Below are 55,254 nucleotides of genomic sequence, written 5' to 3'. Positions count from 1 at the left end.
CCCGACGCCGCTCTGCTCGCCGATCCGCTCGTCTCCCGGCTCGCCCGCGAGGAGCCCGTGACCTGGTGGAACGACGCCGCCTCGGACACCATCCGCGGTCTCGCCGCCTCCGGCGTGGACCCATCCATCGTGGCCGACGCCGCCGCGCGGCTGGAACGGTTCCGGCCGTGGATCGCCGCGACGTTCCCGGACACCGCTGCCGCCAGTGGACTCATCGAGTCGCCCCTGCACGCGGCTCCCGCGTGGCGCGCAGACCAGGCCCCCGCGGTCGGGCGCGTGCTGCTCAAACGGGACGACATCCTCCCCGTGAGCGGCTCCGTCAAGGCCCGCGGCGGGGTGCACGAGGTGCTGCAGTACGCGGAGGCGCTCGCCGTCGGGCACGGGCTGCTGGCCCTGTCGTCCCCCTCCCACTTCACAGCTGCTGGGGAAGACGTGGACTACTCCGTCTTCGCCACCGCGCCCTTCCGGAAGCTCATGGGTGGGCACCGCGTGGTGGTGGGCTCCACCGGCAACCTGGGGATGTCCATCGGGATCATCTCCTCCGCGCTGGGACTGCAGGCCACCGTGCACATGTCCACGCACGCGCAGCAGTGGAAGAAGGACCTCCTGCGCTCCCGGGGCGTGGAGGTGGTGGAGCACGTCACCGACTACACCGAGGCCGTGGCCGCCGGACGCGCCGCCGCGGAGCAGGACGAGACCGTGCACTTCGTGGATGACGAGCACTCCCTGAGCCTCTTCGCGGGGTATGCGGTAGCGGGGGCCCGCGTTGCCTCGCAGCTGCGAGAGCAGGGTGTTGCGGCGGACAGCGAGCACCCGCTGGTGGTGCACCTGCCCTGCGGGATCGGCGGTGCGCCGGGAGGCGTGGCCTACGGGCTCAAACGTGAGTTCGGTGACGTCGTGCACTGCGTGTTCGTGGAGCCCACGCAGGCCCCGTGCATGCTGCTGGGCGTGCGCACCGGCCGGCACGACGGGATATCCGTGGCGGAGCTTGGTCTGAGCACCCGGACCATTGCGGACGGGCTGGCCGTGGGCAGGCCCTCCGGCTTCGTGGGGCGCGCGGTCCAGAGGCTGGTGGACGGCTACGTCACTGCGACCGACGAGCAGATGTCCCTGCAGGTCAGGGCACTGCACAGGGCTGAGGGCATGGTGGTGGAGCCGTCCGCCGCGGCTGCTCTGGAGTCGATCCGGCGGGTCTCGGAGGAGGGCGAGCCCTTCGGTGCCGCACCGGAGAACATCACCCACATGGCGTGGCTGACCGGTGGCGGGATGCTGCCGGAGGAGGTGCGGGCGCGCTACGTGGCGTGACGCGGAGTCGTCGTCCCCGGGTGCGCCAGCCAGAGAAAGCAGCGGTCAGCCGCAGTCAGCCGCGCCCCTCCCGCGCGTAGACCCGCTCAGCCCCGGCCCACCGTGCGGAAGTACCACGCGTAGAACGCGGTCCACCCGGCGGTGAAGATCGCCCAGCGCACCCCTCCCGGGGCGTGGGGACGCAGAGACCGGAGCAGGGCGGAGAGCGCGCCGACCGCCGTCGTGACCACCACGAACCGCGGCGCACGGGCGGGAACCGACCACGCCAGGAACGCGGGCAGCGGGTCCCCGCGCAGCCCGGCCGTCCGCGCGTAGAGCTTGTACGGGGTACCCCGCAGCGGACCCAGGAGCACGGCGGCGAATCCGTGCGAGGCCATCTCCCGCTCCACCCGTTCCACCATCGCGGGAGAGACGGCGGGCAGCCGGGTCAGCAGCCAGGCCGAGCGCCCCGCCGGAACTCGCTCGCCCCAGCGGTGCATGAGCGCCCCGCCCACCACGGCCCCGGCGGTCGCGGAGACGGCGCTCGTCAGCCCTCGCCGGAGGCTGCGGACGGCCAGGGCCGAGAGCCACACGTCCGGCACGACGAAGAACCCGGTGGCCTCCGCGAAACCCCAGAGCCCGGCGACCACGTGGTCCCTGCGACGACCAGACGTCCTGTCCACGGCACTCTCCTCAGCGGTCTTGATTGCTGCCCTGTGGACATCCAACCCCACAGGACCGTCCCCCCTGCCACTGTTGCCTCGTGTCCTCAGGGCGCAAATTCTGTGAAAATGCATGAGGAACCCATGAGACGAGGAGCGACATGTCCCCCACCGGCCCCCTGCGCCGCCCCATTCCCCAGCGCACCGCCGGGTGGGCGACCGCTGCCGCCTCGACCCTGCAGCGCGCCGGCATCCGCCCCAACCACGTGTCCGTGGCGTCGGTGGTCACAGCACTCGTGGGCTGCGGCTTCCTGGTCGTGGCGGGCCACGCGGACGGCGCACTGCGCGCGGTCGCGCTGCTGCTCGCCGCTCTCTGCATCCCGCTGCGGCTGCTGTGCAACATGCTGGACGGGATGCTCGCCGTCGAGGGCGGTCTGCGGACCCGTACCGGGGAGCTGTACAACGAGGTGCCGGACCGTGTCTCGGACCTCGCGCTTCTCGCGGGAGCGGGCTGGGCGGCGTCGTCCGTGACGGGCGGTGTTGCCCTCGGGTGGCTCGCCGGCAGCCTCGCCGTGCTGACCGCCTACGTGCGCACGCTCGGCGTGAGCGTGGGGTGCGCGCAGCAGTTCGGAGGAGTGCTGCCCAAGCAGCGCCGCATGTGGGTGCTCATGGGAGGCATCCTCCTGAGTCTGGTCGAGCCCCTGCTGGGGTGGCAGCCCGGGATCGTCCTGTGGCTCACGCTCCTGGTGGTGGCGCTGGGCAGTGCGCTCACCGTGGCCTCCCGGCTGGGCGCGATCTCCCGCGAGCTGCGGGCCCGGGGCTAGGCCGTGACGACCATCGGCCTGCTCGGCCCGCAGAGCTGGCGCCTGGTGCTCGGACTGCTCGTGGTCCTGGTGCTGGCCACGCTCGCGGCCGAGGTGATGTACCGCCGCACCCGCTCGGACGGGCTGCGGACCACGCTCGTGAACGTGCGGCAGCGGATCGTCGCGTGGTGGCTCATGGTGGGTGTGCTCGTGGGCGCCCTGGCGCTCGGCGAGACCGCGGTGGTGCTGCTGTTCCTGGCGCTCTCGCTGGTGGCCATGCACGAGTTCGCGGACCTGATGCCGCGAGGGGAACGGGACCAGCGGGTCATGGTGTGGATCATGGCCGTGCTCAGCCCCCTGCACTTCTGGTTCCTGTGGCAGCACTGGTACGGGATGTACGCCATCTTCATCCCCGTCTACGTGTTCCTGTTCCTGCCCGTGCTGCTGGCCCTGTCCGGGCGCACGGAGTCCTTCCTCCACAGGGCCGCGCTGAGCCAGTGGGGGCTCATGGTGTGCGTCTACGCGCTGAGCTACCTGCCCGCGGTGCTCCAGCTGCCCGTGGTGTTCCGGGACGGCAAGGCTGCGGCGGACGGCTCCCCGGTGGGATCCGGCGGGCCGGAGGCCGGGGCGCTGCTGCTGTTCCTGGTGGTCGTGGTGCAGGGCTCGGACGTGCTCCAGTACCTCTGGGGCAAGACTGTGGGGCGGCACAGGATCGCACCCACCGTGAGTCCCAACAAGACGTGGGAGGGGTTCGTCGGAGGGATCCTCTCGGCGACGGCGCTCGGTGCCGCCCTGTGGTGGCTCACCCCGTTCACCCCGTGGCAGGCCGCCGTGCTGGCTCTGCTCTCGTGCGTCCTCGGATTCGCGGGCGGCCTGGTGATGAGCAGCCTCAAGCGGGACCGCGGGATCAAGGACTTCGGCACGCTCATCCCCGGTCACGGCGGCATCCTGGACCGCATGGACTCCCTGATCTTCGCCGCCCCGGTGTTCTTCCACCTCACGAGGTTCTTCTTCGCCGGGTGAGGTGGGGCGCGGGCCGGGTCCCGGGCTGCGTCGTCGCGGGGGTCCTGCGTGCGGGGCACGACGACGCCGCTCCGTCCGTCCCTGCCGCGGCCGCACCTTCCGCGCTGCTACCGGCACCGTCCACTCGCGGCCCCCCGGGTACGACGACGGGCCCGCAGGATCTCTCCCGCGGGCCCGTTCGCCGTGGTCGCATGACCGTCATGACGGGACGCCGTCAGACCGTCATGATGTCGAACCGTGGTGCCGTCAGTTCTCGGAGTCCTTCTTCTCGTCGGACTTCTCGGACTTCCCGCCGTGCTCCAGCACCACGTTGTCCTGGTTCTGGCCGGTGGCCACCTGGATCTTGCGCGGCTGGGACTTGGGGGAGACGGGGATGCGCACCGTGAGCACGCCGTTGTCGTAGGCGGCGGTGATGTTCTCGGTGTCGATGCCCTGACCCAGGTTCAGCTGGCGCACGAAGGAGTGGTTGCGGCGTTCCCGCACGATCCACTTGGTGTCCTTCTCTGCGGAGGGCAGGCGGCGCTGAGCGCGGATGGTCAGCAGCTGGCCGTCCACGTCCACGTCCACGCTGGACGGGTCGATGCCCGGAAGGTCAGCCGCGAGGAAGTAGTCGGAACCCTGGCGGTAGAGGTCCATGGGCATCTGCTCCAGCCCGTTGCGGCTGGAGAGGACCTGGTTGGCGAAGTTCTGGACCTCGGAGAACGGATCGAAAGTAGCCATGATGTCTGCTCCTTGCATGCGTGGCGCCACCGTGAGGTGCCCCGCCGTCCTGTTCATCCCCTGGAAGTGGAGCCTTCACGTTTCTTGAGTCCCTGTGACTCAACTACTGAAAAGATAGCACTCACCCCAAGCGAGTGCCAAGACCCTGCGCAGCAAAGTTGAGCGGATTCAGCTCAAGGCGCACAAGTGCCCAGAGAACTCCGCAGGGGGACCCGAAAGGGTGGGGCGGGCGGCGTCGTCGTCCCTAGGATCGGAGGTGCCCACCATTCCGGCACGGACCCAGGAGGCAGCGGTGCCCAAGGCGAAGAAGAACGGCCACGCGATCCAGGACGAGATCCCGTCCACGCTGCGGCGCTCGGACGAGAAGGCGCAGGACACGTTCGCGCAGACCTACGACGCCGCGCAGGACGAGTACGACGACGACGCCCGGGCCGCCCGCACCGCGTGGGCCGCCGTGAAGCACACCCACGAGAAGGTCGGGGACCGCTGGGAGCCCAAGGAGGAGAACGGCCCCTCGGACGCGAGCGCGGAGAAGGGTGGGCTGAACTCCGAGGACACCGCCGGGGGAGTGGATGCGAACGCCACGAAGGAGCACCTCTACGGGATCGCTCAGGAGCTGGACGTCCAGGGGCGCTCGGAGATGAGCAAGGACGAGCTGGTGGCGGCCATCGAGAAGGCGAACGAGAAGAAGACGCGGGACGCGCGGTCCTGAGCCTCGCGCGCTCGGGGGGCGAGCGGCGTCGTCGTCACCGGCGCGGGACCCCGCGAATCTGAGGTGTAGAGATGACGGCCCAGCGGCACAGAATCCGGGTACTTCTACACCTCAGATGTCAGACCGGCCGCACCGGGGGACCGGCCGCGGCGCTAGAGCTGCCGCGCCAGGAACACCGAGGCCGTGGTGGCGTCGTGGAAGGACTCCACCGACTCGTAGCCGCGGTTGCGGAACATCGCGACGCCCTCGGTCATCTCCGGGTTGAGGGAGACCACGGCGGTGGTGGCACCGAAGGAGCGCGCCTTGTTCTCCAGGGCGCGCACCAGGGTGCGGGCGTGGCCCTGCCCGCGGTGCTCGGGGGTGACCCAGATCCGACGCAGCTCCACGCGCTCGTCGTCGATCCTGCGGACGGCCCCGCACGCGATCACGGAGCCGGTGACCAGGTCCGTCATGAGGAAGAAGTCGCCGTGCGGCGGGGTGACGTCCTCGGGGCGGGTGACCTCGGTGAGCTCCGGGTCGAAGCCGCCGTCGATCCTGTTGTCCAGCTCGCTGAAGTAGGAACTCAGGGCCTTGAGCGTGTGCTCACTGGCGGCCTGTCCCTCCACGATGCGAATCGGTGCGGTGGCATTCATCCCACCATGGTGGCACCTTGATGTGCTGTTCACCAGCGGCCCGCTCCTGTAGCTTTCGTTCGTGACCGAGACCCGCAGCCCCCAGAAACCGCGCCTGTCCGTGCTGGTGCCCACTCCGTTGCTGATCACCGAGATCACGGAGCCGGCGGCGTACCGCAACCGCAGCCCGCACGAGTCGGACGTGCACATGCACCCTGGCGGGCAGGGCCTGTGGGTGGCGCGCATGGCCAGCTCGCTCGGGGCGAACGTGTCCGTGAGCGGTCCGTTCGGCGGTGAGCTGGGCGCCCTGATCCGCTCGATGCTGGACGGGCTCGGCATGCAGGTCAACGCGGTGCGCTACGGCTACGGCAACGGCGGGTATGTCTACGACCTGCGCGGCGAGGATCGCGAGACCGTGGCCCACATGCCGCCGCCCGAGCTCTCCCGCCACGAGCTGGACGACCTCTACGGCACGGCGTTCGTGGATGCGCTGGCCTCGGACGTCCTCACCGTCACGGGAGCGGAGCCCGGGGACGTGGTGCCCGCGTCCTTCTTCGGCCGCCTCATCCGGGACACCCGGGATGCCGGAACCACGGTGGTCGCCGACGTCAGCGGTGCCCCGGCGCTCGCGGCCGTGGACGCGAAGGTGGACGTGCTCAAGATCAGCCACGAGGAGGTCCGGGACCTGGACCTGGGCTCGGATGACACCCCGGAGTCGCTGGTCGAGGCGGGCCGGATGCTCTTGGAGCGTGGCGCGGATGCCGTGGTCGTCTCCCGCGCGAAGGACCCTGCCCTGCTCGTGGAGAAGAACCGGGTGCGGGAGGTCTCCGCGCCGTCGATCACCCCACTCGACCACCGCGGCGCCGGGGACTCCATGACCGCGGGGATCTCGGTGGGGCTCGCCCGGGGCCTGGACCTGGTGGACGCCGTCGCGCTCGGGGCCTCCGCCGGGGCACTGAACGTGGCCCGCCGGGGTCTGGGAACGGGCAACCGCACGACCATCGAGAAGTTCGCCCGGCAGATCACCGTGCGCACCGTCTCCTGAGGCGTCGCGCCGGACCTGCCCGCACTGCCCCGTTCCGTCCGGTACCGCGTGCTCCCGTCCGCATCCACCCTGGCCCGCTCGCACGCCGCGTGCCACCATGGTGCCCATGCACATCCTGGTCACCAATGACGACGGCATCTCCTCCGCGGGACTTGCGGTTCTCGCGCAGGCAGCCCTGGACCGCGGGCACAGCGTCACGGTGGCCGCCCCGGCCGAGGAGTACTCGGGTGCCAGCGCCTCGCTGTCCGGCGAGGAGGTCGATGGCCGCATCGCCCTGGTGGAGGCCGCGCCGCCGAACATGCCCGACGGTGTGGAGTGCGTGGGTGTGAAGGCCGCCCCCGCTCTGATTGCCTTCCTGGCCTCCTACGGCGCGTTCGGCAAGCGCCCGGACATGGTGCTCTCCGGGGTGAACCTGGGGGCCAACACGGGCAAGGCCACGTTGCACTCGGGGACGGTGGGTGCGGTGCTGACGGCCGCGTCCCACGGCATCCCCGGGATCGCCGTCTCCATCACCTCGGGCGCCCCGCAGCACTGGGACACGGCCCTGCTGGTCACCCGCTTCGCGCTGGAGCACTGGGAGGACCGGCCTTTCGACGAGTGGATCCTCAACCTCAACGTCCCCGACGTGGCCCCCGGGCGATTGCGCGGTCTCAAGCCCGCCCACCTGGCGAGCTTCGGGGCGGTGCAGGCACAGATCGGCCGCGGGGACGAGAAGCACATCGCGGTCACCTACAGCGCGGAGACCGGCCCGGAGGAGCCAGACAGCGACCACTACCTCCTCACCCACGGCTGGGCCACGGCCACGCTGCTGCGCGCCCCGGTGGACGACCGCTCCCAGGACACCCACGCCGTCCCCCGCGAGGACCTGGGGACCACGGCCCCCACGCCCTTCTGGGACGTTAGCCTTGCGGGTCTCACGGACGACGACGCCGCGGTCCCGGGCACAGGGGACGTCCCTGTGGACGCGGCCACCGTCATGCGCCGCACCTGAGCTCACGCCGCCACGGGAAGATGCACCCGCATGGACCGGGCGGATAGAGCTCGCGCCAGCACAGGTGCCGCCGGGCAGGAGCCCACGGGACGGCGCACCGGCACGAACCATCTTTGGAGGCCTGACCACGGCGCGGACACCTGCGGCGCAACCGCAACCGGGTGACGTCGAGAACGACCCCGCCCCGATCCGCAGGGACTTGATTGCGCTCGCCGCGGGGCTTGTGGTCTTCGCCGGGGCAGCCTGCTTGCGGCACTGTCCGGCACGGCGGGGACACTGATCGCAGCTCGTGCCGTCCAGGCGCTGGGTGCGGCGTTCATCATGCCGTCCACCCTGTCCACGGTGAACGCCCTGTTCCGTGGGACGTCCCGTGGGTTCGTGTCCGCCGGTCCGCCCTGCTGGACCTGGACCTCTTCCAGCTGCGCACGTTCTCGTGGGGCCACCTGGCCGCCGCCATGGCGGTCGGCGCGTTCATCTCCGGTGCCTCCGCCCGTCACCTGGCCGCCCGGTTCGCCGCGCCGGGGACGGTGCTGATCGGGCTCGGTCTCGAGGTGGTTGGCGTGGTGGTGCTGGCCCTGCTCATGGGGCCGAGCACCTCCGCGTGGCTCGTCGCGCTGCCGCTCGTCGGCTACGGCGTGGGCCTCTGCCTGGCCTCCGCGCAGCCGACCGGAACCGTGCTGCGGGACGTGACCGTGGCGTCGTCGGGCCAGGCATCCGCAACGCAGAGCACCGTGCGCCAGATCGGCTCGGCGCTTGGCACCGCCTTCGCGGGCGCGGCGCTGTCCGTGTCGATGGGCCTGACGCTGCCCTCCGCACTGACCGCCACAGGATCCACCCACGCCACCCAGTGGGCCCTCGTGATAGCCACCGGGTTCATCCTGCTGGGCTTCCACGGGGCCCTCCAGGTCCGCAGGGCGGCCCGCCGGGACTCGCCGGAGGCCCCGGCGGCAGGAGATTCTGAGAGCAGATCCTTACTACCCGCACACGGGGTGGCGGGCGGCCGTGGCATGGCTGGCGTACTTCTTTTTCTTCTTGGGGCTTACCGCGTTCATCATTCTCATGGTTCCGGACCACGAGTTCGGGTGGTACTACGTGACCTACACCGCCGCGTTCGCCACGTTCAGCGTGATCATCCAGTTCTTGAGCCGCAGGGCTCGCTCACGAATGCTGGAGAACACGGGGCAGATACCGCCTGCTGAGAAGACCGCGGTCGACGACTCCCGGGGTTAGATTCCCATCCCCCGCACTGCCGGAATCGCATGCCACCGGGAGAGGGGCGCGAGGTCCTCGACGTCCTCCACGCCGTCCAGCGGCTGCCAGCGCAGCTCCTCGATCTCGGCTGCGGGCGTCGGCGTGCCCTCCAGCGGGACGGTGCTGAGGAAGACGTGACTGTGCAGGGCGTGGCCCGGCTCGTTCGCGGCGTCCGTGTGCCACTCGCCCACCGTCATCAGGTCCGCGGGGGACAGGTCGAGCCCCAGCTCTTCGCGCACCTCGCGGACGCCCGCCTCCACGGGTGACTCCCCGGCCTCGGGCTTGCCCCCGGGGAACATGAACATGGACGTCCCGCGCTTGCGCACCGTGAGTACGTGGCCGTCTCGGGCCCGGCGCAGCACCACGCCGGTGACCTTGATGACGGGGCGGGCGTCGTCGTCGGCGGGGGAAGCCGAGGCGGTTGGAACAACCGGAGCAGCCGGGGGACTCGAAGAGGACGCGAGGGCACCCGGGCGAGCATCATGGGAAGCGGACATGCCCGCCAGTCTAAGGAGACGCCGTGACCAACCCCCTCAGCGAACTGCCCGTGCCCTTGCTCCAGGCGCCCATGGCGGGCGGGCCGTCCACCGCGGCGCTCGCGGTCGCCGTGGCCCGGGCCGGCGGGCTGGGGATGCTCGCCGCCGGGTACAAGACCGTGGAGGCCATGGCACAGGAGATCCGGGAGGTCGCCGTGAAGACGGACCGCTTCGGCGTGAACCTCTTCGTCCCTGAGCAGGACCCGTCCGACCCTGGGGAGCTCGAGGCCTACGCCCGCGCACTGGCCCCGGTGGCTGCTGAGCTGGGCGTGGCCGCGCCGCAGCCCGGCGAGTTGTCCGACGACCACTACGCCGCCAAGCTCGACCACCTCGTCACCCACCCCGTACCGCTCGTCTCCTTCACGTTCGGGCTGCCGTCCCCGGACGACGTCGCCCGGTTGCGGTCCGCGGGCACGGTCGTGGTGCTCAACGCGACCGACGAGGCCGAGGTCCGCGCGGCGCTGGTCCTGGACCCGGACGCGATCGTGGTGCAGGGGACCGAGGCCGGGGGCCACCGGGCCACCCACGGCCAGGCGAAAACCCCTCTGGAGATCTCCACCGCGGACCTCGTGAGTGCGGTGCGGGAGACGACGGCGCTGCCGCTGATCGCCGCGGGCGGTGTGGCAGACCGGGAGACCGCGGAGGACCTGATGGAGCGCGGTGCGGACGCCGTGCAGGTGGGCACGCTGTTCCTGACCACCGAGGAGGCGGGCACCAAACCGGCGCACCGCGAGGCACTGCTGAGCGGGAGGTTTGGGGAGACGGTGGTGACCCGGGTGTTCTCCGGGCGGGCGGCTCGGGCGCTGCGCAACGCGTTCACCGACCGGCTGGAGGTCGAGCAGATCAGCGGCTACCCGCAGGTCCACCACATGACGGCCCCGCTGCGGGCGGCCTCCGCGCAGGACCCCGCGGGGTTGAACCTGTGGGCCGGAACGGGCTTCGCGGCGTGCCGGGAGACCACCGCGACGGACGTGGTGGAGCAGTTCAGGGGGTTGTGACCGCCGTTCGGAGGAGGTCATCGCACCCGCGGCCGGCCGCCGGTTGCCGAGCCGAGCACGCACCGAGGAGATCTGCCGCGGTCACTGGGACGCTCTCGGGCACGTGCTCCGGCCGAGCCGCACGGCGTTTCGCGGCACGTGCCAGCTCGGCGATGCTTACCATACGTATGGTAGGTTGCACCGCATGACGACCAAACCCGAGATCCTCGACCGCGCGCTGGACGTGCTGCGCGCGGGGGATGCCCTGACGCTGGACGCCGTGGCGCGCGCCGTCGGCATCACCAAGCCCGGGGTGGTGCACCACTTTCCCACCAAGGACAGGCTCTCCGTGGCCGTGGTGGACCACCTGCTCGACCACTGGGAGACGGAGTTGATGCATCGCGCGGGACCAGACCCGGACGCCGTCACACGCCTGCGCGCCTACGTGGAGTTCGCGCTGCTGAACGAGCTGGACCCGGCGGACCTCGCCGTCCTCGCAGACTCACGGCTGCGTCCCGAGCTTGCCGCCCGGTGGAGCGAGCGCATGAGCGAGTGGTTCGGGGACTCCGACCGCCCGAACATCGTGGCAGCCCGCCTGGTGGCGGACGGTGCGTGGATCGACCGCTGCCTCGGGATGCTGGACCTGGACGAGGACCACCGGCGCGCCGTCGTGGACGTGACCCTGGGCCTGGTAGGGGACGGCCCCACGGCGGAAGGCCTCGGGGCAGAGGGGGCGGACTCGTGAAGAAGTGGCTCTTCCTGGTCCTCGCGATCGGCTGCGAGGTGACCGGCTCGCTGTCCATGAAGGCCGCCGTGGAGTCGCCCGGCTTCTACGCCCTGGCCACGCTCGGCTACGTGGGCGCGTTCGTCTGCCTGTTCGTCTCGCTGCGCAGCGGCATGAGTCTGGGCGTGGGCTACGGCATCTGGGGCGCCGCCGGGGTGGCCGCCACCGCCGTGATGTCCATGCTGATCTTCGGCGAGCCCATCACCCTGCTCATGGGCGTGGGTCTCGTGGCCGTCATGCTGGGCGTGCTGCTCGTGGAGGTCGGCTCACAGCTGGACAGGCGGGGCGGGGCGGACCAGAGCGGGGCGGACGACGGCCGGACGCCCGGGAGCATCTGCTCGACCCCCACCGCAACGGAGGCCACCCGATGACCGCGTTCCCGCTTCTGCTCCTCGCGCTGGCCATCCTCTCGGAGGTCACCGCCACGGTCTGCCTGCGCATGGCGAGCGCGGGCGGTGGGAGGTGGTGGATCGGTGTGGTGGCGGGCTACCTCACCGCCTTCACCCTGCTGGCGGCGGTGCTCGCCCAGGGCATGGCGCTCGGGGTGGCGTACGGCATCTGGGCCGCCGCCGGGGTGGCGCTGACGGCGGTGATCAGCCGTCTCGTCTTCAAGGAACCCCTCACGTGGGTCATGAGCCTGGGGCTGGTGCTGATCGTGGGCGGCGTGCTGCTCATCGAGACGGGCGCGACCCACTGAAGGAGGTGGGCTCGGGCGCTACTGTGGGATCAGTCATCGGCCCGCAACGGTAGCCCGCTCACCCCATGGAGGCACCATGCCCACTCAGAAGATCGTGGCCCCACCGGCCAAAGCCGCCATGTTCCTGGTCCTCACCGTCAACGAGGGCGCGGAGGCCCAGGTGGCGGATGTCCTGACCGGCGTTTCGGACCTCACCAAGGCGGTCTCGTTCCGTGTGCCCACGAGCAACCTGCTGTGCGTGGTGGGCATCGGGCACGACGCCTGGGGTCGGCTCTTCGACGCTCCGCTGCCCAAGGATCTGCACCCGTTCAGGGAGTTCCACGGGGAGGTGCACTCCGCACCGGCCACCCCGGGGGACATCCTCATCCACCTGCGCGCCGGCACACAGGACGTGTGCTTCGAGCTCGCCAAGCAGCTCATGAGCAGGCTGCGCCCGTACACGCGGGTGCAGGACGAGGTCCACGGCTTCAAGTTCTTCGAGGAGCGGGACCTGCTGGGCTTCGTGGACGGCACCGCCAACCCGGAGGACGAGGACGCCCAGTCGGCCGCCGTGGTGGGGGACCAGGACCCCTCCTACCGTGGGGGGAGCTACGTGCTCGTCCAGAAGTACCTGCACCAGATGGACGAGTGGGAGGCCCTGTCCACGGGTGAGCAGGAGCGGGTGATCGGGCGCTCGAAGCTCGAGGACATTGAGATGTCGGACGAGCAGAAGCCGGCGAACTCCCACGTGGCACTGAACGACCTCGACGACGTGGACGGCCACGCCCGCGAGATCATGCGGGACAACATGCCGTTCGGCGAGGTGGGCTCGGCCGAGTTCGGCACCTACTTCATCGGCTACGCCGCGGACCCCGCGGTCACCGAGACCATGCTGGAGAACATGTTCATCGGCAACCCGCCGGGCACGTACGACCGCATCCTCGACTTCTCCACGGCGGTCACGGGCGGCCTGTTCTTCGCCCCGCCCAGGTCCTTCCTGGACGACCCCACCACGGTTCCCGCCCAGGACACATCCTCCGGTGCCGACGCCCCGGACGACGACGCCGTGCCCGCCTCCCCTGCGCCCGCCGCCCCAGCGGACGGCTCACTGGGCATCGGCAGCCTGAAGCGACCCTGACACGAGCCGGACCCACCACACGACAACCTGATCCAAGGAGCTGACGATGAACAACCTGTACCGCGATCTCGCCCCCATATCTTCCGCAGCCTGGTCCGACATGGAAGACGAGGCCCGCAGGACCTTCCGGGCCCGCGTGGCCGCGCGCCGCGTCGTCGACATGCCGGAGCCCGCCGGAGCGGAGTTCTCCGCGCTGGGCACCGGCCACGTGAGTCGCATCGAGGCGGACACCAGCGGCGTGCAGGCGCTGCAGCGCCACGTGGTGCGCGTGGTGGAGCTGCGCGCGCCGTTCACCGTGAAGCGCTCGGACGTGGACGACGTCGAGCGCGGCGCCACGGACCCGGACTGGCAGCCCGTCAAGGACGCCGCCGTGGCCCTGGCCTCCGCCGAGGACCGCACGGTGTTCTACGGTTCGGACGCCGCGGGGATCCAGGGCATCGCGCCCGCGAGCGACAACGGCCGCGTCACCATGCCGCAGGACGTCCGCGAGTTTCCCAACGCGGTGGCGAAGGCCAAGACGGAGCTGCGGCTGGCCGGTGTGGCCGGGCCGTACAACCTGCTGCTGCCCGCGGACCTCTACACGGAGGTCACGGAGACCACCGACCACGGCTACCCTATCTACGACCACATCTCCCGCATCCTGGGCGACGGCAGCATCATCTGGGCCCCCGCGCTCGACGACGCCCTGCTGCTCTCCGCGCGCGGTGGCGACTACGAGCTGCACCTGGGTCTGGACACCGCGATCGGCTACTCCTCTCACACGGCTGAGACCGTGGACCTGTACCTGCGTGAGACCCTCACGTTCCGGGTCAACACCTCCGAGGCGAGCGTGGTCATTTCCCACTGACCCCGGTCTGCACGAAGAACCCGCCGCGCACTCCCCCAAGGAGCGCGCGGCGGGTCGTTTCATCCCCGGGGGCAGCAGGGGCCCTGCGGGTCACCCCCTGCGCAGGAACCCGGCGAAGAACTCGCCCAGCTCAGCGGTGGCATCCAGTGGGAGGACGGCGGCCACGTAGTGGTCCGGGCGCACGACCACAATGGCGCCGTCGCGGCTGATCTTGCGCACGTCGAAGACGTCCTCGCCGGGGATCGCTGCGTAGACGCGCTCCCAGTAGTTCAGCTCGAATGGGCCCACCTGCGGTTTGAACGCGCGCGGCACCTTGGTGATGTCCACGTCCGTGTAGGGCTGCTGGTAGGTGACATCCACGTCGAAGAGCGTGGCGTCCCCGTCGCCTTCGCGGCGGTAGGCCACCAGCGGTGAGGCGGGGTCGTTCTGCAGCCACTCGGCGAACGCGGTGGTGGGGGAGCCTGCACCGGCCACGGCGGAGTCCGCGTACACGTGGATGCGCCAGCGCCCGTCCGCGGTGGCCTCGTGGCCCTGGTGCACCACCATGGAGTCGCACACGCGCTGGACTTTCGCGGACTTGAAGCGCTTGCCCACGGGCCAGCCCTCCGCGAGGTCCTGGTGCTCGGTTCCGGCCACGATCAGCGAGGGCTTGTACTCGGTCATGAACCCGGCCGGGAACTCGGCGGTCTTGACGTAGAACTCCTCCAGGTACTTGGGGTCCGGAAGCTTGTCCTGCGGGGTGGCCATCAGGGTGGACCACTCGCGGTCGAAGTCGATCAGGTCCTTGGCGATGTCCTGCCGCTCCTCGGAGTAGGTGTCCAGCAGGGACTCGTCCGCGCGTCCCGAGAGCACGGCCCCGAGCTTCCAGCCCAGGTTCCAGCCGTCCTGCATGGACACGTTCATGCCCTGCCCGGCCTTCGCGGAGTGGGTGTGGCACGCGTCCCCGGCGATGAACACACGGGGGCAGCGGGTGCCGCGGTCCTCGGTGTCGACGTCGTCGAAGTGGTCCGTGAGGCGGTGGCCCACCTCGTACACGGAGGACCACGCCACGGACTTCACGTCCACGCTGTAGGGGTGGATGATCTCGTTCGCGCGGCGGATGACCTCTTCCACGGGGGTCTTGCGGATCTCGTGGTTGTCGTCCTCCGGGACCTCTCCCAGGTCTACGTACATGCGGCACAGCAGCCCGCCCTCGCGCGGGATGTGCAGGATGGAGCCGTGCACGGAGTTGATCGCGCACTTGGTGCGGATGTCCGGGAAGTCCGTGTTGGCGAGCACGTCCATGACGCCCCACGCGTGGTTGGCGCCCTTGCCCTCGAGCTTGCGGCCGATGGCCTTGCGCACTCGGGAGGCGGCGCCGTCGCAGCCGAAGACGTACTGGGCGCGCACCGTGCGCTCCTCGCCCTCGCGGGGACCGGCAACGTAGCGGACGGTGACGGCGACCGGGTACTCCTGCTCCTGGTCCACCTCCAGGCCCACGAACTCGATGCCGTAGTCCGGCTCGATCTTCCCGGGGCCCCGCTTGGCGGAGCGCAGGAAGTAGTCGAGCACCCGCGCCTGGTTGACGATCATGTGGGGGAACTCGGAGATGCCGTGGGGGTCGTCCGCGGGGCGGCCCGTGCGCACGATGTTCTGCGGGTTGGTGGGGTCCGGGTTCCAGAAGCACATCTCCCGGAGCATGAACGCCTCCTGGATGATCTCCTGGGCGAAGCCGAAGGACTGGAACGTCTCCACGCTGCGCGCCTGCAGCCCGTCTGCCTGGCCGATCTCCAGGCGCCCTGTGCGACGTTCGATGATCCGGGTGCTGACCTCCGGGTACTGGGAGAGCTGCGCCGCGGCGATCACACCGGCCGGACCGGACCCCACGATGAGCACGTCCATGGTGTCCGGGAGGTCCTCGGGGCGGTCCACTCCGTGGCCGCGGGCCTCCTCCACGCGGGGGTCCTCCGAGACGTATCCGTTCTGATGAAAGAGCATGCCTTCTCCTGCGTTCTGCGGTGGGACGGGCCTGCGGTGCGGTGCGAGCCACAGTGCTCGGACCGCCGTGGACCGGTGCGCATGAAAGTCTGTCGTGCAGATCATATACGATATGTGGTGCGGGTAACAGGATGTTCTCGATCCCACCGAAGTGTGACGCGTGGTCGTCCCGGGAGCTTCGCGGGTCACAGGCCCGGGTCCTGCCCGCCGGGCCGTTGCCCCGTCACAATGGTGTGACGCAAGCCACTTGTCGCCTCCGGTCAAATAATATACGATTTTGAATAACATTCTGCCGATCACGAGGAGGCGGTCACGGTGACCGAGAACCCCCAGAACGCCCAGCACGCCGCGGACGGCACCGCCGCCGCGCAGCCCGTGCCGGTGTGTCCCGGCAAGATCGTCGCCGTGCACGTTGCCTATGAGTCCCGCGCGGCCCAGCGCGGTCGCAAGCCCGCCGTGCCGTCCTACTTCCTCAAGCCCGCCAGCTCCCTGGCCGGCTCCGGCGCCGTCGTTGAGCGCCCCGCGGGCACCGAGCTGCTCGCGTTCGAGGGGGAGATCGCCCTCGTCATCGGCACGCCCGCCCGCAACGTGTCGCTGGAGGAGGCGTGGGACCACGTGGCCGCCGTGACGGCCTCCAACGACTGGGGCCTCTACGACCTGCGCGCCGCGGACAAGGGCTCCAACCTGCGCAACAAGGGCCGGGACGGTTACACCTCCCTGGGCCCCTCGCTGATCGACGCCCGCGAGGTCTCCCCGGAGCAGCTGCGCGTGCGCACGTGGCTCAATGGCCAGGTGGTGCAGGAGGACACCACGGCCCCGGAGAACATGATCTTCCCGCTCGCCCAGTTCGTGGCGGACCTCTCCCAGCACGTGACCCTGGAGGGGGGGGACGTGATCCTCACCGGCACACCCGCGGGGTCCTCGGTCGCGCAGCCCGGGGACGTCGTAGAGGTGGAGGTGGACGCGCCGCACGCCGCGGGAGCGCCGTCGTCGGGCCGCCTGCTCAGCCTCGTGACCGAGGGCAGCGAGGGCTTCGACGAGGGCCTGGGCGCAATGCCCGCCGTGAACGACACCCAGCGCGAGGAGGCGTGGGGCTCGCGCGACGCCGCGGGACTGCCCGAGCAGGGCGGGGAGCACGCGCTCAGCCCGGCGCTACGGGCGAAGCTCGACAAGGCCCCCACCGCGGGCCTCTCCGCCCAGCTGCGCAAGCGCGGGCTGAACAATGTGGTGGTCGCGGACGTCTTCCCGCAGACCCCCGGCGCCAAGCTGGTGGGCACCGCCAAGACCCTGCGCTTCGTACCCAACCGTGAGGACCTCTTCACGAGTCACGGCGGCGGCTACAACGCGCAGAAGCGCGCGTTCGACGCCGTGGGCGAGGGCGAGGTGATCGTGATCGAGGCGCGCGGGGAGACCGGTTCCGCGACCCTCGGTGACGTCCTCGCGCTGCGGGCCCGCCACAACGGCGCGGCCGGTGTGGTCACGGACGGCGGCGTGCGTGACTATGCGGCGGTGCAGGAGATCGGGCTGCCCGTGTTCTGCAAGGGCCCCAACCCTGCCGTGCTCGGCCGGCGGCACGTGCCGTGGGAGTCGGACGTGGCCGTGGCCTGTGGCAACGTCACGGTGCTCCCGGGTGACGTGGTCGTGGGGGACGACGACGGCGTCGTCGTGATCCCGCGAGAGCTCGCCGAGGAGGTGGCCCAGGATGCCCTGGCCAAGGAGCACGAGGACGCCTGGGTGGCCGAGCGCGTGGCCGAGGGCCACCCGGTGGACGGGCTGTTCCCGCCCACGGGGGAGTGGAAGCAGAAGTTCCAGCAGTGGCTGGCCGAGAACCCGCCGCCCTCCGAGTGACCCGCGCCTGACCCCCCCCCGAACCCACCGAACCGAACCGAGGACCACATGCCCCTGACCGCGAATGCCGCACCCTCCAAGGCGCAGCGCGCGTACGACTGGATCAAGGCCCAGATCATGTCCCAGGCATTCTCCCCGGGCTACCGCCTGGTGCTCGCGAGCATTGCCGAGACCCTGGGCATGTCCGTGGTGCCGGTGCGCGAGGCCATCCGACGGCTCGAAGCCGAGGGGCTGGTGACGTTCGAGCGCAACGTGGGCGCACGGGTGTCCATGGTGGACGGCGAGCAGTACACCTACAGCATGGAAGTCCTGGCGGTCCTGGAGGGCGCGGCCACCGCGCTGTCCGCCGCGCACATCACCGCCGAGGACCTCGCCCACGCGCGCGAGCTCAACGCCTCCATGGAAGCCTCCCTGAAGAACTTCGACCCGCAGACGTTCACGGAGACCAACCACGAGTTCCACCGCGTGCTCGCGTGCCGGTGCCCCAACGAACGTCTCAACGACCTGGTCACGGTGGAGTGGGAACGCCTCAACCACCTGAGGACCTCCACGTTCTCGTTCGTCCCGGAGCGCGCCCGCGCCTCGGTCAACGAGCACCACCAGATCCTCCACCTCATCGAGACCCACGCCCCGGCGGACGCCGTGGAGCGTGCCGTGCGCCAGCACCGTGCGGCCACCCTGCGCAGCTATCTCAGCAGCCGCGAGGAGCCGGACGAGGCGCAACGGCACACCGCGTGACCCACAGACAAGCAATCACTGACGCATCCACAGATTCGAGGAGCCATCACATGGCCGCTCTGCAGGACACCAAGCCCGAGAACCTTCCCGATTCCATCCGCCACTACATCGGCGGCGAGTGGGTGGACTCGATCGACGGCGACACGTTCGACGTGCTCAACCCCGTGACCAACGAGCCCTACATCACGGCCGCTTCCGGCAAGAAGGCGGACATCGAGGCCGCCGTGGCCGCCGCCAGGAAGGCGTTCGAGGAGGGCCCGTGGCCCAGGATGCTCCCGCGTGAGCGTTCCCGGATTCTGCACAAGATCGCGGACATTGTGGAGTCCCGCGGTGACCAGCTGGCAGCCATGGAGTCCTATGACTCCGGTCTGCCCATCACCCAGGCCCTGGGCCAGGCGCGCCGCGCGGCGGAGAACTTCCGCTTCTTCGCGGACCTGATCGTGGCCCAGATCGACGACGCCTACAAGGTCCCCGGGCGCCAGGTGAACTACGTGAACCGCAAGCCCATTGGCGTGGCCGGTCTGATCACCCCGTGGAACACCCCGTTCATGCTGGAGTCCTGGAAGTTGGGCCCCGCCCTGGCCACCGGCAACTGCGTGGTGCTCAAGCCCGCGGAGTTCACCCCGCTGTCCGCGTCACTGTGGCCGGGCATCTTCGAGGAGGCCGGTGTGCCCGCCGGTGTGTTCAACCTGGTGAACGGTTTCGGCGAAGAAGGCTACGCCGGTGACTCCCTGGTCAAGCACCCGGACGTGCCCCTGATCTCCTTCACGGGCGAGTCCCGCACGGGCCAGATCATCTTCGGCAACGCCGCCCCGTACCTCAAGGGCCTGTCCATGGAGCTGGGGGGCAAGTCCCCGGCCGTGGTCTTCGAGGACGCGGACCTGGAGGCCGCGATCAACGCCACGATCTTCGGGGTGTTCTCCCTCAACGGCGAGCGCTGCACTGCGGGCTCGCGCATCCTGGTGCAGCGCGGGATCTACGACGAGTTCGTGGCGCGCTACGCCGCGCAGGCCAAGCGGGTGAAGGTGGGTCTGCCCTCGGACCCCAGCACCGAGGTGGGCGCCCTGGTGCACCCGGAACACTACGAGAAGGTCATGTCCTACGTGGAGATCGGCAAGCAGGAGGCCCGCCTGGTGGCCGGAGGCGGCCGCCCCGAGGGCTTCGAGACCGGCAACTACGTGGCGCCCACGGTGTTCGTGGACGTGAAGCCGGACGCCCGGATCTTCCAGGAGGAGATCTTCGGTCCGGTGGTGGCCATCACCCCGTTCGACACGGAGGAGGAGGCGCTGGAGCTCGCCAACAACACCAAGTACGGCCTGGCCGCCTACATCTGGACCAGCGACCTCAAGCGCGCCCACAACTTCGCGCAGAACGTGGAGGCGGGGATGGTGTGGCTGAACTCCAACAACGTGCGTGACCTGCGCACCCCGTTCGGCGGCGTGAAGGCCTCGGGGTTGGGCCACGAGGGCGGCTACCGCTCGATCGACTTCTACACGGACCAGCAGGCCGTGCACATCAACCTGGGTGAGGTGCACAACCCGGTGTTCGGCAAGCAGGAGGACGCCGCCGCCCAGACGGACGGCTGAGCCCCCGCAGCACGTCCGCGCCACACTCGCCCCGCCGCGGGCCGCCCGGCCCGCGGCTGCGGGAGGCGCCAGACCCCCCACGACCCTTTCACCGCCATCACGAAGCACCCTCACCACGAAGGACACACCATGACGAATCCCGCTGATCGGACAATGACGTCCTCGGGCTTCTATGTTTCGCAGGAAGCCCCGATCACCACCGACAACCCCATCACGACCCCCTCCGTGCCCGCGCCGGACATCCTGCGCTGCGCGTACATGGAGCTCGTGGTCACGGACCTCGTGAAGTCCCGCGAGTTCTACGTGGACGTGCTGGGGCTCACGGTCACGGAGGAGGATGCGAACACCGTCTACCTGCGTTCGATCGAGGAGTTCATCCACCACAACCTGGTGCTGCGCCAGGGCCCCGTGGCCGCCGTGGCGGCGTTCTCCTACCGCGTGCGCACCCCGGAGGACCTGGACAGGGCCGTGGCCTTCTACGAGGAGCTCGGTTGCCGCGTGGAGCGCCGCCCCGAGGGGTTCACCAAGGGCATCGGCGAGTCCGTGCGCGTGGAGGACCCGCTGGGCTTCCCCTACGAGTTCTTCTACGACGTGGAGCACGTGGAGCGCCTCGCGTGGCGCTACGACCTCTACACCCCGGGCGCACTGGTGCGCCTGGACCACTTCAACCAGGTCACCCCGGACGTGCCCCGCGCCACCAAGTTCATGCAGGACCTGGGCTTCCGCGTGACCGAGGACATCCAGGACGAGCAGGGCACCGTGTACGCCGCGTGGATGCGCCGCAAGCCCACCGTGCACGACACCGCCATGACCGGCGGGGACGGCCCCCGCATGCACCACGTGGCCTTCGCGACCCACGAGAAGCACAACATCCTGGCCATCTGCGACAAGCTCGGTGCGCTGCGCCAGTCGGACCGGATCGAGCGCGGCCCCGGGCGCCACGGCGTGTCCAACGCGTTCTACCTGTACCTGCGGGACCCGGACGGGCACCGCGTGGAGATCTACACGCAGGACTACTACACCGGTGACCCGGACAACCCCGTGGTCACGTGGGACGTCCACGACAACCAGCGCCGCGACTGGTGGGGCACCCCCGTGGTCCCCTCCTGGTACACGGACGCCTCCCTGGTGCTGGACCTGGACGGCAATCCCCAGGAGGTCGTCTCCCGCACGGACGACTCCGAGCTCGCGGTGACCATCGGCGCGGACGGCTTCTCCTACACGCGCCCCGAGGAGGGCGAGGAGTCCATGCCCGAGTGGAAGCAGGGCGAGTACAAGATGGGCCACCAGCTCTGAGGCCCGCCTCCTACGCGTGAGCCGTGCCCGTTCACCCTGGCGGGCGCGGCCCACGGCGCACGGACCAACCGAAAGGCAAGGACATGCTTGACCAGGAACGCGTGGTGGCCATCGCGGACGAGCTGGCCGCAGCGGAGGCGAACCGCACGATGATCGAGCGGCTCACGCTGCGCCACCCGGAGATGACCGTGGAGGACTCCTACGCGGTGCAGAACGAGTGGCGCCGGCGGGCCCAGGAGAACGGCCGACGGCTGGTGGGCCGCAAGATCGGGCTGACGTCCAAGGTCATGCAGGAGGCCACGGGGATCACCGAGCCGGACTACGGGGCGATCTTCGCGGACCAGGTGCATGAGAACGGTTCGGTGATCGAGCACGGGCAGTACTCGAACGTGCGGATCGAGGTGGAGCTCGCGTTCGTGCTCAAGGACGAGCTGCGCGGGCCCAACGTGAGCATCTTCGACGTGCTGCGGTCCACCGAGTACGTGGTGCCGGCGCTGGAGATCCTCAGCTCGCGGATCCAGATGGAGGGTCGCACCATCGTGGACACCATCTCGGACAACGCCGCGCTGGGCGGGATGGTCTACGGCGGCAACCCGGTGGCACCGGACAGCGTGGACCTGCGCTGGATCTCCGCGCTGCTGTACCGCAACGAGACGCTGGAGGACACCGGCGTGGCCGCCGCGGTGCTGAACCACCCGGCGAACGGCGTGGTGTGGCTGGCCAACAAGCTCTCGGCGCACGGGGACGCGCTGGAGGCCGGGAGCATCGTGCTCGCCGGGTCCTTCACCAAGCCCATGTGGGTGCACCCCGGGGACACCGTCCACGCCGACTACGGACAGCTGGGAGCCATCACGTGTCGCTTCGAGTGAACGATCTGATCCAGACCTTCCGCGCACCGGACGCCGCCAACCTGCCCGGCGTGCTGCCGAGCCTCAGGGATCTCTTCGCCCTGCCGCGCACGCCGCAGGACCCGGTCACGGGCATCTTCCTGTCCTCGGGGGATCCCACGGCCGCGGAGATCTGCGCGAGTGCGGGCTTCGACTACCTCCTGGTGGACGGCGAGCACTCGCCGCTGTCCCTGGAGTCCATCCAGGCGCAGCTGCGCGCGATCGCCGGGTACCCCACGCTGTCCGTGGTGCGGGTGCCGGCCAACGACGAGGTCGTGATCAAGCAGTACCTGGACCTCGGTGCGCAGTCGGTGATCGTGCCCATGGTGGACTCGGTGGCGGAGGCCGAGGCTGCGGCGCGCTCCGTGGCCTACCCCTCGGTGGGCCTGAGGGGCGTGGGTTCCGCGCTGGCCCGTTCCGGGCGCTGGGGCGGGATCCCCGGCTACCTCCCGCGGGCCCGGGAGACCATCACGCTGGTGGTGCAGGCGGAGTCTGCCGCCGCCGTGGGGAACGTTGAGCAGATCGCGGCGGTGGACGGGGTCGACGGCGTGTTCATCGGGCCCTCGGACCTCGCCGCCTCCATGGGGCTGCTGGGGGAGCAGACCCACCCGGACGTCGTCGCAGCCGTGAAGCATGTGATCACCGCGGTGCAGGCCGCCGGGAAGTTCGTGGGCGTCAACGCGTTCGCGCAGGACCAGGCGCGGGACTACCTTGCTGCGGGAGCGGATTTCGTGAACGTGGGTGCCGACGTCGCCCTGCTGGCTTCCGGGGCGCGGAACCTTGCGGGGGCGTTCCGGCAGTAGCGGTTGGACGGCCTGGGAGTGGCGGGGCGTCCCGCCGGGTCAGTCTCACATCGTGTAGTGGCAGGGGACGGTGCGTGTCTGCCGCCTGGAGTCAGGGCATGGATGGCGAAGAGCTGGACCGCGCGGTCAACGCATGCCAAGACCTCATCGCGCAGCGGTTTCCCGGGGGCGGGGAACGCGGGGCAGCCGCGATGCTGCTCGCGGATGGGACCATTCTCACCGGCACGGCACCGGACGCGGTGAACCCGGCGGTGGAGGTGTGCCACGAGATCGAACCCTCCGCGGGGGCGTTCCGCCCGAACCAGAAAATCATTGCGTCGGTGTGCCTCCACCGCGACGAGACCGGGCGGGTGCTGGTCCTCCGCCCGTGCGGAGTATGCCGGGAACGGCTGGCTGTCCACGGGCCCGACGTGCTGGTCGGTGTGACGGCACCGGAGGACCCCGCGCAGGTGGTGTGGAAGAGGCTGCGGGACGTGCTCCCGGACTACTGGATGACAGTCTTCTCGCAGGAGGTCTCCGGGCGTCGGCGCTGAGGGTGCCCAACACCATCCGGCGCAACAGGCGGAGGGGTCCATCGTCCGCGCCCCTGACCTGAGGTGATCACACCCCCTAGACTCACCCCTACACCCGCAGCGAACGGAGTCGGCATGAGCACAGTTGAGACGACCGGCCAGGACGGCGGGGCGCGCGAGACGGACGCGGACGTCGTCGTCATCGGCGGCGGTCCCGTGGGGGAGAACGTGGCGCAGTACGCGCACGACGGCGGGCTGTCCGCCGTGATCGTGGAGGAGTCGCTGCTGGGCGGGGACTGCTCGTACTACGCGTGCATGCCCAGCAAGGCCCTGCTGCGCCCGCTCGAGGTGGCGGCCACCGCGCGGCACCTGCAGGGTGTGACCACCCCGGAGGTCGACCGCGCCGGTCTGCTCGCGCGCCGTGATGCCTGGGTCTCCCACTACGACGACGCCGGGCAGGTGCGCTGGGCGGAGAAGGCCGGTCTGCGCGTGGTCCACGGCCACGCCGAGATCACCGGCCCCCGCGAGGTGCTCGTGGGCGAGAACGGTCGTTCCCGCACGCTGACCGCCCGCCTCGCGGTGGTCGTGGCCACGGGTTCGAGCCCCGTGGTGCCGCCCGCGCTGCAGGGCATCCACGCCTGGAGCTCGCGGGACGCCACCGGCGTGGTGGAGGTCCCCGAGCGCCTGGCGATCGTGGGTGGCGGCGTGGTGGCGGTGGAGGCCGCCACCTGGATGGCCGCCCTCGGCTCAGAGGTCACCCTGCTGGTCCGCGGCGACTCGCTGCTGGGCGGGCAGGAGCCTTTCGTGGGCGACCTCGTGAGGAGCGCCCTGGAAGAACTGGGCGTGGCGGTCCGCTTCGGCACGTCCGTGGAGTCCGCGTCCCGCGACAACGCCCGCGCAACCGGCCTGGGCCGCGTCCACGGCGGCCCTGTGCACCTGAGCGCCACTGGGGGCGAGCTCCAGGTGGACGAGGTGCTCGCCGCCACCGGCCGCACCCCGCGCCTCGCGGACGTGGGCCTCGACGCCGTGGGTGTGAGCCCGCAGGACGTCCGCGCCGGCTCGCTGCCGGACTGGCTCCACGTGATCGGTGACGCCAAGGGGGATGCCCTGCTGACCCACATGGGCAAGTACGAGGCCCGCGTGCTCGGCTCCCGACTGGCCGGCGCGAGGGAGAGCGCAGCACCCACCGTCGTCCCCGTCCCGCAGGCCGTGTTCACGGACCCGGAGGTCGGCTCGGTGGGCATGACCGAGCGGGCGGCGCGGGAAGCGGGCCACGACGTCGTCGTGGCGGAGTCCCCGATGACCGGCGCAGCGGGCGCCGCGCTGCTGCGTGACGACGTCGCGGGACGGGCGAAACTCGTGGTCGAGGCGGGTACCGGGCACCTGCTCGGCGCCACGTTCGTGGGGCCCGACGCCGCGGAGCTCGTCCACGGGGCCACGATCGCGGTCGTGGGCCGGGTGCCGGTGAGCATGCTGCGCCACGCGGTCCCGAGCTACCCCACGGCCTCCGAGATCTGGCTCCGCCTGCTTGAGAGCCTTCCCGCGGAACTGCGCTGAGCGGCGGTCCGGGCCCGCGTCCCAGAATCGTGGCGGCGTGACGAGCCACGTAGTGTGTCCCGCGAGACGAACAGGGCCAAGCGCATGGAGTCCCCGCCGTCCCCGCAGCACGTCCCGCATCGGAGCGCCGCGGCATCGTCGCCTCCGGGCTTCCGCCCACGCACACGAGGGAGTGTCCGACCGCCCGGCACCTCCCGGAAGGACGCGCACGTCATGAGCACACCACTGAGCAGACGCAACCTGATGAGCTCGGCCTCGTTCCGACTGGTGAGCTCCATCGTCACGGGAGCCGCCGCGTTCCTGGTGGCGGTGAACTTCCTGGGCACGTCCCTCTCCCTCCTCGTGGGGATGTGCACCATCTCCCTGCTGTACGTGGGGGTCTCCGCGGGAGTGCTCTGGTCCATGGACCCCGACCGCACCCGGTACACCGCCGGCCGGGAGGACTTCCACCCGTTGATCCAGGAGCTGATCGGGGTGACCCTCGCGGTGGTGAGCCTGGTGACCGTCATCAGCGCGCTGGTGGGGGGCTCCCACCAGTCCCGCACCCTGGCCGCGGCACTGGGACTCGTGACCATCTTCCTCACGTGGGCAGTGCTGCACCTGATGTACGGCGCCCGCTACGCCCACGAGTACTACAAGGACCCGGCCGGGGGAATCGACTTCAACACCCAGGACGCGCCGCGCTACGTGGACTTTCTGTACTTCTCCTTCAACCTGGGCATGACGTTCCAGGTCTCGGACAACAACGTGGTGACCACGGGCCTGCGCGCCATCATCCTGCGCCACTGCCTGCTGTCCTACATCTTCAGCACGGTCATCCTGGCGGCCACCGTGAACCTCGTCATGGGTGTCCTGCCAGGATGACCGCGCCGGCTCCCTCTCCCCGCGTGTGCAGCCCCGTCTGCAGCCGTGGTGGGGGCGTCAGCCGCCCACCCGGATGGACTTGAGGATGGCGTCCACGGTGCCCGCGTCCTCCGTCTGGTTGATCTGGTTGACCAGCTCCACCCCTTCACGCTGGGGCAGGGGCCGGTGGCCCTCGTTCACGGGGGAGTAGTAGAACTCCGCCCACAGCTCGTTGCGCTTGCCGCCCCCGGGGATCGAGACGATGCCCCGTTTGTCCCCCTCCGTGAGGCCCCACAGCACGGAGTCGGCCTTGTCGCTGCGCGGCGGTGCGGGCACGTAGGTGGAGTACGTGGACACCTTCTCGCGCAGCTGCTTGGACAGCTCCGTCTCGTCACCGATCAAGGGATGGATGGGCCTGGTGAACCACTCGCCGCGCGGCGCGCGCGTGGCGGTGGAGGCCACGTTGCCCTTGACCTTGCCGTCTGGGTTGCTCAGCTCCAGATAGCCGCGGTTCTCCTGAGCCTTCCAGCTCTCGGGGTACTTGACCGTGAACAGGCCGTCCGGGTCCGTGTAGGTCTTGGTGAGCTCGTAGGTGGCTTCACTGCTGTCCGGGCTCGCGGTGGTGCCCGTCTGCGTCGCCCCGGGCTGGGCTGCTTCGGTCGAGGTCGCCTCGGACGAGGCCGCGCCGGACGGGTTCGACGACGCCGCGGCGTCCCCGCCGGAGCCGCTCGGGCTTGCTCCCTGCGCGTCCCCGGAGACACTGGGGGGGTCCCCGGCCGAGGGTGCTGCACCACCGCAGCCGGTCACCGCGAAGGCCCCGATCAGGGCACACCCGGCCACCCACGTCTTCACTGAAGTCCTGTTCGCCATAGCAAACAGGGTGACAAGAAGACCCGGGCGAGGCAACGCACAAACGGCGATGTAACCGTCTCGTGATTTTGCGTCTGCATGCAGCCCGGTCTCGACGCACGTCAAACCTGTGTTGACGTGCGGAAACGTTCACGCAAGACGGTTTTCCCTTTTCTGGGGACAGGCGGCTCCGAACGGCCGACAAACGGGGAATGTGGCGCGATTGTTACGCACCGGGCAGTCCTCCTCGTCCGCTGCCAGCGCCTCGGCGAGGCGGGCCCACCCCGGCCCGCGCGGGTCCATTCCCCGGGGACGGAAACGCCCGGTCCGGCGGGTGCCGGGCCGGGCATGAGAGATCACGCGAGCGTTCAGCCGGTGGGGTTCTCGTCCGTGGGCGTCAGGTAGCGCTCGCCGTCCTCAGTTGTCTGGAGGTCGTAGTCGCGCGCCTGCGCCTCCACGCGCTCCTCGACCGGGACCGAGTGGCGCACAGGCTCCACCACGGGGATGTCCTCGGCGCGCTCGTAGCCCGCGGCGTCGCCTTTCGAAGCGGCCGGGTTGACGTCCTCCCGGTTCGCCGGGTTGGCCGATACGTTGGGGTTGTCCGCTCCGGCCGGCGGCTGGAACTTGCGGGTGCCAGCGAGCGCCTCGGAATCGACCTGGCGGGCGCCCTGGGCGTCCACGGTTCCCTCGGGCACCACGGGGAGGCCCGTCTCTTGCACGGCCTTGGGCGGCTTGCCTCCGGTCGTGCGGTCCGCGGGGCGCGCATCACGGGCGCTCGCGTCTCCGTGCACCGGGGTGAAGCGGGGTTGTTCGGGGTCCCCGTCCGCCGCGTCATCAGGCTGGGTGTCCCGCCCGGCGCGGGAGTCGTCCTGGCCGGCCACAGTGGTGGGCTGGTCCGGATCGTCGATCTGGTCGGCGGACTGGATGGGGTCCGGGGTCTCGGGCTGCTGGGTCATGATCGTGCCTCCTGCGTCTGCATCGTCGCTGTCGGACTTTCATCTTGGCACTGCGCACGGGAAACCGTAAGTACCCGTCCGGGAGTCTCAGGCCGCCGGACCGGGCTCCGGGGAGGTCTCCACAGGACGGTCCGTGTGCGAGTACTGGGACCAGCTGCCGGGGAAGAGCCGGCCCATCCCGAGACCCGCGTGCTCCGCCACGAGCAGGTTGTGGCACGCCGTCACGCCGGAGCCGCAGTAGGAGATCATCTGGTCCGCGTCCGTCACGCCCGCACGCTCGAAGGCATCGCGCAGCTCGGCGGTGGGGCGCAGCGTCCTGTCCTGGGTCAGGTGGCTGCGGCACGGGATGTTGACCGCGCCCGGGATGTGGCCCGAGCGGGGGTCCACGGGGTCCGGCGCGTTGCCCGCGTACCGGGTGGCGTCCCGGGCATCCACCACCGCGGCACCGTGCGCGGCCTCGTCAATGGTCGCCAGGGCCTCTCGCGGCCACGGAACCGGGGCGAAGTCTGCGGCGGGCAGCACGGCCCGCTTCTTCTCGAGCTCGACGGCGGTGTCCAGGCCGCCGTCGAGCAGCGCGGCGCGGTGGCCGGTGGTGCGCAGCAGCCACACGAGACGCGCGGCCATCACGCCGCCGACGTCGTCGTAGGCGACCACCACGGCGTCGTCCCCGATGCCCGCGCGGGACATGGCCGCCGCGAAGTCCTCCGGCGACGGCAAGGGGTGTCGCCCGCCCTTCGGCGAGGCCGGTGCGGCGAGGTCCGCGCCCACGTCCACGAACACCGCGCCCGGCAGGTGCCCCTGCAGGTACTCGGCCTCCGCGCTGCGCCCGTCCAGGTACATGCGCGCGTCCGCGAGCACCACCTCGTCACGGTGCTCGGCCAGCCACTCGGGGGTGACAAAGGGGTCCATGAGCGTCTCCTCGTTCGGGTTCGTCCGCCGCGTCCGGCGACGCCGCGTGGGCCGGTCCCAGGGTAGGTCGCGGGAGTGTCACGGACCAGGGTGGGCGGTCGTTGGGCCGTCCCTGGCCACGGCGGAGGCGCCGGGCCCCGGCACCGGGCTGCCCACGGCACATCGGCGGGGCGGTGGACGGCGGGATCCTGCGGCTCACGGGCGAGCAGCTCGTCGCAGCGGACGACTACGAGGTCGCGGACCATGCGTGCCGCCGCGTGCACCTCACGGACGGGGCGATGGCGTGGGCGTACCTGGCCGCTGATCCGCTCGTGGCCGTGGAGCGCAAGGCTGCGCTGCTGCACTGGGCGGCCGCCACGAACCGGGACCTCCTCGACCCGTGGAACGCGCTCGCCGGGCGCTCCGACCTGCTGGCGGACGGCGTGCATCCCACGGCAGAGGGGGACGAGGTGGTGTGGGAGTGGCTGAATCCCCACGAGGTCTGACGGCCCGGGCGCCGGGGAGGACAGGAGCGGCGCCGTCGCCCCGTCGGCTACTGCTGGGTACGGTGAGGGCATGGGAAAGAAACTGATGACCGCCCGCCGCAGGGCCCACCGCTCCGCCGTGTTCTCCGGCCTGGCCCTGACCGGGATGGGCGTGCTGCACTTCGTCCGGCCCGAGGGCTTCGACGCTCTGGTCCCCGAGCAGCTGCCCGGCACCCCCCGGCAGTGGACCCTCGGGTCCGGCTGCGCGGAACTCGCCACCGGCGCGCTGCTGCTGGTCCCCGCCACACGACGGATCGGTGGCGCGGCGGCAGCGGCCCTGTTCGTGGGCGTGTGGCCCGGCAACATCAAGATGGCGTGGGACTGGCGCCACGAGCCCGCCTCCAAGCAGGTGATCTCGTTGGGGCGGCTGCCGCTTCAGATCCCCATGATCGTCAGCGCGGTGAAGATCGTCCGCAACGCCTGACACGCGGCGCTCGCTGCCCTTCTCCGAGGGGACCTCTGTCCCTGGTCCTGCCGCGTGTCCGCGGACGCGGCCCGCCCTTTCGGCGCCGGTGTGCCCCGTCTAGGGTGACTGGCATGCGTATCGCACTCGGACAGCTGCTCAGCACCTACGACCCGCCGCAGAACCTGGAACGCGTCGCGGACCTCACGCGGCGCGCGGGCGAGGACAGCGCGGATCTCCTGGTGCTGCCCGAGGCCACCATGTTCGCCTTCGGACGCGCTCTCAAGGACGTGGCCGAACCGCTCGACGGCCCTTGGGGCACCGCCGTCTCGGATCTTGCGCGCAAGCACGGCGTGGCGATCGTCGCGGGCATGTTCACCCCGGGCAACGGCGAGCGCGTCCGCAACACCACCGTGATCGCCCTGCCGGACGGCACGGTGCGCGGCTACTCCAAGATCCACCTCTTCGACGCGTTCGGCTTCCTCGAGTCGGACACCGTGGACCCCGGCGAGGATCCGGTCACCTTCGTGGTGGGCGGCACCACTGTGGGCGTGGCCACCTGCTACGACATCCGCTTCCCCCGCCTCTTCACCCGTCTGGCGCACGACGGCGCCCTGGTCACCGTGGTCGGCGCGTCCTGGGGTGACGGCCCGGGCAAGGCCGAGCAGTGGGAGCTGCTGGCGCGCGCCCGAGCCCTCGACACGACGTCGTACGTGGTGGCCGTGGGCCAGGCGAACCCGCTCGCAGTGGGGGAAGAGAACCCCGAGAACGCGCCGCGCGGCGTTGGGCACAGCCTGGTGGCGGCCCCTGACGGCACCGTGGTGGCGTCCCTCGGGGAGGCACCGGACTACACGGTGGTGGACCTGGACCTGGACCTCGTGGAGCGCACCCGCAAGTCCATCCCGGTGCTGAAGAACGCGCAGGAGCTGTGAGGAGCAGGATCCTCGCTCCAGTGCCGGCAGCCCAGCTGCAGGCACACCACCCCATACGTGCCTAAGATCAGTCAACTCGGCACGGGCCAGGTGGGCGCACGGGCGGTCGGCGGGTCGATGTGGTGACCGGTGCCGGCCGTCGACGAACGGGGTGTGCGGACAGCGACTGCAGTGTCGATTCTCGTGCGGGCGGCATCAGCCGTCGTGATCGTGGTTCTCCTGGCGGTCGCTGGCCTCTGCGCGGTGGGTGAACGCGCCCTGACAAGCCCCGGGAGCCGGTCCTAGAGTGAAAGACGAACACGTCAGAAGCCCTCGGAGGTCATAACCATGGTTGCCACCGTCCCGAACGACCGTCCCGTCCGTTTCGCCGTCGTGGGCGTGGGACAGATCTCCCAGCAGGCGTTCATCCCGGGCCTGTCCCGGATTGACGACGCCGAGCTGGCCGCTCTCGTGACCTCGAGCGCCGAGAAGGCCGAGGAACTGGGAAAGGAGTACGGCGTGGCCGCCTACTCCTACGACGACTACCCGGCGCTGCTGGATTCCGGCGACATCGATGCCGTCTACGTGTCCACCCCCGTCTTCCGGCACCGCGAGTTCGCGGAACCGGCGTTGCGCAAGGGAATTCACGCACTCGTCGAGAAGCCCCTTGAGACCTCCGAGGAGGACTGCCAGGCAATGATCGACGCCGCGCAGGAGAGCGGGGCGACCTTCATGGTGGCCTACCGCCTGCACCAGGAGCCCGGGACCGTGGAGATGATCGAGAAGGTCCGGGACCAGAAGGTCATCGGCGATCCCCGCTACTTCTCCTCCGTGTTCTCGCAGGACATCACCGTGGAGAACCACCGAGGGCACTCCGGCTTCTGGGGCGGGCCCATCCCGGACATGGGCACCTACCCGCAGAACATGGTCCGCAACCTGTTCCACGACGAGCCCGTGGAGGTCTACGCCAAGGGCGTACGCACCCCGGGTCGCGAGTTCAACTTTGACGACACCGTGGCCGTGACCCTCACCTTCCCGGGCGACCGGCTCGCGCAGTTCACCATCTCCTACGCCTCCGAGTCCGCGGAGCAGTTCACCGTGGCGGGCACTGAGGGCGAGATCACCGCGCAGCCGTGCTTCGGATTCGGTCCGGACACCGGCATCCAGTACACGCTCACCAAGGACGGCTCCTCCGAGTCCTTCGCCCACGACCCCGTGGAGCAGTTCGGTGGCCAGGCCCAGTACTTCGTGGACTGCGTCCGCAGCGGCGTCTCTCCAGAGGCCGACGGCGAGGAGGGCCTGCTGGACGTGCGCGTCAACGCGGCCGTCCTGAAGTCCCTCGAGACGGGCGCCCCGGTCACACTGGAGCCACGTCGGCGTGAGCGCGTTGTCACCTCCGAGCAGGTTCGCAGGGTCTCCCCGGCGGACGAGCCCGGGGACGACGAGCTCGTGGACCAGATTCCGCAGAACGGCTGAGCCTCCCGCCGCTGCGCGCACCCGGACAACTCCTCCTTGGCCCCTTCGATGAACGGACGGTACGACCGTGACCCATCGCTTCACCCACGAAACCCGCGTTCCCCAGCCCCGTGAGAAGGTCTTCGCGTGGCACGAGCGCCCCGGTGCGCTGACCCGCCTTACCCCGCCGTTCGGTGGAGGCCCCGACCAGGTGCGCCAGGCGCCCTCGGACGGGATCAAGCCCGGCTCGGAGGCGAGGCTGGGTGTCTCCGTGCCGGGGACGTTCGGCACGGTGCACCTGCCGTGGACCGCCGAGCACGGCGAGTGGGAGCCGCCCCACTTCTTCACCGACCGCATGGTCAACGGACCACTGGGGGAGTGGGAGCACCGGCACGTCTTCGAGGAGTCGCCGCGGGGAGGCACGGTCGTGCGGGACGAGGTGACCGTGCGCCCCCTGCCGCAGTGGGCGGGAAAGCTCAACGATCTCGGCGAGCGCGCCATGACCCCGCAGCTGGAGCGGATCTTCGGGTACCGGGACCGGCAGCTGCGCGAGGACCTCGCGTTCCACGACCAGCACGACGGCCCCCGCCTGACGATCGCGGTGGCCGGCTCCTCCGGGCTGGTGGGAACCCAGGTCTGTGCGCTGCTCGAGACCGGTGGGCACACCGTGCTGCGCATGAAGCGCGGGGCCACCACCGGTGAGGGCGTGATCGGCTGGGACCCGGCCCGGGGCTTGCTGAACCCCCGGGACCTGGAGGGGGTCGACGTCGTGATCCACCTGGGCGGGCAGAGCATCGTCTCGCGCTTCACCGAGCAGAAGAAGCGCGAGATCCTCGACTCGCGCGTGGACAGCACCGCACTGATCGTGCGAGCGATGGGCCAGCTCCCCGCGGAAAAACGGCCGCGCGCGTTCGTGGTCTCCTCCGCCGTGGGTTACTACGGAACGGGCCGCGGAGACGAGGTGCTCACTGAGGACTCGAGTTCCGGCGAGGGCTTCCTCGCGGAGGTCTGCCGCGAGTGGGAGAGTGCCGCCCACGGTGCGGCGGCCCACGGCGTGCGGGTGGTCAACGTGCGCACGGGGCTGGTGCTCTCGCCATCGGGCGGTCTGCTCCGGGCCCAGTTGCCACTCATGGAGGCGGGCCTGTCCGGACCGCTGGGCGGTGGGAGGCAGTGGCAGAGCTGGATCGGGCTGGACGACATGGCCGGCGCCATCGCCCACCTCGCTCTCACCGAGGACGCGGAGGGGCCGTTCAACGTGGCCGCACCGAACCCGCAGCGGCAGAAGGACTTCGCCAAGACCGTGGCGGGAGTGCTGCACCGGCCCGCCGTGGTCCCCACCCCGCTGGCCGGGCCGAAGGCGCTCCTCGGGGCGCAGGCCACCGAGGAGCTAGTGGCGGCCAGCCACCGGGTGGACGTCTCCAAGCTGCTGGGAACCGGCTACCGCTTCCGCCACGAGGATCTGCGCAGCTGCGCTGGGCACCTGCTGGGTCGCACCGGTTGAACCCGGGGCGGCCTGCGAGGGGCGGGGCTGGATTCGGTATCCTGTTCTCGTGACATCTCACCACAACCGGCCCGCGGCGTACCTCGGTGCGCTCGCCTCGGCCGACGACAAGGAGTCGGACAGTCCCGGGCAGCGCCGCTGCTCCCCTGATCCCCTCCCCACAGACCCCTCGTCCTCCCTCCTGCTGAGCAGGGCCTCGAGCGGGGTGACCCAGTGCTGAGCGCCTGGCTCCTGCTGCTCGTCTTCATCCTCCTGGTCCTCGCCAACGGCCTCTTCGTGGCCGTCGAGTTCGCCTTCCTCACCGTGGATCGCCAAGCCGTCCAGCGGGCGGAGCAGGCCGGTGACAAGCGCGCCGTCGTGATCGAGGAGAGCCTCAAGAAGACCTCCACCAACCTCTCGGGCGCCCAGCTGGGCATCACGGTCACGAGCCTCATGTCGGGTTACATCACCGGGCCGAGCCTGGGAACCCTCTTCGCCGAGGGCCTCGGCTGGGCGGGCGTTCCCGACGCCGTGGCGGTAGGAGTTGCCACGGTCGCCGCGTTCATCGTGGCCACCTTCAGCCAGATGGTGTTCGGCGAGCTCGTTCCCAAGAACTGGGCCATCGCGGACCCCATGCGCGTGACCCACGCCGTGGTGCTCCCGCAGAAGTTCTTCATGACGGTCTTCGGCTGGCTCGTGTCCATGCTCAACAGCTCCGCGAACTTGGTGCTCAAGGCGCTGGGCTTCACCCCCACCGAGGAGGTGGCCAACGCCCGCACGGCGGAGGAGCTTGCCTCCGTGGTGAGCCGTTCCGGGCGCGAGGGTACCCTGGACGCCGGCACCGCCGAGCTCGTGGCCCGCTCCATCGAGTTCGGCGAGCGCACCGCGGCGGACGTCATGCGGCCCCGTCCCCGCGTCACCTTCCTGAACGCCGAGGACACTGTGAAGCACATGCTGCTCACGGCATCGGAGACCGGGCACTCTCGCTTCCCGGTCACGGGCGAGACCGTGGACGACATCGTGGGCGTGGTGCACTACACCCACGCGCTCGCGGTGCCGTTCGACGAGCGGGGGGTCGTGCGGGTCGCGGATGTGTGCGTCCCTGCGGACGTGGTCTCCGAGTCCATGACCCTTGACCCGCTGATGCGCCAGCTGCGCGTGAAGGGCCTGCAGATGGCCGTGGTGGTGGACGAGTACGGCGGCACCGCCGGGATCGTCACACTGGAGGACCTCATCGAGGAGATCGTGGGCGAGATCGACGACGAGCAGGACACCCGCGTGCAGCGCTTCCGCCGCACGCGCGACGGCGGCCTGGTGGTCTCCGGGCTTCTGCGCCCGGACGAGCTGGGCGACGTGCTGCGCGTCGACATGCCCGAGGGCGAGGAGTCGGACACGCTGGGCGGTCTCATGGCTGAGGAGCTGGACCGGCTGCCCCGGGTGGGAGACACCCTCACCGTGGAGGCCGTGGACCACTTCCACCGCGACGACGACGACCTCCCCACCGAGGCCGAGATACGCATGGACGTCATGCGCATGGACCAGCACCGCGTGGACCGCATCCTGGTGCACCGCGTGGGCGGGAATCCGGACGAGCGCGGCGGCTCCACGACGTCGACGGCGTGGCAGCCGCCCGGCAGGCCGGACCCGCTGGGCGGGGACAACCGGGAGCCCGAGACGGCGGAGGAGTTCCGCCTCTCGCAGGGTGAGAACAGGGGAGCCCCTGGCTTCCACCGTGACGAGGACGTGTCGGACGTGGATCCCGGGGAGGAGCAACGATGACCACCAGCACAGCCATCATCATCCTGATCCTGCTGCTCGCGGGGAACGCGTTCTTCGTGGCGAGCGAGTTCGCCGTGGTCTCGGCCCGCCGCGACCAGCTGGAACCGCTGGCTGCGCGGGGCTCCAGCTCCGCGAAGTATGCCCTGAAGGGCATTGAGAACGTCTCCACGTCCCTGGCCGCCACCCAGCTCGGCATCACCGCGTGCTCGCTGCTGATCGGCGCCGTGGGCGAGCCCGCGATCGCTCACCTGATCGAGGTCCCCATGGAGGCGGTGGGCGTCCCCGAGGCGCTGCTGCACCCGATCGCCCTGGTCATCGCGCTGCTGATCGTGACCTTCCTGCACATGATCCTGGGCGAGATGGTGCCCAAGAACATCGCCATCGCGGTCCCCAGCCGCGTGGCACAGGTGCTCGGCCCCGTGCTGCACGGCTTCGTGGTGGTCTTCCGCCCCACCATCTGGGTCATGAACGAGACGGCCAACCACCTGGTGCGCTGGCTGTTCAAGGTGGAGCCCAAGGACGAGGTGGCCTCCGCGTTCACCTCCGACGACGTGCGCGGGTTCGTGGCGGAGTCCGGGCGCGAGGGGCTGCTGGACAACGACGAGATCCGGCTGCTCACCGGCGCCCTGAACTTCGAGAACAAGACGGCGGCGGACGTGGCCCTGCCCCTGACCGGCATGCGTACCGTACCGTTCGACATCACCGTGGCGGGTGTCGAGGAGCTGTGCGCGGAGACGGGCTACTCGCGCTTCCCCGTGCGGGACGCGGACGAGCGGCTCATGGGCTACATCCACACCAAGGACGTGCTGGGCCTGCCGGAGACGGCGCGCGAGCAGTCGATCCCCCCGGCCATCGTGAGGCGCTTCGCCCGCGTGGCCCCCGAGGACAAGCTGCGCAAGGTCACCCGCACCATGCAGGCCAAGGGCGCGCACTTCGCGCTGCTGGGTGAAGTGGCACGGGACTCCCGCACTTCCGACGAGTCGGTGTTCATCGTGGCCCTCGAGGACGTCCTCGAGGAGCTCGTGGGCGAGGTCCGGGACGCCACCAGCAAGCCGGAGCCGGGCACCGCGGCCTGACGCGAACCGGCCGTCGCCCCGCTGAGCGGGGCGACGGCCGGTTCGCGAGGCGCCGAACTCACTGGGTGGGCTGCGCAGGGTAGGAGGGGTGCGCAGGGCGCTCCAGGGAGGCACCCTCCACGTCCACGTCCGGGACGATCCGCTCCGCCCACTTCGGGAACCACCAGGCCTTCGCGCCCATGAGGTGCATCAGCGCCGGGATGAGCGTCATGCGCACCACGAAGGCGTCGAAGAGCACGCCCGCGGAAAGCACGAAGCCGATCGAGGCGATCATCGGGTCCCCGCTGAACACGAATCCCATGAACACACCGGTCATGATGAGCGCGGCGGCCACGACCACCCGGGCGCTGTGGTTGAAGCCCACGACCACCGCGGTCTTCCCGTCCCGGCCGTGGCTGTACGCCTCGCGCATGGCCGAGACCAGGAACATCTGGTAGTCCATGGCCAGCCCGAAGAGGATCCCGACCGCCAGGATGGGCAGGAAGCTCAGGATGGGCCCGGGCTCCGTGATGTTGAACAGATCACCCAGCCAGCCCCACTGGAACACGGCCACGGTGGCGCCGAAGGCCGCGAGCAGGGAGAACAGGAAGCCGATGGTGGCCGACAGGGGCACCCAGATGGAGCGGAAGACCAGGATCAGCACGATCAGGGACAGCCCCACCACGATCGCCAGGTACACCGGCAGCACCTTGAAGAGGTTCTCTGAGATGTCGATGTTCATGGCCGTCTGACCCGTGACGCCGAAGCTCGCCTCCCCCTCGGGGGTGTCCAGGCGCAGGTCTCGCAGGCTGTTGACCAGATCGGTGGTGGACTCGGCGCTGGGGCCCTCGTCCGGGATGATCTGGTACAGCAGCATGGAGTGGTCCTTGCTGATCGCCGCGGGCACCACGGCGGAGACGTGGTCCTGCTCGCGCAGCTGCTCACCCAGGTCCACCTGCAGGTCCTCGGCCTGCTCCTCGGTGGTGCCTTCCGGGAGGTAGGCGGCGGCGACGACGGTGCCGTTGCGGCCCGCGCCGAACTTGTCCTCCACGATCTTGTACGTCTTGTACGCGCCGGAGTCCGCGCTCTGGCTGCTGCCGTCCGGAAGGCCCAGCCGCAGCTGGGTCATGGGGACGGCGATGATCCCGAGCACGGCCACAGTGGCCAGGATGGTCAGCACCGGCTTGGCGAGCACCACCTTGAGCCAACCGCGCGGGGTGGTGTCCCGCTCGGCGGTCAGGGCGTGGGCTCGGTCTGCGGTGTGCTGCTCGTCCTCGCCCACGATCTCGGCGGCGTCACGGCGCAGCTGCGCGCGGCGCTGGATGGCGTCCCAGCGGCGTCGCGGCATGACCCGGCGCCCGATCAGGGACAGCATGGCCGGGGTCAGCGTCACGGCGACCACCACGGCCATGACCACGGCGAACGCGGCCACGTTGCCCATCACAGACAGGAACGGGATGCCCACCACGTTCAGGGCCAGCAGCGCGATCACCACGGTGGTGCCGGCGAAGAGCACGGCGTTGCCGCTGGTGCCCGTGGCCAGCGCGATGGACTCGTGCATGCCCATGCCGCGGCGCAGGTTGTTGCGGTGGCGGTTGAGGATGAACAGGGAGTAATCGATGCCCACCGCGAGGCCCAGCATGGAGCCCAGTGCGGGGGTGGTGGAGTTCATGTCCACCACGTCCGAGAGCGCGAACGCCCCCAGGTAGGCCGCGCCCACGCCCACGAGCGCCATGAGCACGGGAAGTCCGGCCGCCACGAACGTGCCGAGCATGATGAGCAGGATGATCAGGGCGATCACCATGCCGATGATCTCGGAGGTCACGCCCATCTCGGTCATGCCCTCGAGGTTCTGGTCGAACTGCACGTCCAGTCCGTGCAGGTCCGTGTCCTCGAACGCGGAGCGGACTTCCGCGAGGGTGTCCGAGGAGACCTCGTTGATCTCGTGCTCGAACGTGACACCCGTCAGCGCGGTGGTGCCGTCCTCGGAGATCGAGCCGTACTCGCTCGTGAGATCGAGCTTCTTCTCGTTGCGCTCGAGCTCCGGCTTCTGCTCGTCGATCTTCTTCTTCTGCTCGTCCAGCTGCGCCTGCTGCTGGTCGATCTGCTGCGTGGCCGAGGCCGGGGCGTTGGCCGGGATCTTGGAGCGGGCGGCGTCGATCTGCTGCTGTGCGCCCGCCAGCTGCTTCTCGCCCTGCTCGAGCTGGGAGCGGCCGTCCTCGAGCTGTTTTCGGGCGTCGTCCACCTGCTTCTGCTGCGAGAACGGGTCCGTGGTGGAGTCCACCCCGTCGATGCCGTCCACCTTCTTCAGCGCGGCGGCCACCGCCTTCTGCTGCTGCTCGGTAATCTTGCTGCCGTCCGTGGTGGAGACGATGGCCTGACCCACCCCGGCGTCCGCGTTGACGTCGAACGCGCCGGCGAGGTCGTCCTGGACCTGGGCAGCCTTGGTCCCGGGGATCGTGATGCTGTTGCTCAGCTCGCCCTTGAACGCGAAGAAAGCGCCCCCCAGGGCTAGCAGGATGACGAGCCAGGCGGTGATGACCACCCAGGCCCTACGGGCGGCGAAGCCGCCGATTCTGTACAGGAATGTCGCCATAACTCACTTATTCGGTCTCGGGAGCGGGTCGGCGGGCCCTTGCGGCCCCGCCGGTGGAATGGGGTGCGTTGGACGCGTTACAGCTGCGGCAGCCCGGCATCCACCTGCTGGAAGGCCCACTCGATGTGGGGGACGAGCTCTTCCGCCGGTGGGATGCGGTCCTTGACCTCCAATGGGGTCAAGGTTTCGCGGGGCAGGTGGTGGAGTGCGGGGCGTGCCAGGCCCAGGCCCAGGCCCAGGGCCAGGTTGGTCAGGTAGAGCCGCAGGCGCATCTGCTGCTCCAGGGAGAGCTGCGGATGCTCCGCTTCCACCTCGGAACTCGCGAGGCTCCCCATGCTGGTGAGCGTGAGGACCACGTGACGGGTCAGGATCTCGCCGGAGTCCGGTGCGAGAGCGGCGGCCAGATGGACGAAACCGGTGAGGCACTCCAGCCCGGCTGGCGTGGCGAGGCGGATGAGGACGCGGTCACGGACGGCCGTGGGAAGCTCCGCCACGGGGGTGTCCGCGGGGACGTCCAGGCCGGAGAACAGGGGGGTGAGGTACTCCTCGATGCGCGTGAGCGCGGTGTCCTCGATGCTGTCGAAGTGGTTGAACACGGTGCGCTCCGAGACGCCCGCGCGGCGCACGAGGTCCTTGGTGCGCAGCCCGGCGAGACCGTTCTCCAGCACCAGCTCCTCCGCCGCGGCGAGGATGTCCCGGCGCGTGGCGGTGCGGCGTGTGCCCCGTCCGTCCTGTGTTCTCCCGCTGTGCGTGCATGGCCCGATCACGGTCTGAGAGTAACCGTGTTGGTGCAGTTACTGCAAATTTCTCGTGGGCCGACGACGACGTGGTGCGGGCTCCCCGCCGGATAGTGTGCTGCGGTGATGGTTCTGCACCTCAGACTGGCCCAGTGGATCGAGAACCACCCTCACATCAGCAATGCCCTGCTGGTGCTCGTGGGCGGCTTTGTCACGATCTTCTTCACGGTGTCCGCGCTGTGGGACGGGGTGACCTGGTGGTGCATGCTCGTGTGCTGGCTGCCACTGTTCTTCCGCCGGGCCGCACCCACGGTGGTGGCGTACCTCCACGGGGCACTCGTGCTGCTGAGCCTGCTCGCGTTCAACGTGGCTCCCGTGGGTCTGTGCCTGTGGTCCGTGCCGTGCGTGGTCTACACCGCCGCCATCCGCTCGCCCCGGCGGGCCCGGCGCGGCGTCTACCTCGCGGCCCTGCTGGGCAGCGCGGTGCTGGGGTGGCGCAGCAACCACTGGTTCCTGTTCCTCCCCGAGAACTACTCCACGGCCGAGTGGGCGATCGTGGGCACGATGTTCGGTGTCAGCTCCGCGGCCTGCATCACGGTGGCGTACCTCGCGGGAGACCTCGCCCGGGGCCGGCGGCAGCGGCGCGAGCAGCTCGAGGACCGTGCCCGCAGGCTCGAGATCGAGCGAGAGCAGGAGGTGCGGATGGCGGCCCAGGACGAGCGGGCAAGGATTGCCCGGGAGATGCACGACGTCGTCGCCCACTCCCTGTCCGTGGTGGTCGCCCAGGCGGACGGCGCGCGGTACGCGGCGGCGTCGGACCCCGGCGTGGCCGTGGCGACCCTCGGCACCATCGCGGACACCGCACGCGGCTCGCTCACCGAGATGCGCAGACTGCTGGGCGTGCTGCGCACCGAGGACGCCACGGGGACCTCGCCGGTGCCGCAGCTGGAGCAGATCGAGCACCTGGTGGCGTCCGTGCGGGACGCCGGGCTGCCCGTGGAGCATCGCGTGAGCGGGGAGCCGGCCCTGTCCGCCGGCGCGCAGCTCACGCTCTACCGGGTGGCCCAGGAGGCCCTGACCAACGTGCTGAAGCACGCGTGGCAGGCCTCCTCCGTGCGTATCGTGGTGGAGCACCGCCCGGACGGTTCCTGGGCCGAGATCACCAACGACGGCGCCGCGAGCACCAGCCGAACGCCCCGCGGGGGCTACGGGCTGCAGGGGTTGCGCGAACGTGTGGACCTCTATGGCGGCTCCCTCACCGCGGGCCCGCACCCCGATCGTCCGGACGTGTTCGTCGTCCGGGTTACCCTGCCCGGGGAGGAGAAATGACGACAGCGCCGCCCGTGAGGGTTCTCATCGTGGACGACCAGCCGCTCGTGCGCGGCGGCTTCCGCATGCTCGTGGACTCGCAACCGGACCTCACCGTGGTGGGGGACGTGGGCGACGGCGTGGCGGCCGTTGACGCCGTGCGCCCCGGGCTTGCCGTGGCTGGGGCTCCGGACGTGATCCTCATGGACGTGCGGATGCCACAGATGGACGGGATCGAGGCCACGCGCGAGATCCTCGCCCTCGCCCCGCAGGTGCGGATCATCGTGCTCACCACGTTCGACCTCGATGAGTATGCACTTGAAGGCATACAGGCTGGTGCGAGTGGTTTTCTGCTGAAGGATGCCCGCCCCGAGGAGCTCTTGGACGCCGTCCGCACGGTTGCGCGCGGGGACGCGGTGATCGCGCCGTCCACCACGCGGAGGCTGCTCTCCCACCTGGTCTCGGGGGCGGGCCGCTCGGTCGCCACCACGTGCGAGTCGGCCGACGGCCCGGGTGGTCGTTCCGGCAGCGCGGGTGCTGTGCCCCCCGGGGACGGTTCGGGTGGCACGGATGGTTCAGGCGGTGCGGCCGGCGGTGCCGGGGCGTCCGGTGGCTCCGGGGTGCCGGGCGCGGACGTGATGGTGGGTCCGGGCGGCGTGGTGACGAGCGCCGGGAACGATCCGTGGCGGGACCCGCGGTTGCAGGGCCTCACCTCGCGCGAGCGCGAGGTCTTCGAGCTGATCGGCGCGGGGTGCTCCAACGCGGAGATCATGCAGCGGCTCTTCCTCTCCGAGCCCACGGTCAAGACGCACGTGTCCCACATCCTCTCCAAGCTGCAGGCCCGGGATCGGGTGCAGGCCGTGGTGATCGCCTACGAAACCGGTGTGGTGCTGCCGGGCTGAGTCCCGGGCGGGGCACGGCCACGACGGGTGTGGCGCCGCCCGGCTGGGTCCGGGCCTCATCCCCGGGTATGAGAGCCGCGGGCGCGCTGTGGCTCACGCCACGGCACGCAGGGCGCAAGCTCGTACCCCCGTTCGATGAACGGGCGGATCCGGCGCACCACAATGACGTCATGACTTCTCCTGAGCCCTCACTCGCCCGCTACGACAACCCGCCCTGGTCCGAGACCAGCCAGCCCGCCCAGACCACCCAGCCCGCCGCGAGCGCCCCGCGGCGCATCGCCGTGAGCGCCGCGCACGTCTCCCGCACCTACGGGACCGGGGGCACCGAGGTGGCGGCCCTGCGGGACGTGAGCCTGGAGATCCCCGCGGGCACGTTCGTGGCCGTGATGGGTCCCTCCGGCTCCGGCAAGTCCACGCTCGTGCACTGCCTGGCCGGCCTGGACTCCCCGGACCGCCACCCGGAGACGCGGATCGTGGTGGGCGGCCAGGACATCGCCGGGCTCTCCGACGACCAACTGACCCGCTTCCGCCGCGACCACGTGGGCTTCGTGTTCCAGGCGTTCAACCTGGTCCCCACGCTCACCGCCCGGCAGAATATCGAGCTGCCCCTGGCACTGGCCGGCAAGAAGGTGGACACCCAGCGCCTCGACGCGTTGGCCACCACCCTGGGCATCACCGAGCGCCTGGACCACCGTCCGGACGAGATGTCCGGCGGTCAGCAGCAGCGTGTGGCGATCGCCCGTGCCCTGCTCTCCCAGCCGGACGTCGTGATTGCGGACGAGCCCACCGGCGCGCTGGACTCGGCCACGTCCCTGGAGGTGCTGGCCCTGCTGCGCCGGTGCGTGGACGACCTGGGCCAGACCGTCGTCGTCGTCACCCACGACGCCACCGTGGCCGAGGCCGCGGACCGCGTCCTGCGTGTGCGCGACGGTGAGATCTTCTCCGACGACGCCCAGGAGGCCAACTGATGCTGCGCGTGGTTCGATCACGGCTCACGCAGCAGTGGAGCCGCTACGTCCTCGTGGTGATCTGCGTGGCGGTGTGCGCGGCCTTCATGACCGCCGCACTGGGCCTCGCGAGCACCCTCTCCGCGAGCCTCGCCTCGAGTCTCGCGGCACCCTACAAAAACGCCGACGCCGTGGTGAGCACCCCGGACAGCGAGCAGGCGCCCGCCATCGCGGACGCGCAGCAGCTGCAGACGATCGAGGCGCTGCCGGACGTGAAGAGCGCGTGGTCGCCCACCACCAAGATGGTGCATGCGAAGTCCTCCGGGACGGACACCGGCGCCACCCAGGTCAACGACCTCCCTGCTGACACCTCCCTGGTGCCGGCGGGCCTCAAGGACGGCTCCTTCCCGGACGCCGCGAACCAGATCTCGGTGTCCGAGGACACCGCCAAGGCCATGAACGTGGGCGTGGGGGACACCGTCCAGCTGGAGCAGTACGGTTCGGAGGACGGCACCACCGCGGACTACAAGGTCAGCGGCATCACGGACCAGACCGCCTCCGGAGGCGTGCCGGACTGGTACGTCACGGCGGCCGGGCTCAAGACCGTTCCCGGTGAGGGCATGGACATGGGCGGTGGGATCCTGCTGCGCACGGACGGCACCCCGGACGAGGACCAGCTGGCCCAGTTGGCCACCGAGATCAACCGGATCCTGGGCACCGGTCAGGGCGGTCAGCCCGCGCTGACGGTGCAGACTCCGGACCAGATGGCGCAGGACCTCCTGGACGACATGTCCCAGGGCACCGACGTGCTGGCCATCTTCCTGGCGCTGTTCGCCGGGCTGTCCGTGCTGGTGGCGCTGCTCGTGGTCACGAACACCCTCTCCGTGCTCACCGCCCAGCGTGCCCGCGAGCTCGCCCTGCTGCGGTGTGTGGGGGCCACCGGGTCCCAGCTGCGCCGCGCGGTGCTGCTGGAAGGCCTCGTGCTGGGCGTGGTCTCCTCCGCGCTGGGTGTCGGTGCGGTCACCGCCCTGGTCGTGCTTGCCCGCACCGTGGTCTCCACAGGGTCGCTGAAGCTCACGCTCACCCCGCGGGATGTCGTCGTGGGTCTCGTGACCGGCGTCCTGCTGACCGTCGTCGCGTCGCTGGGCCCGGCCCGGCGTGCCCGTGGCGCCTCCGCCCTGGACGGGCTGCGCGGTTCCCGGGCGGCGGACGGGCTGCCCGTGGTGCGCACGGTCTTCGGGGCGGTCGTCCTGATCGCCGGTGCCGCGGCGCTCGTCTTCGGTGCCACCCAGCACAGTGCCGGGTGGGGCATCGCCGGTGGTCTCGCGGCGTTCCTCGGCGTGGTGCTGACTTCCCGCGCCTACATCCCCTCACTGGTGCGCGGGGCCGGGAAGGCACTTCCCGGCGGGATCCCCTCCCGCCTGGCCGCCGCCAACGCTGCGCGCTACCCCACCCGCACGAGCACCACGGCCACGGCCCTGCTGATCGGCGTGCTGCTTGTCTCCACCGTTCTGACCGGTGAGCACGTGGCCCGCGTGAACCTGCTTGAGCAGCTTGATCAGGAACGGCCCGTGGACATCTCCGTACCGGCGCAGGTGGGTGAGCTCAGCCAGCAGCAGGTCCACGACCTCGGGGCCCTGCCCAACGTGCTGGGTGTGCAGACCGGCGGGAACCTGCCTGACGGAGCCAGCGCGAGCGTCGACGCTGCGCAGTACCTCAACGTGCAGCAGGCCACGGACCTGCGACGCTCTGTGGCGGACGTCCTGCATGTGAGCAGCACCCAGCTCACCGGCGCCCTCATGGAGAAGGCCGGCTACGTGGCCGTCCTGGACACCATGCTCACCGTGGTGCTCGCTCTGCTTGCCGTGGCCGTGGTGGTCTCGGTGCTGGGCATAGCCTCCACCACATCCCTCTCCGTGCTGGAGCGGGCCCGGGAGAACTCGCTGCTGCGGGCGCTGGGGCTGTCCAAGCGCCAGCTCGGGGCCCTGATCCGGCTCGAGGCGCTCGTGATCTCGCTGGTGGCCGCAGTGGTCGGACTCGTGGCCGGGTGGCTGTTCGGTGTGCTGGGCGTGATGTCCCTCTTCACAGAGGGCATGACCGTGCGACCGGTGGTGCCCTGGGGAGGCTTCCTCCTGATCCTCGCCGGGGCCGTGGTGGTGGCGGTGCTCGCCTCCGCCCTGCCGGTGCGCAGGGCCACCAGGCTCAGCCCGGTGGAGGGCATGGCCCGGGCGGACTGAGAAATCTGCGGGGTGGCCGACTGGCAAGGGGGCGGTCACCCTGCTCTTCAGCTCCCTCTCTCACTCCCAGGCTGGACGGTAGGCCCCGTCAAAAACAACACCACAGAACAAAATGAGGAAGAGCTGAGGGCAGGAAAAGAATGAGGGTGAGCGAAGCGAGCTCCATTGCCCGCCTTGTGAGTCACTCTCTAGGCGAGTGCCGGCTTCGGGTAGGTCTCATCGAACCAGTCGATGAACTGCTTGACCGTTCCTACCTTGGAGATTCGCTCGTGGATGGCTTTCTGATCGTGGCCTGGCAGGAAGTCACCTCGACCGACGGCCTTGCCGCATCCGCACTCGCACAGGCGCTCATCGAGGGGTGAAGTGATGTACCCGACCGGGTTGCGCTGGCCCTTGATGGGTGCATCTCTCCCTACGTACTGGTCGTAGACGGGATGTCCCGGAGCCAACGGGTGCCCCGTCAATGCCCGTCGTGTAGGAGTCGGAACGATCTCATCGATCTCCACGGCGAAAACCACTTTCCCGTCATGAGAAAAGAGCGCGTAGCTCTCCCGATCGGCGCGCCGGCCCAGCACCCAGCACGAGCGATTGACGTCGTACAGGGCCTGTGGGCTGGCCTGCGGGTCGTACCCGTTCCATGTGCGCTCCATCTCATCGACGGCGGGATCCAGCTCGCGCCGGGGACCAAGAGTGAAGTGAAGCATCGAACATCCTCCATCATAGGTAATACCCTTGTTTACCGGGGTATGCGGTTATTGCCCTAGGAGCTCGGGGCTGCCCCTGCTCTGTCGAGACCCAAGGGCGTGATCGTCTTCCGCTGCGCTGCAGACGATGCGTGGTGGTGCCCTGGGCCTGGCTCTGTCCTCCTGCGTCGGTCAGGACCAGCACACCACCACGCCCCCCGTTCCAGCGCGCTGTGATCCTCCTTCGTCGGGGCGCTGAAACGGAGATTTTGGATATGATTGTCCGTAACGGAAAACCTGGCGCACCGCTCGTTCCTCGCTGCCAGGTGTTCCCGTTCCGGTCAATCCCCTTGCTCCTGCGGAGGGCTGGTCTCGACCCCTTGGCGGGGTCTCGGAAGGGTGGTCCTGTTGGGCTTGTTCTCACGTCGTTCGAAGCAGCCGGGCGCGGTTCCGTCGGGGTCCGGGAACCGGTGGGAGGAGCTGCTCGAGGAGCAGCCCCTCCCCTCACCGGACCCGGAACCAACCGATACAGCGCCGCTGCCTCGGATGCGGGGTGCTGGTGGGCGGCCGGTGGCGGTGGAACCGCGGACCCGGCGGGTGTCGATGTCGTTGACCGAGGCTGAGCACCAGGCGTGGACGCAGGCCGCCGGCGGGCAACGGGTCTCGGTGTGGGCTCGGGAACGAGTCCAGGAACGGCTCGAGGCGGGCATCCCGGGGGCGGATGAGGTGCAGGAGTTGGCGAGGATCCGGGCGGATCTGGCGCGGGTGGGGTCGAATCTGAATCAGTTGATGCGCGCGGTGAACCAGGGGCAGGTGGTCCCGACCCCGCAGCTGTACGAGGCGGTGGAGGCTTTGGCGGGTCAGCTGGGTGCGTTACGGAGGGCGTTGCCGTGATCGCGAAGATCACCCGGGGGTCGAACCCGGGCAACATTGGTGCCTATCTGCATGGGCCGGGGCACGCCAATGAGCACTTCTACGAACGCAACGGGGGCCGGTATGCCGGTGGTGTGGTCGTGGGCGGGAACGTGTTCGTGACCGGGGATGCGGATGAGAAGGCGTGGGTGAAGGAGATGCGCGCGGCGATGCGCACCCGCCCGGAGATTACGAAACCGGTCTGGCAGGCCTCTTTGCACAACACTGTCGAGGATCGGCGGTTGACGGATGCGGAGTGGGCGCAGGCAGGACAGACGTTTGCGGAGTCGATGGGGTTCGCGGAGCACCCGTGGGTGATGGTCCGTCACGCCGATGACCACGTGCATGTGGTGGTGTGCCGGGTCAGTGACGAGGGGACGGTGTGGCACGGTCGCAATGACCGGCGTGCGGTTCAGAGTGCGTGCACCCGCCTGGAGGTGGAGCACGGTTTGCAGACCGCGCCGCGGCGCCGCGCGGCGGGCCGCGGCGCCGCGCGGCGGGCCGCGGTAAGCGCTCGGTGGCCGCGGTGCGTCAGCAACAGGAGCAACAGGCGGAGGTGGTGGCGGCCCGCCGCGCGGCATGGAAGCAGATCCGCAAGTTCGTGAAGCTCGACAACCCGGCACCCCGGAAACAGTCCCCGAAGCCTCAGCAGCAACAGCGGGTAGCCCCGCCTCATCCGTTGGAGCAGGCGCAGCACCTTCGTCGCCCCGGCCCCGGCCGAGAGGACCGTGGACGGGGTCTGTAGCTGGTCTTAGAGGTCGCGTGGGTAGGGCGCGGCTTGTCGGGGATGTGACGCAGGCACGGGATGTCCGCTTCGATGTGGATTGCCTAGATCTACGTCGTCGCGAGGAGTCCCGTGCCTGCGGTGCCAGCATCGTTCATCGAGCCGTTGTGGGTCCAGTTCGAGGCCCTGATTCCTGCGCGGGTCGACACCCATCCGTTGGGGTGTCACCGGCGGCGGATACCGGACCGGGTGGTGTTCGACAAGCTCGTGGCCCGGCTCGTGCTGGGCGGCTCTTACCACAGGCACGCCGACGACCCTGCTTCCCGGCGAGATCCGCTCCTGAATCCGCCCCAGCGGTGAGTGTCGGGGGAGCGCAGAGGGCCACGGCCCTCAGCACTTACTCGGGCGTGGGCCAGCACCCGGTCCGGGCCCGGGCCTTTGGCGGTCAAGTCGTGGGATGGCTGGCGTCGAGCTTGGCCGTGGCCGCCTCGACGTACTCGGCCTCCACGAGGATCTCGTAGGAGGACGCCTCCAGGCCCTGGACGCTACTGAAGTCCCGGCGCCCGCCGGTGGCCGCGTGACCCAGCAACCCGAAGATCAGCCCCCACACCGCGCCCAGGAGCACCGCCCACAGGATTACCGACAGCCACCCCACGACCGTGAAAAGACCCAACAGCAAGCCAATGAGCAATCCCAGCCAGGCCCCGGAGGCGGCCCCGTACAGGGCGGCCTTGCCGTAGGTCATCCGCCCGGTGACCTGCTCAACCAGGCGCAGATCGGTGCCGACCAAGCGCACGTGCTCAACCGGGAACCCGGCGTCGGAGAGTCGATCGACAAGGCGCTGAGCCTGGTCATAGGAGGGCACTGTGCGCAGGACCTGGTAATGAGCCGAAGCAGTAGGTGGAAGAGGGGAGGGATGGGACATTTTCATCGTTTCCTGTTCGTGGTGACGATCCGACCCGGACGGTGGCCTGCACCCGGGGTTGCCGGGCACCTGGGTCGGGAGTGGACTCTCAGGGCCTTACAAAATGTCGCAGACCTTACCAGGATAAGCATATTTATCTCTGCAGTAAACGCCCGGCCCGTCTTCGGCGCCTCGTGCCACACATGCCTTCCCGCTCGGGTTGCGGCGGGCCATAATTCGCCTTTCACGTGCCCGGCTTGCCGTCTTCGGAGCTGGGCCTTGACACCCCTGCACCGGGTACCCCCGCATCAGTACCGCACCTGCCGCTGGGCAGTCGATGCATCACCTGTCCGAACGGAATCGACCGGCCCCACGCTGATCACTGCTCCCACACCGCCGAAGCACTTCAACCGATCCGTCACTGCAGCATCATCGAGAAGCCGTCCTCGACACCGGCAGGTCCCGGGCCCGCTGGCTGTGATGTCTTCGCGCTGGCGGCGTCGGCGGGGAGAGGATTTCGCAGTGAGCAGCACCGCTCTTTCCGAGATCGAGGCGACCACCGAATCCGGCCCGCGGTGCTGCACGAAACCTTGGGGGCTCCATCGAGCCAGTGGCAATCCGGCCCGTGGTTGCCTCACAATGGAGCGGTGACTGCTGAGCGTTGCCGATCCACCGCCGATCCTGCCGAACCCCTTTCCGATGCCGAGCTGCTCATCGGCCTGGTGGTCTCACCATCCCTGAGTGCGGTGCTCGGCCCCGAGGTCACCACCTCGGTGCGCGAGATTTTGGTGCAGCGGTATCCGGGAGTGCGCTGGCAACTGAAGATGGCCGAAGACCGGCTGGTCGATCCACCCACCGAGACCTTGGACCTGCTGGAGGCGGCCCGAAACCGCGTGCTGGAGGAGAACTGGGATTTGGCCGTGGTGCTCACCGAGATCCCCCTGAAGACCGGCCGACGTCCGGTGCTCACCCAGCTCAGCCCCGTGCACGGGGTGGGACTGGTCTCCGTCCCAGCCCTGGGAGCCGTGCACGTGCGGCAGAAGGTGCAAGAGACCACCGTGCACGTGGTCGGGCAGCTCCTGGGCTACGACGCCGAAGACCTCAACGCCCAGCGGGATCTTGCTCGAAGAGCCCACCAGCTGTCCACCGATCTCGACGAACGCCCGGATGACAACGTCGTGCAGTTCACGGCCCGAGTGCTGAGCAGCAACGTGCGGTTGCTGCTGGGCATGATCCGCGCCAACCAGCCTTGGGCCTTCGTGACCCGGCTCTCCCGGGCGCTGGTCGTGGCAGCGGCCACCGGCATGCTGACATTGGTGGCCTCGGACCTATGGGTACTGGCCATGGCCTACGGGCCGGTGCGCCTGGTCCTGCTGGCGGTGATGGCGATCGGGGCGGTGAGTGCCACCCTGATCCTGGGAGCCGACTTGTGGGAGCGCCCACGGCGGCGAGCCCAACGTGAGCAGGTGATCCTGTTCAATTTGGCCACCACCGCGACCGTGGCCATCGGGGTTGTGGTGTTCTACCTCGTCTTATTCATCCTGTCCTGGGTCGGCGCGCTGCTGCTCATCGACGAGCAGGTACTGGCCGGTGTCGCCGGTCACCCAGTGAACGCTTTGGACTACGCGAAGATCAGCTGGCTCACCGCCAGCCTGGCCACCGTGGGCGGAGCACTAGGAGCTGGACTGGAGGACGAAGATGTGGTGCGCGCCGCTGCCTACACCCGGTCCAGCACCTGACACAGCCCCAGCACAGAAGAAACTGAAACATCTACGCGTTGATGCCACGTCTATGCAGGTGTCATTGCCGGTCGCGATGACTTGGTGGGCTCAGCGCAGTGCGCTGCCTCGTACTCGGCGGGTGGGGCGTTGCCGAGGCGGGTGTGCGGGCGGGCGCTGTTGTACCTGTCGATCCAGGCCAGGGTGAAGCACTCGACGTCGTCGACGGATCGCGGCGGTCCGGGCTGAAACCGGGAATGATCCCGGACCGCTTCGTTTGACGAACGCAGGAGGTGTCTAAAAGTGCGCTGTCCGCCGTGGGAAGCGACGATCTTCTCGCGACTGGTTACCGGCGCCTGGTCATTGCCAACATGCGGCAAAGCCTTGTGGTATCCGTGTAGGGCGATGACCACCTGCGCCTGGCCGTGGAGGATGAGCAAGAGGTTCCGCCATTAGGTCATGGTCGTCGGGTCGGGCGGGTGGCCTAGCGGTGGGTGGTCCAGGCCTCGCGGAGGAGCCTGCGAGTGATGATGATGGCGTTGGCCAGGGCGATGAACGCCTCGATTACCCGGATACGTTTCTCGGTGCAGACGGCCAGCTTCTGGAACCCGCGGTTGTGCCAGGAGTTCGTCCGTTCCACCACCCACCTGGACGTGTTCTGGATCGGGGCGGGCACGCCCTTGGCCGCGATCCTGGCTTCACAGCCGAGCTCGGCGAGCAACCCCCGGGTGCCCTTCGAGTCGTAGTCGGCGTCCAGGTGCACGGTGATCCGCTCCGGCAGGTCGAAACCGAACCGGGACAGCGTCTCCAACGTCGGGCGCAGCAACGGGGAGTCGTGGCGGTTGGCCGGGGCCACCACGGTACCCAGCGGGATCCCGGCGCCCTCGACCAGCAGCGACCGTTTCGTGCCCTGCTTGCCGCGGTCCACCGGTGACCGCCCGGCGGCCTCGCCACCGCACGGGGCCTTGGTGATGCACCCGTCCACGGCCAAGTTCTCCAGCTGGAGCCCGACCATCTTCTCGTAGCCCTCCAGACAAAACTGTTCCAGCTCCTTTAAGGCTCCGGCCTCGATCCACTCATCACGCCGGCGGCGGATCGTGGTAGCCGAACACGTCGTGTCGGAGATCCTCTCGTAGGCGGCCCCGGGGACGAGGACCTGGACCAGCTTGTCGAACACCACCCGGTCCGGGATCCGTGGCCGGTGGCAACCCAATGGATGCTCGTCCGCCACAGCAGGGATCAGCATCTGGAACTGGTCCCAGATGGGTTCGATGATGCACGATGGAACGGCAGGCACGAGTGCTCCTCGTCAACACACTGATTCTCAACAAATCCGTGTTTACCAGGCCTCGTGCCTGTCTCATGCCACCGCTCCACCACACCTATCGGCGGAAGCTCTTAGGCCGAGAAGATGCGGGAAAAGAACCCGCGGCGCGGCTCTTGAGAGGTCACGGGTGTGGTGGGTCCCGGGAATGCTTCCGGCTCCTCGGCCGGCCTGGCACGAGCAGGCTCGGGAGCCGTAGGAGCCTGTGGTGTGTGGGAGCTCTGCCCGGTGAGCATCCGCAGCGCTATGCGTTCGGTTTCGTTGGCGATCTGGAGGGCATCGAGAGCTCGGCGGCGTTCTTCGGCTCGTGCTTCAGCAACTTCGGCGCGCCGTCGCCATTCCTGGACCTCAGTTTCCAACTCACGGACGCGCTCGAGCAGACGCCCGGTGCTCTCTGCTTCATCCGAGGGTTGAGCAGACGGCGTCAATGGTCTGGCCTGTGGGGCGGGGCGGAACCCCTCGCCGTGGATGAGGCCCACAGCGATAAGTGCGGTCATGGGCACCTGCCACCCGGCGGAAGTGATGGTGGCCCCCGCTTCTTCCAGCTCGGCGCGTCGTCGGCGGAGGGTGCTCACGCTGACACCTGCCACATCGGCGGCTTCCTTCATCGTGAACACCGCACTGGAACCCCCTGATACCCCTTCCTGGCTAGGGGCTTCGTTGCTGGGGGCGTCACCGTGAGTGGTCATGACACCCATTCTGACACCCCACCGTAGGGTCTCCTGATACCCCGGGTCTTTCCACCCTTTGCAACCACCCAAAACGTGCAGGGACATGTGGCCCCTCTTGGCACCTTGTCATGAGGCCCCCTGATATACCCCCAATTGAAACCCCGAGAGAGACTTCTGCACGCAGATGCCACCGCTGCACTTGGGCCTCTACCTCACCCCTAGGAGCAAGATGCGGGGAGAGCAAGGTAGAGCGTGCAGGGGAGGGGCGAAACGGGTCCTGATTCCTTGCGGGAATGGGCCTGTGGAAGAGGTGCCCTAGGCTGCGGTGACCAGCAGACCTGGGGCCCATCCAGTGATTTTGGATGCGGTCAAGGAGACCGGCATGCCCTGCGGCAAAGAGAGCAAGCCACCGTTTGCCGTGATCAAGCCCGCCCCGCAGAGATGAAGGAAAGATCCGCCATCAATCAAAGAACCCTCTTCTTCGAACGCACGGGCTTTTTCAGCGTTGTAGCCCAGAGAACGGGACCAGGCAGTATCGGACTGAACAGGGCAACGGCTAATCACGCTACTTTTTACCCCCTGCAGGTACTCAGAAACCGGGATGAGCTCGCCCTGGATAGTGGCCCCTCCGGTGAAGAGCGTGACTTGTGTTGGCCCGCCGTCCATGCTGGAGCGGATGAAGTGTTCCAGAGCTGGGTCGAGTCGCAGAGCTGATGTCCTTAGTCAGGAATTTTGGTGAGTTCCCTCACCTGGGGTATGAGTAGAGGCCCCTCACCATTCAGGTAGGGGCCTCTACTTGCCGACCGGGGAGTAGGGATCCTACTCGCAGGTCAACCTGCCACGAAGTGGGTCAGGACAGAACGGAGATGTTCGTGGCTTGGAGGCCGCGATCACCGTTCGTGACGTCGAACTCAACCTTGGCGCCTTCGTCCAAGGAACGGTAGCCGCCGGAGTTGATGCCCGAGAAGTGTGCGAAGACGTCGTCAGAGCCGTCGTCGGGGGCGATGAAGCCGAATCCCTTGTCAGCGTTGAACCATTTAACGGTGCCAGTAGTCATGTGAGACCTGTCTTTCTGTCAGAAAGGGAGCGTGCCCTGAATTTCAGGGGCTCAGGCGTTGCGATGCTTGCCATAAACGTTTCTTCAGAAAAACAACCGGCCCAGGTGGGCGGGCAAAGCTCAACATAAAAACGAAACTTCAACAACTAATAATCAATCTACGGCCTGGGCGAGGTGGTGTCAAATCCTGGGCGATCATCGGAAAAATCGTTGGAAATGCGCGTAGCTCTTCGGTCCCGTAGGTACCGGGGGAGGGCCACCGCGATCAACACGGTCGTGCCCAGGAGGTAGCCACTTACCAACAACAGGACGCTGAGGAGGAGGGGGTGAGGATGTCTGGGTTCGCAGGGTTCATATGCCGGGAAGGGAGAAGCGGGAGGATCTTCTGGGTGCCCCTACATCCTAGAACGGTGGTCTTCTGACCTGTAAGGCATAGGTTGTGAGATCCCATCGGTACTTTTTGGTTTTGCACGACCGTTACGAGCCTGGGCAAGCCCCCCGGAACGCGGATTCGTCCAGGACGCTTCCCTCCCCACGAGGCCCCTGGGGGTCGATTTAGCCTGTGAGAGACTTGTGGTTCACTTAGACAAGCCTCAGGACTGGGGCTGGACCGAGTCTCCCCGGGCCCCGGTGTGAGAACTCAAGAAGGAGTGAAGAACATGGCAGGCAACCGTTCCGTCGTCTTGCGCGGCGTGAAGAACATGCAGGTTGAGGATCTGGACTTCCCGAAGCTCCAGATGCCCAACGGCAAGAAGGCACCCCACGGTGTTGTCCTGAAGATCGTGGCTTCCAACATCTGCGGTAGTGACCTCCACATCTACCGCGGGTCCTTCCCCGCCCCGGAAGGCATGGTCATGGGGCATGAGATGACCGGGGAAGTCGTGGAAATCGGCTCTGACGTCGAGTTCCTGAAGGAAGGCGACCTGGTCTCGGTTCCCTTCAACGTGGCTTGCGGCCGCTGCCGCAACTGCCGCAACGGTCGTACCGAGGTCTGCCAGACCTGCAACCCGGACGCCGATTCCGCTGCCTACGGCTTCAACCTGGGCGGCTGGGACGGCGGACAGGCCGAGTATCTCTTTGTTCCCTATGCGGACTTCCAGCTGCTGAAGTTCCCGGACCGTGACCAGGCCATGGAGAAGATCCGCGATCTGGCGCTTCTCTCTGACATCCTCCCGACTGCCTTCCACGGCCTCATGGAGGCTGGCGCCAAGCCCGGGTCCACTGTCTACATCGCGGGGGCCGGCCCTGTGGGCCGTTGCGGCGCCGCAGCTGCGCGCCTGCTGGGGGCGTCCTGCATCATCGTCGGAGACCATGACAAGGATCGCTTGGCCCTGATGAAGCGCAACGGTTGCGAAACCATTGACCTCAACGAGGATGTCCCGCTGCAGGACCAGATTGAAAAGATCCTTGGCGAGCCGATGGTCGACTGCGCCGTGGACTACGTCGGCACCGAAGCTCACGGCATCGGCAAGGACGCGGACAAAGAGGATCCGGCCTATGCGATCAACCAGGTGATCGACGTTACCCGCGCGGGAGGCGCCACCGGCATCATCGGCATCTACGGGCCTGACCCCCTGGCGGAGTCCAAGGACGAGCAGAACGGCATCTACCCGATTGAATTCGGCAACGCCTGGATCAAGTCCCCGAAGATCACCGCTGGCCAGGCGCCGATCATGCATTACAACTACGAGTTGATGCAGGCGATCCTGTGGGACCGCATGCCGTACCTGTCGGACATGCTGCAGACCAAGGTCATCAGCCTTGACGATGCTCCTCAGGCCTACGCGGACTTCGACAACGGCTCGCAGGAGAAGTACATCATCGACCCGCATGGCATGATCGCCTCCTGATCTTGCTCACCTGGTAGTGAGGCCCTGGCAATTTGCCAGGGCCTCGCTACCGCCAGGACGCGCCCCAAGCTGAGGGCGCCTTTTCGTTCTCTTCTATGGCCGGTCAGGAAAAACAGCTGGCCGTGAACCGGCTCTTCAGGATCCAGGGTGTAGTTGGGGTCGGCGCGTCGGTCGCCGGATAGGGGTCGAGGCCTCCCGAAGATGAAGGTTCCTACACGCCTCATCTGGAAGACCTCGACGTGCCTGACGCTACCTT

At 69.2% G+C, this 55,254-nt stretch carries 55 protein-coding genes and 1 pseudogene (1 of these 56 only partly in view); 39 read left to right on the top strand and 17 right to left on the bottom strand.

Translation table 11 applies throughout. From position 1 onward, the window contains the following. Positions 1–1,305 carry the 3' portion of a D-serine ammonia-lyase gene (gene dsdA, locus ABD264_RS08795; RefSeq protein ID WP_344205540.1) on the top strand. Its footprint begins 42 nt before the window's first position, so only the last 1,305 of its 1,347 coding nucleotides appear in the window; its start codon lies beyond the left edge, outside the window; it ends in the stop codon at positions 1,303–1,305. An 86-nt stretch (positions 1,306–1,391) separates the two neighbouring features. Here dsdA and ABD264_RS08790 read toward each other — a convergent pair whose 3' ends face one another. Continuing rightward, positions 1,392–1,967, bottom strand: coding sequence for a hypothetical protein (locus ABD264_RS08790; protein WP_344205538.1), 576 nt, complete (start codon positions 1,965–1,967; stop codon positions 1,392–1,394). 140 nt (positions 1,968–2,107) lie between these two features. Between ABD264_RS08790 and ABD264_RS08785 the strand changes: the two genes are divergently transcribed. Both ABD264_RS08785 and ABD264_RS08780 read left to right on the top strand, forming a co-directional pair. After that, positions 2,108–2,770, top strand: coding sequence for a CDP-alcohol phosphatidyltransferase family protein (locus ABD264_RS08785; protein WP_144942992.1), 663 nt, complete (start codon positions 2,108–2,110; stop codon positions 2,768–2,770). A 3-nt stretch (positions 2,771–2,773) separates the two neighbouring features. After that, the gene (locus ABD264_RS08780) at positions 2,774–3,772 is read left to right on the top strand and encodes a phosphatidate cytidylyltransferase (RefSeq protein ID WP_344205535.1); all 999 of its coding nucleotides are present in this window, start codon (positions 2,774–2,776) and stop codon (positions 3,770–3,772) included. Positions 3,773–4,018: 246 nt separating this feature from the next. Here ABD264_RS08780 and ABD264_RS08775 read toward each other — a convergent pair whose 3' ends face one another. Further along, positions 4,019–4,492 carry an Hsp20/alpha crystallin family protein gene (locus ABD264_RS08775; RefSeq protein ID WP_144942991.1) on the bottom strand — a complete coding sequence of 158 codons (474 nt, stop codon included), beginning with the start codon at positions 4,490–4,492 and terminating at the stop codon, positions 4,019–4,021. Between the two features lie 292 nt (positions 4,493–4,784). Here ABD264_RS08775 and ABD264_RS08770 point away from each other — a divergent pair, with 292 nt between their 5' ends. Continuing rightward, a complete protein-coding gene (locus tag ABD264_RS08770; protein ID WP_344205634.1) occupies positions 4,785–5,204 on the top strand; it encodes a ChaB family protein in 420 nt (139 codons plus the stop codon). Between the two features lie 152 nt (positions 5,205–5,356). Here the strand turns inward: ABD264_RS08770 and ABD264_RS08765 are convergent, their stop codons facing one another. Then, complete coding sequence (locus ABD264_RS08765) at positions 5,357–5,836, bottom strand: GNAT family N-acetyltransferase (protein ID WP_144942990.1); 480 nt, start codon at positions 5,834–5,836, stop codon at positions 5,357–5,359. Positions 5,837–5,897: 61 nt separating this feature from the next. Here ABD264_RS08765 and ABD264_RS08760 point away from each other — a divergent pair, with 61 nt between their 5' ends. From ABD264_RS08760 to ABD264_RS08750, 3 genes are all read left to right on the top strand, one after another. Continuing rightward, entirely contained in the window at positions 5,898–6,860 is a 963-nt protein-coding gene (locus tag ABD264_RS08760; protein WP_344205533.1) for a 1-phosphofructokinase family hexose kinase, read from the top strand. Between the two features lie 106 nt (positions 6,861–6,966). Further along, a complete protein-coding gene (surE, locus tag ABD264_RS08755) occupies positions 6,967–7,851 on the top strand; it encodes a 5'/3'-nucleotidase SurE (RefSeq protein ID WP_344205531.1) in 885 nt (294 codons plus the stop codon). A gap of 455 nt (positions 7,852–8,306) precedes the next feature. Continuing rightward, a complete protein-coding gene (locus ABD264_RS08750) occupies positions 8,307–9,050 on the top strand; it encodes an MFS transporter (protein ID WP_244944856.1) in 744 nt (247 codons plus the stop codon). A gap of 27 nt (positions 9,051–9,077) precedes the next feature. Here the strand turns inward: ABD264_RS08750 and ABD264_RS08745 are convergent, their stop codons facing one another. Next, complete coding sequence (locus tag ABD264_RS08745; RefSeq protein ID WP_144942987.1) at positions 9,078–9,599, bottom strand: NUDIX hydrolase; 522 nt, start codon at positions 9,597–9,599, stop codon at positions 9,078–9,080. Between the two features lie 23 nt (positions 9,600–9,622). On the opposite strand from ABD264_RS08745, the gene ABD264_RS08740 reads away from it, so the two are divergent. The 6 genes from ABD264_RS08740 (at position 9,623) to ABD264_RS08715 (ending at position 14,060) form a co-directional block, all read left to right on the top strand. Next, positions 9,623–10,636: an NAD(P)H-dependent flavin oxidoreductase gene (locus tag ABD264_RS08740; RefSeq protein WP_344205528.1), complete on the top strand. Its 1,014-nt coding sequence runs from the start codon at positions 9,623–9,625 to the stop codon at positions 10,634–10,636. Between the two features lie 184 nt (positions 10,637–10,820). Next, complete coding sequence (locus ABD264_RS08735) at positions 10,821–11,360, top strand: TetR/AcrR family transcriptional regulator (protein ID WP_145011334.1); 540 nt, start codon at positions 10,821–10,823, stop codon at positions 11,358–11,360. Next, a complete protein-coding gene (locus tag ABD264_RS08730; RefSeq protein WP_144942984.1) occupies positions 11,357–11,770 on the top strand; it encodes a DMT family transporter in 414 nt (137 codons plus the stop codon). The genes ABD264_RS08735 and ABD264_RS08730 overlap by 4 nt, the downstream gene beginning before the upstream one ends. Beyond that, on the top strand, positions 11,767–12,096 hold the full coding sequence (locus ABD264_RS08725; protein WP_144942983.1) for a DMT family transporter: 330 nt from the start codon (positions 11,767–11,769) through the stop codon (positions 12,094–12,096). Before ABD264_RS08730 ends, ABD264_RS08725 begins: the two co-directional genes overlap by 4 nt. A 76-nt stretch (positions 12,097–12,172) precedes the next feature. Next, complete coding sequence (locus ABD264_RS08720) at positions 12,173–13,213, top strand: Dyp-type peroxidase (protein ID WP_344205524.1); 1,041 nt, start codon at positions 12,173–12,175, stop codon at positions 13,211–13,213. 46 nt (positions 13,214–13,259) lie between these two features. Further along, on the top strand, positions 13,260–14,060 hold the full coding sequence (locus ABD264_RS08715; protein ID WP_102613629.1) for a family 1 encapsulin nanocompartment shell protein: 801 nt from the start codon (positions 13,260–13,262) through the stop codon (positions 14,058–14,060). Between the two features lie 90 nt (positions 14,061–14,150). Here the strand turns inward: ABD264_RS08715 and ABD264_RS08710 are convergent, their stop codons facing one another. Then, positions 14,151–16,037 carry an FAD-binding monooxygenase gene (locus tag ABD264_RS08710; RefSeq protein ID WP_344205521.1) on the bottom strand — a complete coding sequence of 629 codons (1,887 nt, stop codon included), beginning with the start codon at positions 16,035–16,037 and terminating at the stop codon, positions 14,151–14,153. A 315-nt stretch (positions 16,038–16,352) separates the two neighbouring features. On the opposite strand from ABD264_RS08710, the gene ABD264_RS08705 reads away from it, so the two are divergent. The 9 genes from ABD264_RS08705 (at position 16,353) to ABD264_RS08665 (ending at position 26,128) form a co-directional block, all read left to right on the top strand. Then, positions 16,353–17,885 carry a fumarylacetoacetate hydrolase family protein gene (locus ABD264_RS08705; protein WP_344205519.1) on the top strand — a complete coding sequence of 511 codons (1,533 nt, stop codon included), beginning with the start codon at positions 16,353–16,355 and terminating at the stop codon, positions 17,883–17,885. Positions 17,886–17,933: 48 nt separating this feature from the next. Beyond that, positions 17,934–18,623, top strand: coding sequence for a GntR family transcriptional regulator (locus ABD264_RS08700; RefSeq protein ID WP_144942978.1), 690 nt, complete (start codon positions 17,934–17,936; stop codon positions 18,621–18,623). Positions 18,624–18,673: 50 nt separating this feature from the next. Beyond that, positions 18,674–20,209 carry a 5-carboxymethyl-2-hydroxymuconate semialdehyde dehydrogenase gene (gene hpaE, locus ABD264_RS08695; protein ID WP_344205517.1) on the top strand — a complete coding sequence of 512 codons (1,536 nt, stop codon included), beginning with the start codon at positions 18,674–18,676 and terminating at the stop codon, positions 20,207–20,209. Between the two features lie 129 nt (positions 20,210–20,338). Beyond that, a complete protein-coding gene (hpaD, locus tag ABD264_RS08690; RefSeq protein WP_290498871.1) occupies positions 20,339–21,505 on the top strand; it encodes a 3,4-dihydroxyphenylacetate 2,3-dioxygenase in 1,167 nt (388 codons plus the stop codon). A gap of 83 nt (positions 21,506–21,588) precedes the next feature. Further along, on the top strand, positions 21,589–22,374 hold the full coding sequence (gene hpaH / locus ABD264_RS08685; RefSeq protein ID WP_303106397.1) for a 2-oxo-hept-4-ene-1,7-dioate hydratase: 786 nt from the start codon (positions 21,589–21,591) through the stop codon (positions 22,372–22,374). Beyond that, on the top strand, positions 22,371–23,195 hold the full coding sequence (locus ABD264_RS08680) for an HpcH/HpaI aldolase family protein (protein ID WP_425554311.1): 825 nt from the start codon (positions 22,371–22,373) through the stop codon (positions 23,193–23,195). Before hpaH ends, ABD264_RS08680 begins: the two co-directional genes overlap by 4 nt. 98 nt (positions 23,196–23,293) lie before the next feature. Then, a complete protein-coding gene (locus tag ABD264_RS08675) occupies positions 23,294–23,728 on the top strand; it encodes a cytidine deaminase (RefSeq protein WP_094393332.1) in 435 nt (144 codons plus the stop codon). 114 nt (positions 23,729–23,842) lie between these two features. Beyond that, positions 23,843–25,264, top strand: coding sequence for a dihydrolipoyl dehydrogenase family protein (locus tag ABD264_RS08670; RefSeq protein WP_344205513.1), 1,422 nt, complete (start codon positions 23,843–23,845; stop codon positions 25,262–25,264). A gap of 213 nt (positions 25,265–25,477) precedes the next feature. Continuing rightward, complete coding sequence (locus ABD264_RS08665; protein ID WP_344205511.1) at positions 25,478–26,128, top strand: DUF1345 domain-containing protein; 651 nt, start codon at positions 25,478–25,480, stop codon at positions 26,126–26,128. A 57-nt stretch (positions 26,129–26,185) separates the two neighbouring features. Here the strand turns inward: ABD264_RS08665 and ABD264_RS08660 are convergent, their stop codons facing one another. The 3 genes from ABD264_RS08660 to ABD264_RS08650 form a co-directional block, all read right to left on the bottom strand. Beyond that, on the bottom strand, positions 26,186–26,977 hold the full coding sequence (locus tag ABD264_RS08660) for a hypothetical protein (protein ID WP_186366757.1): 792 nt from the start codon (positions 26,975–26,977) through the stop codon (positions 26,186–26,188). A gap of 347 nt (positions 26,978–27,324) precedes the next feature. Beyond that, positions 27,325–27,912, bottom strand: a complete 588-nt coding sequence (locus ABD264_RS08655; protein ID WP_344205508.1) for a hypothetical protein — start codon at positions 27,910–27,912, stop codon at positions 27,325–27,327. An 87-nt stretch (positions 27,913–27,999) separates the two neighbouring features. Beyond that, on the bottom strand, positions 28,000–28,821 hold the full coding sequence (locus ABD264_RS08650; protein ID WP_344205506.1) for a sulfurtransferase: 822 nt from the start codon (positions 28,819–28,821) through the stop codon (positions 28,000–28,002). Positions 28,822–28,994: 173 nt separating this feature from the next. Between ABD264_RS08650 and ABD264_RS08645 the strand changes: the two genes are divergently transcribed. From ABD264_RS08645 to ABD264_RS08610, 8 genes are all read left to right on the top strand, one after another. Beyond that, positions 28,995–29,306: a hypothetical protein gene (locus ABD264_RS08645; RefSeq protein ID WP_094393337.1), complete on the top strand. Its 312-nt coding sequence runs from the start codon at positions 28,995–28,997 to the stop codon at positions 29,304–29,306. 70 nt (positions 29,307–29,376) lie between these two features. Next, positions 29,377–29,769 carry a DoxX family protein gene (locus ABD264_RS08640; protein WP_094393338.1) on the top strand — a complete coding sequence of 131 codons (393 nt, stop codon included), beginning with the start codon at positions 29,377–29,379 and terminating at the stop codon, positions 29,767–29,769. Positions 29,770–29,882: 113 nt separating this feature from the next. Beyond that, positions 29,883–30,680: a carbon-nitrogen hydrolase family protein gene (locus ABD264_RS08635; RefSeq protein ID WP_144942970.1), complete on the top strand. Its 798-nt coding sequence runs from the start codon at positions 29,883–29,885 to the stop codon at positions 30,678–30,680. Positions 30,681–31,007: 327 nt separating this feature from the next. Continuing rightward, positions 31,008–32,135, top strand: coding sequence for a Gfo/Idh/MocA family protein (locus ABD264_RS08630; protein ID WP_094393340.1), 1,128 nt, complete (start codon positions 31,008–31,010; stop codon positions 32,133–32,135). A gap of 67 nt (positions 32,136–32,202) precedes the next feature. Further along, positions 32,203–33,615 carry a TIGR01777 family oxidoreductase gene (locus tag ABD264_RS08625; RefSeq protein ID WP_344205502.1) on the top strand — a complete coding sequence of 471 codons (1,413 nt, stop codon included), beginning with the start codon at positions 32,203–32,205 and terminating at the stop codon, positions 33,613–33,615. Positions 33,616–33,664: 49 nt separating this feature from the next. Then, entirely contained in the window at positions 33,665–33,835 is a 171-nt protein-coding gene (locus ABD264_RS08620; RefSeq protein WP_344205500.1) for a hypothetical protein, read from the top strand. Beyond that, positions 33,829–35,373: a hemolysin family protein gene (locus ABD264_RS08615; RefSeq protein ID WP_055085958.1), complete on the top strand. Its 1,545-nt coding sequence runs from the start codon at positions 33,829–33,831 to the stop codon at positions 35,371–35,373. The genes ABD264_RS08620 and ABD264_RS08615 overlap by 7 nt, the downstream gene beginning before the upstream one ends. Then, positions 35,370–36,449 carry a hemolysin family protein gene (locus ABD264_RS08610; RefSeq protein ID WP_055085960.1) on the top strand — a complete coding sequence of 360 codons (1,080 nt, stop codon included), beginning with the start codon at positions 35,370–35,372 and terminating at the stop codon, positions 36,447–36,449. Before ABD264_RS08615 ends, ABD264_RS08610 begins: the two co-directional genes overlap by 4 nt. Positions 36,450–36,507: 58 nt before the next feature. Here ABD264_RS08610 and ABD264_RS08605 read toward each other — a convergent pair whose 3' ends face one another. Both ABD264_RS08605 and ABD264_RS08600 read right to left on the bottom strand, forming a co-directional pair. Continuing rightward, positions 36,508–39,024 carry an MMPL family transporter gene (locus ABD264_RS08605; RefSeq protein ID WP_344205498.1) on the bottom strand — a complete coding sequence of 839 codons (2,517 nt, stop codon included), beginning with the start codon at positions 39,022–39,024 and terminating at the stop codon, positions 36,508–36,510. A 77-nt stretch (positions 39,025–39,101) separates the two neighbouring features. Then, positions 39,102–39,791 carry a TetR/AcrR family transcriptional regulator gene (locus ABD264_RS08600; RefSeq protein WP_094393343.1) on the bottom strand — a complete coding sequence of 230 codons (690 nt, stop codon included), beginning with the start codon at positions 39,789–39,791 and terminating at the stop codon, positions 39,102–39,104. A gap of 96 nt (positions 39,792–39,887) precedes the next feature. On the opposite strand from ABD264_RS08600, the gene ABD264_RS08595 reads away from it, so the two are divergent. From ABD264_RS08595 to ABD264_RS08580, 4 genes are all read left to right on the top strand, one after another. After that, positions 39,888–41,090, top strand: a complete 1,203-nt coding sequence (locus ABD264_RS08595) for a sensor histidine kinase (RefSeq protein WP_344205630.1) — start codon at positions 39,888–39,890, stop codon at positions 41,088–41,090. Continuing rightward, on the top strand, positions 41,087–41,971 hold the full coding sequence (locus ABD264_RS08590) for a response regulator transcription factor (RefSeq protein WP_344205495.1): 885 nt from the start codon (positions 41,087–41,089) through the stop codon (positions 41,969–41,971). Before ABD264_RS08595 ends, ABD264_RS08590 begins: the two co-directional genes overlap by 4 nt. A 170-nt stretch (positions 41,972–42,141) precedes the next feature. Beyond that, complete coding sequence (locus ABD264_RS08585; protein WP_238694030.1) at positions 42,142–42,939, top strand: ABC transporter ATP-binding protein; 798 nt, start codon at positions 42,142–42,144, stop codon at positions 42,937–42,939. Continuing rightward, the gene (locus ABD264_RS08580; protein ID WP_344205492.1) at positions 42,939–45,155 is read left to right on the top strand and encodes an FtsX-like permease family protein; all 2,217 of its coding nucleotides are present in this window, start codon (positions 42,939–42,941) and stop codon (positions 45,153–45,155) included. Before ABD264_RS08585 ends, ABD264_RS08580 begins: the two co-directional genes overlap by 1 nt. A 188-nt stretch (positions 45,156–45,343) precedes the next feature. On the opposite strand, the gene ABD264_RS08575 is transcribed toward ABD264_RS08580, so the two are convergent. Next, complete coding sequence (locus ABD264_RS08575; protein WP_055085972.1) at positions 45,344–45,859, bottom strand: hypothetical protein; 516 nt, start codon at positions 45,857–45,859, stop codon at positions 45,344–45,346. A gap of 582 nt (positions 45,860–46,441) precedes the next feature. Here ABD264_RS08575 and mobC point away from each other — a divergent pair. The 3 genes and pseudogenes from mobC to ABD264_RS08560 form a co-directional block, all read left to right on the top strand. Then, complete coding sequence (gene mobC / locus ABD264_RS08570) at positions 46,442–46,732, top strand: plasmid mobilization relaxosome protein MobC (protein WP_344205489.1); 291 nt, start codon at positions 46,442–46,444, stop codon at positions 46,730–46,732. Next, the gene (locus ABD264_RS08565; protein WP_344205487.1) at positions 46,729–47,355 is read left to right on the top strand and encodes a relaxase/mobilization nuclease domain-containing protein; all 627 of its coding nucleotides are present in this window, start codon (positions 46,729–46,731) and stop codon (positions 47,353–47,355) included. Before mobC ends, ABD264_RS08565 begins: the two co-directional genes overlap by 4 nt. 251 nt (positions 47,356–47,606) lie before the next feature. Beyond that, positions 47,607–47,798, top strand: a pseudogene (locus ABD264_RS08560) (IS5/IS1182 family transposase); the annotation flags it as partial. A 121-nt stretch (positions 47,799–47,919) separates the two neighbouring features. On the opposite strand, the gene ABD264_RS08555 reads toward ABD264_RS08560, so the two are convergent. After that, positions 47,920–48,399, bottom strand: coding sequence for a YflT domain-containing protein (locus ABD264_RS08555; RefSeq protein ID WP_344205628.1), 480 nt, complete (start codon positions 48,397–48,399; stop codon positions 47,920–47,922). A 626-nt stretch (positions 48,400–49,025) separates the two neighbouring features. Between ABD264_RS08555 and ABD264_RS08550 the strand changes: the two genes are divergently transcribed. Continuing rightward, on the top strand, positions 49,026–50,117 hold the full coding sequence (locus ABD264_RS08550; protein WP_094393350.1) for a hypothetical protein: 1,092 nt from the start codon (positions 49,026–49,028) through the stop codon (positions 50,115–50,117). 50 nt (positions 50,118–50,167) lie between these two features. Here the strand turns inward: ABD264_RS08550 and ABD264_RS12460 are convergent, their stop codons facing one another. The 5 genes from ABD264_RS12460 to ABD264_RS08530 all read right to left on the bottom strand — a co-directional run bounded on the left by ABD264_RS12460 (position 50,168) and on the right by ABD264_RS08530 (position 53,148). Continuing rightward, positions 50,168–50,509, bottom strand: coding sequence for an integrase core domain-containing protein (locus tag ABD264_RS12460; RefSeq protein WP_161971385.1), 342 nt, complete (start codon positions 50,507–50,509; stop codon positions 50,168–50,170). A gap of 71 nt (positions 50,510–50,580) precedes the next feature. Further along, positions 50,581–51,393 carry an IS5 family transposase gene (locus ABD264_RS08545; protein ID WP_290498895.1) on the bottom strand — a complete coding sequence of 271 codons (813 nt, stop codon included), beginning with the start codon at positions 51,391–51,393 and terminating at the stop codon, positions 50,581–50,583. A gap of 101 nt (positions 51,394–51,494) precedes the next feature. Continuing rightward, positions 51,495–52,109, bottom strand: coding sequence for a hypothetical protein (locus ABD264_RS08540; protein ID WP_344205483.1), 615 nt, complete (start codon positions 52,107–52,109; stop codon positions 51,495–51,497). Between the two features lie 297 nt (positions 52,110–52,406). Next, positions 52,407–52,757, bottom strand: coding sequence for a hypothetical protein (locus ABD264_RS08535; protein WP_179229833.1), 351 nt, complete (start codon positions 52,755–52,757; stop codon positions 52,407–52,409). Positions 52,758–52,941: 184 nt separating this feature from the next. Further along, on the bottom strand, positions 52,942–53,148 hold the full coding sequence (locus ABD264_RS08530; RefSeq protein WP_121846641.1) for a cold-shock protein: 207 nt from the start codon (positions 53,146–53,148) through the stop codon (positions 52,942–52,944). Between the two features lie 659 nt (positions 53,149–53,807). On the opposite strand from ABD264_RS08530, the gene ABD264_RS08525 reads away from it, so the two are divergent. Further along, positions 53,808–54,998: an alcohol dehydrogenase catalytic domain-containing protein gene (locus tag ABD264_RS08525; protein WP_144942958.1), complete on the top strand. Its 1,191-nt coding sequence runs from the start codon at positions 53,808–53,810 to the stop codon at positions 54,996–54,998. Positions 54,999–55,254 lie beyond the last annotated feature (256 nt).

This window comes from Kocuria salsicia, assembly GCF_039532055.1.
In the GTDB taxonomy this organism is placed as follows: domain Bacteria; phylum Actinomycetota; class Actinomycetes; order Actinomycetales; family Micrococcaceae; genus Kocuria; species Kocuria salsicia.
Note: the sequence above shows the minus strand (reverse complement) of the source record. Positions and strands in the feature narration are given on the sequence as shown.

What these genes read in the sequence shown, in the direction of transcription:
- ABD264_RS08725 (WP_144942983.1), top strand. Translation starts at nt 11,767, where the DNA reads ATGACCGCGTTCCCGCTTCTGCTCCTCGCGCTGGCCATCCTCTCGGAG.
- hpaD (WP_290498871.1), top strand. Translation starts at nt 20,339, where the DNA reads ATGACGAATCCCGCTGATCGGACAATGACGTCCTCGGGCTTCTATGTT.
- ABD264_RS08605 (WP_344205498.1), bottom strand. Translation starts at nt 39,024, where the DNA reads ATGGCGACATTCCTGTACAGAATCGGCGGCTTCGCCGCCCGTAGGGCC.
- ABD264_RS08535 (WP_179229833.1), bottom strand. Translation starts at nt 52,757, where the DNA reads ATGGACGGCGGGCCAACACAAGTCACGCTCTTCACCGGAGGGGCCACT.
- ABD264_RS08630 (WP_094393340.1), top strand. Translation starts at nt 31,008, where the DNA reads ATGGTTGCCACCGTCCCGAACGACCGTCCCGTCCGTTTCGCCGTCGTG.
- ABD264_RS08715 (WP_102613629.1), top strand. Translation starts at nt 13,260, where the DNA reads ATGAACAACCTGTACCGCGATCTCGCCCCCATATCTTCCGCAGCCTGG.
- ABD264_RS08775 (WP_144942991.1), bottom strand. Translation starts at nt 4,492, where the DNA reads ATGGCTACTTTCGATCCGTTCTCCGAGGTCCAGAACTTCGCCAACCAG.
- ABD264_RS08650 (WP_344205506.1), bottom strand. Translation starts at nt 28,821, where the DNA reads ATGGACCCCTTTGTCACCCCCGAGTGGCTGGCCGAGCACCGTGACGAG.
- ABD264_RS08640 (WP_094393338.1), top strand. Translation starts at nt 29,377, where the DNA reads ATGGGAAAGAAACTGATGACCGCCCGCCGCAGGGCCCACCGCTCCGCC.
- ABD264_RS08675 (WP_094393332.1), top strand. Translation starts at nt 23,294, where the DNA reads ATGGATGGCGAAGAGCTGGACCGCGCGGTCAACGCATGCCAAGACCTC.
- ABD264_RS08590 (WP_344205495.1), top strand. Translation starts at nt 41,087, where the DNA reads ATGACGACAGCGCCGCCCGTGAGGGTTCTCATCGTGGACGACCAGCCG.
- ABD264_RS08525 (WP_144942958.1), top strand. Translation starts at nt 53,808, where the DNA reads ATGGCAGGCAACCGTTCCGTCGTCTTGCGCGGCGTGAAGAACATGCAG.
- ABD264_RS08765 (WP_144942990.1), bottom strand. Translation starts at nt 5,836, where the DNA reads ATGAATGCCACCGCACCGATTCGCATCGTGGAGGGACAGGCCGCCAGT.
- ABD264_RS08750 (WP_244944856.1), top strand. Translation starts at nt 8,307, where the DNA reads ATGGCGGTCGGCGCGTTCATCTCCGGTGCCTCCGCCCGTCACCTGGCC.
- ABD264_RS08720 (WP_344205524.1), top strand. Translation starts at nt 12,173, where the DNA reads ATGCCCACTCAGAAGATCGTGGCCCCACCGGCCAAAGCCGCCATGTTC.
- ABD264_RS08530 (WP_121846641.1), bottom strand. Translation starts at nt 53,148, where the DNA reads ATGACTACTGGCACCGTTAAATGGTTCAACGCTGACAAGGGATTCGGC.
- ABD264_RS08580 (WP_344205492.1), top strand. Translation starts at nt 42,939, where the DNA reads ATGCTGCGCGTGGTTCGATCACGGCTCACGCAGCAGTGGAGCCGCTAC.
- ABD264_RS08555 (WP_344205628.1), bottom strand. Translation starts at nt 48,399, where the DNA reads ATGTCCCATCCCTCCCCTCTTCCACCTACTGCTTCGGCTCATTACCAG.
- ABD264_RS08665 (WP_344205511.1), top strand. Translation starts at nt 25,478, where the DNA reads ATGAGCACACCACTGAGCAGACGCAACCTGATGAGCTCGGCCTCGTTC.
- ABD264_RS08610 (WP_055085960.1), top strand. Translation starts at nt 35,370, where the DNA reads ATGACCACCAGCACAGCCATCATCATCCTGATCCTGCTGCTCGCGGGG.
- ABD264_RS08710 (WP_344205521.1), bottom strand. Translation starts at nt 16,037, where the DNA reads ATGCTCTTTCATCAGAACGGATACGTCTCGGAGGACCCCCGCGTGGAG.
- ABD264_RS08785 (WP_144942992.1), top strand. Translation starts at nt 2,108, where the DNA reads ATGTCCCCCACCGGCCCCCTGCGCCGCCCCATTCCCCAGCGCACCGCC.
- ABD264_RS08585 (WP_238694030.1), top strand. Translation starts at nt 42,142, where the DNA reads ATGACTTCTCCTGAGCCCTCACTCGCCCGCTACGACAACCCGCCCTGG.
- ABD264_RS08575 (WP_055085972.1), bottom strand. Translation starts at nt 45,859, where the DNA reads ATGCTTCACTTCACTCTTGGTCCCCGGCGCGAGCTGGATCCCGCCGTC.
- ABD264_RS08700 (WP_144942978.1), top strand. Translation starts at nt 17,934, where the DNA reads ATGCCCCTGACCGCGAATGCCGCACCCTCCAAGGCGCAGCGCGCGTAC.
- ABD264_RS08540 (WP_344205483.1), bottom strand. Translation starts at nt 52,109, where the DNA reads ATGACCACTCACGGTGACGCCCCCAGCAACGAAGCCCCTAGCCAGGAA.
- hpaE (WP_344205517.1), top strand. Translation starts at nt 18,674, where the DNA reads ATGGCCGCTCTGCAGGACACCAAGCCCGAGAACCTTCCCGATTCCATC.
- mobC (WP_344205489.1), top strand. Translation starts at nt 46,442, where the DNA reads ATGTCGTTGACCGAGGCTGAGCACCAGGCGTGGACGCAGGCCGCCGGC.
- ABD264_RS08660 (WP_186366757.1), bottom strand. Translation starts at nt 26,977, where the DNA reads ATGGCGAACAGGACTTCAGTGAAGACGTGGGTGGCCGGGTGTGCCCTG.
- ABD264_RS08635 (WP_144942970.1), top strand. Translation starts at nt 29,883, where the DNA reads ATGCGTATCGCACTCGGACAGCTGCTCAGCACCTACGACCCGCCGCAG.
- ABD264_RS08655 (WP_344205508.1), bottom strand. Translation starts at nt 27,912, where the DNA reads ATGACCCAGCAGCCCGAGACCCCGGACCCCATCCAGTCCGCCGACCAG.
- ABD264_RS08745 (WP_144942987.1), bottom strand. Translation starts at nt 9,599, where the DNA reads ATGTCCGCTTCCCATGATGCTCGCCCGGGTGCCCTCGCGTCCTCTTCG.
- ABD264_RS08595 (WP_344205630.1), top strand. Translation starts at nt 39,888, where the DNA reads ATGGTTCTGCACCTCAGACTGGCCCAGTGGATCGAGAACCACCCTCAC.
- ABD264_RS08670 (WP_344205513.1), top strand. Translation starts at nt 23,843, where the DNA reads ATGAGCACAGTTGAGACGACCGGCCAGGACGGCGGGGCGCGCGAGACG.
- surE (WP_344205531.1), top strand. Translation starts at nt 6,967, where the DNA reads ATGCACATCCTGGTCACCAATGACGACGGCATCTCCTCCGCGGGACTT.
- ABD264_RS08735 (WP_145011334.1), top strand. Translation starts at nt 10,821, where the DNA reads ATGACGACCAAACCCGAGATCCTCGACCGCGCGCTGGACGTGCTGCGC.
- hpaH (WP_303106397.1), top strand. Translation starts at nt 21,589, where the DNA reads ATGCTTGACCAGGAACGCGTGGTGGCCATCGCGGACGAGCTGGCCGCA.